Genomic DNA, 57671 nt, shown 5'->3' with positions numbered 1-57671 from the left:
CGAAGAGCGTCTTCGACAGCGCCCGCGCGTCGACGGGGCCGACCTCGGTGAAGGGCGGAATCTCGGGAAGGCCCTCAAGGCCTTCCGGTTCGTGCGATCGTGCATGTGGGGGGCGGATGTCCTGCGGATCCTGCTTGATCGACGTATCCGCTTGCGATTCGTCGAGCCGGGGTGACATGGGTCTCCTCCATCGTTCTCGGCATATGGCTGCCGATGCCCATACGTGTTGTCCGCGGTGTGCGGCGCCTCCGTGGCCGGTCGTGTTGAATAGCTGTCCTACTACCCCTACCCGCTTTGAGCACGCTCTCGCAAGGCTTCTTTGCCCCACTATGTCCGCTTTGATGGGATGTTCGGGTTCCAGAAGGCGTAGGGAAGGCGTAGTGTTCTTGGGAAGTTACGACGAATCGGCGAAGAGGGACGGCATGGACCGCGGCACGGTCGGCAGCACGAATCGGGGCCGGCTCCGGGTCGGAGTCCGCACGGTGGGCCGCAGTGAGGTCCTGACGCCGGCGGGTGAGCTCGATCACCACACCGCGGATCTGCTCAGGGAACCCCTGGAGGAAGCCATCGCCCAAGGGCGCACCCGGCTCGTCGTCGACTGCTCGGAGCTCGAATTCTGCGACTCCACCGGACTGAACGTGCTGCTCGGCGCCCGCCTCAAGGCGGAGGAGCTCGGCGGCGGGGTCCATTTGGTGGCGATGCAGCCCGTCGTGGCGCGAGTATTCGAGATCACGGGGGCGGAGGCGGTCTTCACCGTGCATGATTCGCTCGATACCGCTCTGTGTGACTGACCCCGATTCGTCCGGGCAGGAGAGCAGACTGAAGACATTGGCGAATCGGTGAGGTGAAGCGCTGATGAGCACCACCCGGGAGCAGGCTCCGGGCGATCGCGGGCCCGAGCCCCACGGCGCCCGGCCCGGTGCCGTGCCGTCGGAATCCGACGGTGCGGGACCCGCCGCGTCCGCGCGCGTCCTCGCGCTGAACGGGGCGAGCGGCATCGTCCCGATGGCCCGCGACTTCACCCGGCAGGCCCTCTACGACTGGGGCTGGCTCCCGGCGGCGACGGCCGAGGGCCGCGCCGCCTGCGAGGACGTGCTGCTCGTCGTCTCCGAGCTGGTCACCAACGCCTGTCTGCACGCCGAGGGCCCCGAGGGCCTGCGGGTCTCGCGCACCTCGAAGGTGCTGCGCCTGGAGGTCAGCGACCTCGGTACGGGCCAGCCCGCGCCGCGTACCCCGCACCGCGCGGGGCGGCCCGGCGGGCACGGGATGTTCATCGTGCAGCGGCTGTGCCTCGACTGGGGCGTGGTGCGCACGCCGGGGGTGGCCGGCAAGACGGTCTGGGCGGAACTCGCGGCACCCGCGTAACTCCTGTTCACGGTTACCGGCGGTTCGGACCGCCGGTCCACAGGCATGTCCGCACCTCGATCCCACCCTGCTCCTTGTCTTCCCTCGACAAGGTCCCCGGCGTACCTTGAGCGCCCAATCTGATGTGCCGTCAGTAACTTGGCGGCCTCCGGCAGAACCGGTATGAGGGGAACCAGAGGTGTCGTACCAGAAGAGGACAGCTCTCGCGCTGGCGGCAGCGGTCGCGGGCTCGGTGGTGCTGATCACCGCACCGGCCGCCCAGGCCTCCGTCGTCGACGTCAACTACAACTGCCAGACGCCGATCGGCGCCAAGAGCGCGGTGTCGCCCATCGACATCAAGGCGGTCAAGAGCGGCAGTTCCTACAACGTGACCATGACCTTCCAGAAGGGCGTCTCCTCCAGCCCGGTCGCACTCGGCGCGGGCGCGATGAACCCGAGTGCGGTGATCAACCTCGGCGGCGCCGACAAGGGCACCGTCGCGGTCAAGGGCCCCGCCAACACCGCTGAGATACCCGCCAACACCCCCATCAAGATCAGTGATTTGTCGGGTACCTACGTCCCCAAGGCCAACGGGAAGGTCACCTTCACCGCGGGCGTCCTCACCATCAAGGCGCTCGGCACCACCACGACCTGCACCGCGAGCAACAGCCCCGGCCCCTCCCTGGAGCTCGACGTCACCGGAGCCGCCGGCACCGCCGGCACCGGCGGTAGCGGCGGCACCGGCGGCTCCGGCGACCCGGCCGCCCTGCCCAAGACCGGCCCCCTCGACTCGGCCGTGGCGCTCGGCACCCTCGGCGGCACCGTGGTCCTGGTCGGCGCGGCCGGAGTGCTGTGGCTGACCCGCCGCAACCAGCGGGCCTGACCTCCGCTCCCGTACGCCCCGACCAGCAGAACCCCCTCGCACCCGAGGAGCCGCCGATGCGTCCGATCCGCCTGGCCCTGCCGGCCGCGGCCCTGCTGCTGTGCGCGCTCTCGGCGCCCGCCGCGCACGGCGCACCGGCAGTGAGCGGGGACTGGACCGCCGCACCCGCATCCGGCGGCGGGACCCGCCCGAGCGCCGACGGGAGGCCCTACTTCTATCTGGAGGGCGCACCCGGCACGGTCCTGGAGGACACGGTCTCGCTGAGCAACCCGACCGGCACCCCGCTGACGTTGAAGCTGCGCGGAGCCGCCGCCTACAACACGGCGAACGGGGCCTTCGCCGTGCGCCAGGCGCCCGACCCCTGGATCGCGCTCGCCGCGCCCGAGGTGAGGATCCCGCCGCACACCCGCGCCGACGTGCCCTTCGCGGTCACGGTCCCGGCGAGTGCGCAGCCCGGCGACCACCCCGCGGCGCTGGTCGCCACGGCGGGCGGCCGCGAGGTCGGCGTGCGCCTCCAACTCCGCGTTTCGGGACCGACGTTGAGCGCCCTGACCGTGGAGTCCGTACGCGTCGACAAGGCCCATGGCCTCATCCGCTACGCCCTGGTCAACCGGGGCAACACCGCCCTGACCCCGCGCCTCGCGCTGCGCGCCGACGGGGTGTTCGGGCGCGCCCTCGACCGCCCGGCCCGGACCCTGCCGGTCGAGCTCCTCCCCGGGCAGCGCGTCGAGCTGAGCGAACCCTGGCCGCATCCGCCCGCCCTCGACCGGGTCACCGTCCGCCTCGACGTCACCGCGGACGGCGGCGCGCACTCCACCGCCGAGGCGAGCGCCGCCTTCGTGCCGTGGGGCGCGGTCGGCGGGGCGGGTCTGGTGCTGCTCGGAGGCACGGCGGGAGTCCTCCGGTTACGGCGGCGCAGACGCCGCGCCGCGGATGACCCTGAACTACCCGTAATGGAACGCGAGTTGGCGCAGACGGGAGCTCGTCAGTGAAGCCACGCCCGAGGGGCCCGGCCCTCGTCCTGCTGCTGCTCGTCCTGCTCGCGCTGCCGATGGCCGGGCCCTCGTACGCCGACGCCGGCAAGCCCACCGTCGCGCTCTCCAGGGCCGAGGCCGCCAAGGGAGCCGATGTCACCGTGACCGGCCAGGGCTGGCGGCCCCATGCGCTGCTCATGCTGCTCGTCTGCGGGCAGTCCGACCCCGACAAGGGCGTCATCGGCGGCACCAACTCCTGCTCCAACGCCGACGGGCAGGCCGTCACCACCGACGCCAACGGCTCCTTCAGCAAGGCCCTCCCCGCCGCGCCGCCGCCCAAGCCGTGCCCCTGCGTCGTGCATGTGGCGACCGTGCAGGGTGAACAGGCCGTCGTGGACACCGAGTTGAAGATCACCGGGCATCCGGTGGCGCCGCTGCCGAACGCGACCGGCGACGGAAGGCTCGCCGTACTCGCCGAGCCCCGTCTCGACGGCAGCAGCTCCCTGCTGACCTGGTTCGGCGCGCCGCCGAGCCGCACCCTGGTCTTCACCGTCGGCAACCTGGGCTCGGCCCCCGTCAAGGATCCCGTCTTCCAACTCGGCACCTCCCACGGCGTGTTCGCGCCGCAGTGGGAGGACCGGCAGTGGAAGGGCACCATCCAGCCCGGCCAGAAGGCCGAGGTCAAGCTCGACTTCGAGCTGTCGGCCGGCGCCCACGGCGACTACCAGGTCTCGCTCCAGTACGCGAAGAAGCTGCTCGCCACCGAGCCGTGGGGAGTGGACCGGCCCTGGGGCGTGACCTTCTTCTGGGTGCTGCTCTGCCTGGTGGTGCCCGCCGCGGTCTTCCGCATCGGCATGGCCGTGGTCGACCGGCTGCGCCCGCGCGACCCGAAACGGGCGGGCCGGGCCCGGCACCGCGGCATGCGGCTGCCCGATGTGACCGTACGGCTCCCGAAGCCGGGCCCCCGGCCGGGCGAGCGGAAGAAGCCGCCCGCCGAACCGGACCAGGGTCCTCAGAGCGGGACCACGGCCGCGCTGCCGTGGTTCACCCCCGACTCCGCACCGACCGAGAACCACCCCAACCGTTCATGACGTCCCACGACGAAGGGAAATCCGTGACCACGCAACGGAGGATGAGCGCGGCCGGTCTCGCGCTGATGCTCGGCGGCGCGGGGATCATGCTGACCGCAGGCCCCGCACAAGCAGCCGAAGTCTCGTACGCCACCGAGTGCATACCGCCGCCCATCTCCGGTCTGCCGCCGGTCGAGGGGACGACGAAGGTGCAGATCACCGCGCCCGCCACGGCCAAGGTGGGCGACGTGGTGGACGTCGTCTGGAAGTTCACCCAGGCCGCGTCGAACAACCCCAACGTCCTCGACCTCAACAAGGACGTCGTCCTGCCGACCGGCACCCTCAAGGCGGGCGGCGCGCAGAGCGCCGACATCCCGATGAAGGGCCCCCGCCAGAACCCGCCGATCCCCAAGAACAGCCCGATGATCCTTTCGGACATGACGGCCAAGCTGAAGCTGACCAAGGCGGGCGACGTCACCCTGACGCCGGACGCGTACAACATCAACGTCAACCAGATCATGTCGACGGACACCAAGTGCACGCCGAAGGCGGCGGTCGGCGTCGGCGCCACGATCAAGGTGACGGACGCGGGAGGCACGACCGGCGGTACGTCGGGGGGCACCACGTCCGGCGGCGCCACCGGCGGCTCCACGTCGGGCGGCACCACGACCTCCGGGGGCACGACCGGCGGGTCCACCACCGGCGGCACGACTACCTCGGGCGATACCACGGGCGGCACCACCGGCGGCGGCACCGCGACCGGCGGCTCCACCTCCGGCGGAACCACCGGCGGCAGCGGGGGCCAGACCGACTTCCCCGGCAAGGAAGTCGCCGTCAACTTCGCCTGCACCTCGCCCGGGCCTGCCGGCATCCAGTCCAAGGTGACCATCAACGCCAAGAAGAACGGCGGGAGTTACGACCTCACGGTCAAGACGGCCAAGGGCGTCATGAACAGCCCCGCCGACCTTCCGGCGGGCGCGCTCAAGCCGTCCATGCAGGTCACCGTCGGCGGCGCCGACAAGGGCTCGGTGCCCGTCACCGGGCCCGCCAACCCCGACCCGATCAAAGCGGGCGCCCCGGTGAGCCTCACCGACATGGCGGGCACCTACAAGCCGGGCGCCTCCGGCAAGTCCACGCTCAGCCCGGGCGACCTGTCCATCGACGTCACCCTGGGCGGCTCGCCGATCCACATCCCGTGCAAGGTCTCCGGCTCGGCGCCGGTCTCCCTGGAGCTCGACACGGCGGCCCAGCCCGGCGGCGCGGCCGGCGGCAGCGGCTCCGCGGGCACGTCCGGCACCGCCGGCTCCGCGGGCACGACGGGAGCCGCCGGCTCCTCGACGTCCGGGGGCCTCGCCCAGACCGGCGCGAGCGACACGGGCGCCCTGCGCGCGCTCGGCCTGGTCGCGGGCACGGTCCTGCTCCTCGGCGGCGCGATCTTCACCTTCACCCCGTGGCGGCGCCTGCGCGGCACGCGCTGACCTGCCCCGGGAACGCGAAGAGCCGCCGCACCTCGCTGGTGCGGCGGCTCTTCACTTGCGTACGCGGTGCTTAGTGCACGCCACCCATGAGCGGCTTGACCTTCTTGCGGAACATGAAGATCGCGACACCGGCGAGGACGGCGAGCCCGCCCTGGCTGGCGAACCAGTACGTCGAGTCGGTCGGCGCACCGATCAGCTGGAGCAGCGCGATGACCGAGTCGCCGGCCGTGACGGCCAGGAACCAGACACCCATCATCTGGGAGGCGTACTTCTGCGGCGCCAGCTTGGTGGTCAGCGAGAGCCCGACCGGGGAGAGCGTCAGCTCGCCGACGGTCTGGATCAGGTAGACGCTGCACAGCCACAGCGGGGTGACCTTGACGTCGCCGGACGCGGCGGCCTGGGCCAGCATCATCACGAAGAACGAGGCGCCGATGAGCGTGAGGCCGAAGGCGAACTTCGACAGCGTGCTCGGCTCCTGGCGGCGCTTGTTCAGGTACACCCAGAGCCAGGCGAAGACCGGGGCCAGGGCCATCACGTACAGCGGGTTCAGGGACTGGAACCAGCTGGACGGGAAGTCCAGGCCGAACAGGTTGTTCGCCGTCTTGTCCTGGGCGAACACGCTCAGCGTCGAGCCGGTCTGGTCGTAGATGCCCCAGAAGACGGCCGCGGCGACGAAGAACCAGACGTACGCCGACATCCGCGACTGCGAGACCTCGTCGAGGTCCTTGTCGCGCTTGATGCGCAGCAGGTACCAGGCCGGGATGACGAGGCCGGCGATGGTCAGCGGCCAGATGGCCCAGTCGACCGTGAAGTGACCCGAGAGGGCGAGGGCGCCGTAGGCGACGACCGCGACGGCCAGCCACATCAGGACCTTCTTGATGATCCCGGCGCGCTCGGCCTCGGACATCGGCGTCGGGACGACGTCGCTCTCCGCCGACATGTGGCGGGTACCGAGGAAGAAGAACAGCAGACCAAGGGCCATACCCACACCGGCGAAGGCGAAGCCGAGGTGCCAGTTGACGTTCTGGCCGACGGTGCCGATCGTCAGCGGGGCGGCGAAGGCACCGAGGTTGATGCCCATGTAGAAGACCGTGAAGCCACCGTCGCGACGCGGGTCGTTCTTGTCCGGGTACAGGTGGCCGACCATCGTGGAGATGTTGGCCTTGAGGAGACCCGAGCCGATCGCGATGGCCGCGAGCCCGATGAAGAACGAGATCTCGACCGGCACGGCCAGGAGGAAGTGGCCGATCATGATGATCGTGCCGCCGATGGCGACCGTCTTGCGGGCACCCCAGGCGCGGTCGGCGAGCCAGCCGCCCGGCAGGGCGAGCAGGTACACCATCGCGTTGTACACGGAGTAGATCGCGGTGGCCGTGGCCATGTTGAACCCGAGCCCGCCGCTGGACGCCGGGGCGACCAGGTAGAGCACGAGCAGAGCCCGCATGCCGTAGAAGCTGTAGCGCTCCCACATCTCCGTCATGAAGAGGTTGGCCAGGCCGCGGGGGTGGCCGAGGAAGGTCTTCTCGGTGCCAGTGGTGCTGGCGGAGTCCTTCGTCAGGCTGGACGCCATGGTCGATCCTTGCTTGCTCGGGACGCGCGCTTCGTGAGCGTTGAGTCGCGCCCGGTGGGGGAGGGCCGGCACCGGCATGGAGACTGTCCCCCCAACGCCTTTGGGGTCCGGCTCCGTGGGGGAGCGCGAGAAGGACAGACCACACCGGGATCCACACCCCTTGCGCTTCTTCGCGCTGGGGCCCGGCCCGTAGGTCATTCACTGAATCTCAAGACTGGCGAAGCCGGTCCTGTGCAGAAAAGAGACCCTTGGCGCGCCGAGCAAGCCAAAGGTCCCCGTGTAGTGCTATAGGCGTTGGCACACCATACGTCACCCAACTGCGGCATATGGAAGGACTTGAGACATGGATCACAGGCATACCTGGAACCAGTGACCCTGATTCGAAGGTGTTAAACAAGATCGATTGGTGGACCCGCAGGGTGGGTGGATCACCTGACGCATTGTCGCCGCCGCGGACTACCATCACCCCCATGACCCGTGTACTGCTCGCCGAGGACGACGCGTCCATCTCGGAGCCATTGGCCCGCGCCCTGCGCAGGGAGGGTTACGAGGTCGAGGTGCGCGAGGACGGCCCGACCGCCCTCGACGCCGGACTGCAGGGGGGCGCCGACCTGGTCGTGCTCGACCTGGGGCTTCCCGGCATGGACGGCCTCGAAGTCGCCCGGAGGCTGCGCTCCGAGGGGCACACCGTCCCCATCCTCGTGCTCACCGCCCGCGCCGACGAGGTGGACACCGTGGTCGGCCTCGACGCCGGCGCCGACGACTACGTGACCAAGCCCTTCCGCCTGGCCGAACTGCTCGCGAGGGTCCGGGCGCTGCTGCGCCGCGGCGCCACCGAGCCGGTGTCCCAGCCCGCCACCCACGGGGTGCGGATCGACGTCGAGTCGCACCGCGCCTGGATGGGCGACGAGGAGCTCCAGCTCACCGCCAAGGAGTTCGACCTGCTGCGCGTCCTGGTGCGGGACGCGGGCCGGGTGGTGACCCGCGACCAGCTGATGCGCGAGGTCTGGGACACCACGTGGTGGTCCTCGACCAAGACGCTCGACATGCACATCTCGTGGCTGCGCAAGAAGCTCGGCGACGACGCGGCCAATCCGCGCTACATCGCCACCGTCCGCGGAGTCGGCTTCCGCTTCGAGAAGAGCTAGAGCACCTCCGCACATGCGCCGTCGACTGATCAATTCCACACTCGCGGTCGTTCTCGTGGTGATCGCGGTCTTCGGCGTCTCCCTCGTCATCGTGGAGACACGGACCATCAGCAGCAGCGCCCAGGAGAGTGTCGACTCCGAGGCGCTGCGGCTGGTCTCCGTCGTCGACAGCCGCACCCTGGCGAACGAGACGATCAACGTGCAGGTCCTGGACGAACAGATCGACCCCAAGCGCTACGCCCGCATCGAGATCCCGGGCCGCCCGGTGATGGAGATCGGCCAGAAGCCCGAGGGCACCGTCATCAAGGGCACCGCCGTGGGCGAGCGCGGCGAGTCGGTGCTGGTCGAGGAGTCCCGCTCCACGGTCACCAAGGAGGTCGGGCGCACGCTGCTGATCATCGGCGCGGTGGCCCTGCTCGCCATCGTGTCCGCGGTGCTCCTGGCCGTACGCCAGGCCAACAAGCTGGCCTCCCCGCTCACCGACCTCGCCGAGACCGCCGAGCGGCTCGGCTCGGGCGATCCGCGCCCGCGGCACAAGCGGTACGGGGTGCCCGAGCTCGACCGGGTCGCCGATGTGCTCGACTCCTCGGCCGACCGGATCGGCCGGATGCTCACCGCCGAGCGCCGTCTCGCGGCCGACGCCTCGCACCAGCTGCGTACGCCGCTGACCGCGCTGTCCATGCGCCTGGAGGAGATCGCCCTCACCGACGACCTCGACACGGTCAAGGAAGAGGCGACGATCGCGCTCACCCAGGTCGAGCGGCTCACCGACGTCGTGGAGCGCCTCCTCACCAACAACCGTGATCCGCGCACCGGTTCGGCCGTGGTCTTCTCCCTGGACGAGGTCGTCAAGCAGCAGCTGGAGGAGTGGCGCCCGGCCTATCGCAGCGCGGGCCGCGCGATCGTGCGCTCCGGGAAGACGGGTCTGAAGGCGGTCGGGACGCCGGGCGCGGTCGCCCAGGTGCTGGCCGCACTGATCGAGAACTCGCTGATGCACGGCGGCGGCACGGTAGCGGTACGTACCCGCGTCACCGGGAACCAGGCCGTGGTGGAGGTCACCGACGAGGGCCCGGGTGTGCGTCCCGACCTCGGCGCGCGGATCTTCGAGCGGACCATCAGCGGCCGCAACTCCACGGGCATCGGCCTCGCGGTCGCCCGCGACCTCGCGGAGGCCGACGGCGGCCGGCTCGAAATGCTCCAGCAGCAGCCCGCGGTGTTCGCGCTGTTCCTCAGCAGGGAGGCGCGGGGGCGCCGGGAGCCGGAGCGCACGGAGACGATCCGCTGAATCCGGCGCGGTCGGGGCGCCGGGGCTCGGTGAATGCGGTCAGCGCTTGGCGGGGACGGCGGGCCGGGGGTCGTCGAGAAACGATTCCGCCGTCTGCACGGCCTCCCGGGCGGGCAGCGCGCGGAAGACCCAGGTGCGGTACGACCAGAACCGGAACAGCGTGCCGAGGCCGATGCCGGCGAACTTGAAGAAGTTGTTCTGCCACGGGCTGTTCCAGCCGAAGCCGTACGTCGCCGCGTACAGAATCCCGTTCTCGATCACCGCGCCGACCACGCTGAACAGCAGGAACAGCGTGAGCTCACGGGCCCGGCCGCTCTTCTCGCGGTCCCGGTAGGTGAAGTAGCGAAAGCCCAGGTAGTTGAAGGCGATCGCGATCGCGGTGGCCAGCAGGCTGGCCCGCACGACCTGGAGCTCGGTCGTGTGCCGCAGCAGGTTGAAGGCGCCCATGTTCACGAGCACCCCGAGCCCGCCGACGGCGCCGAACTTGGCGACCTCCCGGACGAGCTGTCGCAGTCGCGATGGCGACGCGCCCTGTGCACTCATGGTGATCGCCCAGCCCCGTCCGAGTAGGTGTGCTTTTCGTGCCAGTCAACCCGCCCATGCTAACCACCCCCTCCGCGCGACGCCCCCGGGCGTCCGTATTGCCCCGGGCGGAACCCGGCCATGGAGCGCCCGCGGAGGCTGCGGATACCCTGGAGGTGTGACGTTCCCGGTAGTCGGCATGGTCGGCGGCGGTCAGCTCGCCCGCATGACCCACGAGGCGGGCATCCCCCTCGGCATCAGATTCAAGCTCCTCAGTGACACCCCGCAGGACTCGGCGGCCCAGGTGGTGAGCGACGTCGTCATCGGCGACTATCGCGACCTGGACACGCTGCGTGACTTCGCACGCGGCTGTGACGTGATCACGTTCGATCACGAGCACGTTCCGACCGAACACCTGCGGGCCCTGGAAGCGGACGGCATCGTCGTCCGGCCGGGGCCCGACGCGTTGGTGCACGCCCACGACAAGGGGGTGATGCGCGCCCGGCTCAGCGAGATCGGCGCGCCCTGCCCCCGCCACCGCATCGTGGCCGACCCGGCGGACGTCTCGGCGTTCGCGGCGGAAGGGGAGGGCTACCCGGTCATCCTCAAGACCGTCGTCGGCGGCTACGACGGCAAGGGCGTGTGGTTCGTGCGCTCCGAGGCCGACGCGGCCGACGCCTTCAAGGCGGGCGTCGACGTCCTCGCCGAGGAGAAGGTGGACTTCGTACGGGAGCTGGCGGCCAACGTCGTACGCTCCCCCAGCGACCAGGCCGTGGCCTACCCGGTCGTCGAGTCGATCCAGGTCGACGGGGTCTGCGACACGGTGATCGCCCCCGCGCCCGGCCTCGACGACGCGCTGGCGGGCGAGGCACAGCAGCTCGCCCTGCGCATCGCCTCCGAGCTGGGCGTCGTCGGCCACCTCGCGGTCGAGCTCTTCGAGACCCGCGACGCCGACGGTGTGCCGGGCATTCTCGTCAACGAGCTCGCCATGCGCCCGCACAACTCCGGCCACTGGACCCAGGACGGCGCGATCACCTCGCAGTTCGCCAACCACGTCCGCGCCGTCCTCGACCTCCCCCTGGGCGACCCGCGCCCGCGGTCGAAGTGGACCGTGATGTGCAACGTGCTCGGCGGCGACTACCCGGACATGTACTACGCGTACCTGCACTGCATGGCCCGAGACCCGCAGCTCAAGATCCACATGTACGGAAAGGACGTGAAGCCCGGCCGCAAGGTGGGCCACGTCAACACCTACGGCGACGACCTCGCGGACGCCCGCGAGCGGGCCCGCCACGCAGCCGACTACCTCAGAGGAACGATCACCGAATGAGCGCCCACCCGTCGCCCGGCCGCCACTCCTCGACGAGCGCTGACGCGCACCCCTTTTCCGACGGCCCCGTCGTCGGCATCGTCATGGGCTCGGACTCCGACTGGCCGGTCATGGAGGCCGCCGCCAAGGCCCTCGACGAGTTCGAGATCCGGTACGAGGTCGACGTCGTCTCCGCGCACCGGATGCCGCACGAGATGATCGCGTACGGCGAGCACGCGGCGGACCGCGGCCTGAAGGCGATCATCGCGGGTGCGGGCGGCGCCGCCCACCTGCCCGGCATGCTGGCCTCGGTCACCCCGCTGCCGGTCATCGGCGTCCCGGTTCCGCTCAAGTACCTGGACGGCATGGACTCGCTGCTGTCCATCGTGCAGATGCCGGCCGGGGTGCCGGTCGCCACCGTCTCGGTCGGCGGCGCGCGCAACGCGGGCCTGCTCGCGGCGCGCATCCTGGCGACTCAGGACGCCGAACTCCTCGCCCGCATGCGGGAGTTCCAGCAGGAGCTCAACGACCAGGCCACCGAGAAGGGCAAGCGGCTGCGGGCGAAGGTCGAGGGTTCGGGCGCCTTCGGATTCGGAAAGTGAGTCCCATGACGCATCTCGACGAAGCCCGCGCCCTGCTCGCCCGCCACCCCGTCGTCGACGGCCACAACGACCTGCCCTGGGCGCTGCGCGCCAAGGCCCGTTACGACCTCGATCGCTGCGACCTCGCGACCGACCTGACCGGCCGCACCCACACCGACCTCGCCCGGCTGCGGGCGGGCGGGGTCGGTGCGCAGTTCTGGTCCGTGTACGTCCGTACCGACCTGGCGGGCGACGAGGCGGTCAGCGCGACCCTGGAGCAGATCGACTGCGTCGACCAGATGCTGGCCCGCTACCCCGGCGACCTGGCGCCCGCGCTCACCGCGGACGACATGGAGGCGGCCCGAGCCGAGGGCCGCATCGCCTCCCTGAAGGGTGCCGAGGGCGGCCACTCGATCAACAACTCCCTTGCCACATTGCGGGCGTTGTACGCGCTGGGCGTCCGGTACATGACCCTGACCCACAACGACAACCTGCCGTGGGCGGACTCGGCGACGGACGAGCCGGGGGTGGGGGGCCTTTCGCCGTTCGGCCACGAGGTCGTACGCGAGATGAACCGCATCGGCATGCTGGTGGACCTGTCGCACGTGGCGGCGACGACGATGCGGGACGCGCTGTCGACGTCCGTCGCCCCCGTGATCTTCTCCCACTCCTCGGCCCGGGCGATCTGCGACCATCCGCGGAACGTTCCGGACGACGTGCTGGCCGAGCTGCCGGGGAACGGCGGGGTGGCGATGGCGACGTTCGTGCCGAAGTTCATCCTGCCGGCGGCGGTGGCGTGGACCCAGGCGGCCGACGAGAACCTGCGGGCGCACGGGTACCACCACCTCGACACCTCGCCGGAGGCGATGAAGCTCCACGAGGCGTTCGGGGCGGCGAATCCGCGTCCCGTCGCGACGGCCGCGACGGTGGCGGACCACCTGGACCACATGCGGGAGGTCGCCGGGGTCGACCACATCGGGATCGGCGGCGACTTCGACGGCACGGCGTTCACCCCCTCCGGCCTGGATGACGTCTCGGGGTACCCGAACCTGGTGGCCGAGCTGCTGTCCCGGGGCTGGTCCTCGGCGGACCTGGCGAAGCTGACGTGGTCGAACGCGGTGCGGGTGCTGCGCGACGCGGAGTCTGTATCGCGCGACCTCCGCGCCCGGCGCGGCCCCTCGAACGCGGCACTGGCAGACCTGGACGCGTAACCCGGGGCCCCCACCCCACCCCTTCCCTGAACCCGCCGGGGAGAGTGGGTCGGCTGCGGACCGTGCGTGGTTGCTCGCGCAGTTCCCCGCGCCCCTGGCGGGGTCGGTGCCGGCCGACACCGGCATCTTCAGCCCGTCCGGCGTTTGAGGACGAGCGCCCTTGAGGCGCGAACGGGGTCTGGGGCGGAGCCCCAGGAGGACGGCCCGCACACTTCCCACCCCCCGGCGGGTTTCGGGAAGGGGCGGGGTGGGGCCTCCCGGGGGCTGGGGCGGAGCCCCAGCAGTGTGCGGGGCGTCCCCCGGACGGACCGTCTGCCGCGACCCCGCCGCCCCCGCGTGGCACCGTGGCCCTACTGCCGCCACCGCCGACCCGCCGGGAGCCCCGCCATGGCAGATCTGCAGGACGCCCCCGAGGACACCTCGGCCGTCGGCGAGCTCGGGCCGAACCCCGGACCCCCCGGGCCCCCCGCCCCCGTACCGGAATACGGCGCCGAGTGCCTCGACCGGGCCCGGAACCTGCTCGCCGCCTACCCCGTGGCCGACGGGCACAACACCCTGGCGAAGGCCCTCGGGCAGATCCCCTGGCACGACCTGGAGGTCGGCGAGAGCGGGCTCGACACGGACATCCCGCGGCTGCGGGCAGGCCGGGTGGGCGCGCAGTTCTGGGCGCTGACCGCGGAAGCCGACTGCCCGGACCCGGCCGGGATCACCCTGGACCGGCTCGACCGGATCCGCTCCCTGATCGCCTCGTACCCGGAGTGGCTGCGGCTCGCCCTGACCGGCGGGGACCTCGCGGACGCCCGCAACTGCGGCCGCATCGCCTCGTTCCTCGGCCCGGTGACCGCGCACGCGCTCGGCGACTCGCTGGGCACCCTGCGGGCGTACCACCTCCTCGGCGTGCGGGTCCTCGCGCTGGGCCCGGGCACCCGCTGGACCGAGCCGGGGCTCACCCGCTTCGGCCTGGAAGTGGTGCGCGAGGCGAACCGGCTCGGGATGCTGCTCGACCTCTCGGGCGCGGAACCGGGCACCTGGCGCCGCACCATCGACAATTCCAAGGCTCCGGCGCTGCTCTCGCGCTCGGCGGCGGCCTCCCTCACCAAGCACCCGCTGAACGCCTCCGACGAACTGCTCGCCGAGCTCGGCACGAGTGGCGGGGTCTGCCTGGTGAGCTTCGACCCCGAGCAGATCGAGCAGGGCGGCCGGCCCGTCTCCGTACGCGACGTGGCCGATCACATCGAGCGGGTGCGGGATGTGGCCGGGCCCTCCCACGTGGGCCTTGCGGGAACGTTCGGGCTGGTCAGGGGCGCCCCGCGGATCCCCGGCCTCGAAGACGCCTCCTGCTATCCGACGCTGATCGCCGAGCTCCTCGGCCGGGGCTGGACCGAACCCGAAATCGGGGCGCTGACCTGGGAGAACTTTGCCCGGGTCGTCCGCGACGTGGAGTTCACCGCCCGCGCCACGGCGCCGCGCCGAACCCCGTCGAAGGCCACGATCGAGGATCTCGACGGGCCCTGAGCGGGTGTGCTGAGCGCGGCCCGGCCGCAGGAGTCAGGCGCGGGGACGTCCCATCGCGCGGTACGTCCAGCCCGCCTCGCGCCACTTCGCCGGGTCCAGAGCGTTGCGTCCGTCCAGGATGATCCGGCTGGAGGTCGCCTTCGCGAGCTCGGCCGGGTCGAGGTCGCGGAACTCGCGCCACTCGGTCAGGTGCAGCACGACATCGGCGCCGCGCACCGCGTCGTAGGCGGAGTCGGCGTAGCCGAGCGTGGGGAAGAGGCGGCGGGCGTTGGCCATGCCCTTCGGGTCGTACACCGTGACCTGGCCGCCCTGGAGGTGGATCTGCCCGGCGACGTTCAGCGCGGGGGAGTCCCGTACGTCGTCGGAGTCGGGCTTGAAGGTGGCGCCGAGGACCGCGACCCGCTTGCCGAGGAAGGTCTCGCCGCCCACCGCCTCGCGGGCCAGCTCCACCATGTGGCCGCGGCGGCGCATGTTGACCGAGTCGACCTCGCGCAGGAAGGTCAGCGCCTGGTCGGCGCCGAGCTCGCCGGCCCGCGCCATGAACGCCCGGATGTCCTTGGGCAGGCAGCCGCCGCCGAAGCCGATGCCGGCCCGCAGGAACTTCTTTCCGATGCGCTCGTCGTGGCCGATGGCCTCGGCCAGCTTCACCACGTCGCCGTCGGCGGCCTCGCACACCTCGGCCATGGCGTTGATGAACGAGATCTTGGTGGCGAGGAAGGAGTTCGCCGCGGTTTTGACCAGCTCGGCGGTCGGGAAGTCGGTCACCACGAAAGGCGAGCCCTCGCCGACGGGGCCCGCGTACACCTCGCGCAGCAGCTTCTCGGCGCGCTCGCTCTCCACGCCGACCACGATCCGGTCCGGGTGCAGGGTGTCGTCGACGGCGAAGCCCTCGCGCAGGAACTCCGGGTTCCACGCCAGCTCCACGCCCTCGGGCAGCGCCGCCGCAAGGCGGGCCGCCGAGCCGACCGGCACCGTCGACTTGCCCACGACGAGCGCCCCGTCCCGCAGGTGCGGGGCGAGCGAGCCGAAGGCGGAGTCCACGAAGCTCATGTCACAGGCGTACTCGCCGTGCTTCTGCGGGGTGTTCACGCAGACGAAGTGCACGTCGCCGAACGCCCCGACCTCCTCCCAGGAGGTGGTGAAGCGCAGCCGCCCGGTCGCGCCCTCGATGCCCGCGACGTGCTTGCGGAGCAGCTCTTCGAGACCCGGCTCGTACATGGGGACGCGCCCCTGGCCCAGCATCTCGATCTTCTCGGGGACCACGTCCAGGCCGAGCACCTCGAACCCCAGCTCCGCCATGGCCGCGGCATGGGTGGCTCCGAGGTATCCGGTGCCGATCACGGTGATCTTGAGGGCCATGCGGTGCTCCTGGAAGTGCGGGCTCGGGAGGCGGGCAGCGTACGGGCGACAAACGCGCTGCCCGAGCATAGTCGGGCCCCGGGCGGGCCCCCTTTTCGGGCTGTCGCCAAGCTCACGTATGCCTGCGGCGGTCCGGCCCCCTAAAATTAGGTTACTTAACGGTAGTTAGCGTCTTGGGGAGTGAGAGACCTTGGCCGGAACGGCTGGCAACTCGGAGTTCGACCTGTACCGCCCGTCCGAGGAGCACGACATGCTCCGCGACGCCATCCGCTCGCTCTCCGAGGCCAAGATCGGCCCGTTCGCGGCCGAGGTCGACGAGCAGGCCCGCTTCCCCCGGGAGGCGCTCGACGCGCTGGTCGCCAACGACCTGCACGCCGTGCACGTGCCGGAGGAGTACGGCGGCGCCGGCGCCGACGCGCTCGCGACCGTCATCGTGATCGAAGAGGTCGCGCGGGTCTGCGCCTCCTCCTCCCTCATCCCGGCCGTGAACAAGCTCGGCTCGCTCCCGGTGATCCTCTCCGGATCCGAGGAGCTGAAGAAGAAGTACCTGGGCCCGCTGGCCAAGGGCGAGGGCATGTTCTCGTACTGCCTCTCCGAGCCGGACGCCGGCTCGGACGCGGCCGGCATGAAGACCAAGGCCGTGCGCGACGGCGACTTCTGGGTCCTCAACGGCGTGAAGCGCTGGATCACCAACGCCGGTGAGAGCGAGTACTACACGGTCATGGCCGTGACCGACCCCGAGAAGCGCTCGAAGGGCATCAGCGCCTTCGTCGTCGAGAAGTCGGACGAGGGCGTCTCCTTCGGCGCCCCCGAGAAGAAGCTCGGCATCAAGGGCTCGCCGACCCGCGAGGTCTACCTCGACAACGTCCGCATCCCCGCCGACCGCATGATCGGCGAGGAGGGCACGGGCTTCGCGACCGCCATGAAGACCCTGGACCACACCCGCATCACCATCGCGGCCCAGGCCCTCGGCATCGCGCAGGGCGCCCTCGACTACGCCAAGGGCTACGTCCAGGAGCGCAAGCAGTTCGGCAAGGCGATCGCCGACTTCCAGGGCATCCAGTTCATGCTGGCCGACATGGCCATGAAGCTGGAGGCGGCCCGCCAGCTCACCTACTCGGCCGCCGCCAAGTCCGAGCGCCTCGACAGCGACCTGACGTTCTTCGGCGCCGCCGCCAAGTGCTTCGCCTCCGACGTCGCCATGGAGATCACCACCGACGCCGTCCAGCTCCTCGGCGGCTACGGCTACACCCGCGACTACCCGGTCGAGCGCATGATGCGCGACGCCAAGATCACCCAGATCTACGAGGGTACGAACCAGGTCCAGCGCATCGTGATGTCGCGCAACCTGCCGTAGCGGCAAGGGAGTCGACGAAGGTCCCGCATCCGTCGCGTACGGATGCGGGACCTTCTCGTGCTGTGCTGTCCGTCAGTGCTGGGCGGCCTTGCGGCGGCGTACGAGGGCGATCGCGCCGGCGCCGAGGACCACCGCGCCGCCCGACAGGGCGAGCTGGGGGAGTGCCGAGGAGGAGCCCGTCTCCGCCAGGGCGCCGCTCTCGGGGGCGGTGGCGGACAGCGGGGTCGCCGCGGCGCCGCCCTGGGGGCGGGGGGCCGTGCTCGGCTTCGACTCGCCGGTCTTGGTGGGCTTGGCACCGGCGGCCAGGACGTCGAACTCGTACCTGGCCTGGCTCGGCGTCCCGCCGCACGCGCCGTCCGCGTTGCGGTAGTCGGCGGCCACGAACAGGTCGGCCCTGCCGAGAGGCGTCGAGCCGTCGACCTTCAGGCGCAGCTTCACATCGGCGCTCTTGCCGGCCGCGAGGTCGGTGACCGGGCCCGCCTGGTTGAGCGGCAGGTCCTTCCAGCCGTTCGAGCCGGCGTCCGACCACTGGAGGTGCACCAGCTTGTCGATGTCCTTGCCGCCGCCCTTGCCGTTGACGTACGCGTAGACGAACGGCCAGAGCCGGTCCAGCTGCTTGCCGGTCCCGTTGGTCACCCGTACCGAGAAGTCGGCGCTGGAACCGGCCGCGATCTGGGACGGGAAACCGTTCAGGACGGCCGTGAGACCCATGTCCTGCGAGCACTTGCCGCCCTGGCCGCCGGTGCCGCCCTCGCCGCCGGTCGCCTTGGCGTCGGCGAGCGCCTTGTCGGCGGCCTTCTTGTCGGCGAGCGCCTTGGCGGTGGCGCCCTTCGCACGGTCGAGCTCGGCCTGCGCCGCGCTCTGGGCCCGGTCGGCCGCCTTCTTGGCGGTGGCGAGCTTGCCGGCCGCGGTGGCGTTCGCCGTGTCGGCCGCGGTCACGGCCGCCTCCGCCTTGGCGACGCGCTGGGCCGCGAGGTCCTTGTCGACCGGGCTCGCGGTGGCGGGCAGCGCGTTCTGCCAGGTCTTCGCGTCGGCGAGCTCCTGGTCGGCGGCGGCCTTCACGCGGGCGGCCTCGTCCGCGTCCTTCTGGGCGGTCTTCAGCGCGACCATGGCCGGTGCCGAGTCCAGATCGGTGAGCGCCTTGCGCGCCGCGCTCTCGTCGGCGGCGGCCTTGTCGTACGCCTTCTGCGCCTCGGCCGCCGCTTTTTCGAGCTCGGCGATCGTGGGTCGCTTCGCGGTCTGTGCCGCCGGTTTTCCGTCGGCGAATGCCGGGGTTACGGAAAGCAGCAGAGCGGGTGTGGTGACGGCGGCGGCGACGGCCGTCGCGAGAGTACGGCTTATCTTCACTGGAGCCCTTTGTGAGTCCAAAAGAACGGTCCAAAAGAACGCAAAAGAAATAGGCCGTGATCGTAGGGCCGCGACGCGGTGCGGGGGAAGCGGAAAAAAGCCCGCCGCCGGGCACCCGACGGGTGCCCGGCGGCGGGCAAAACACAACAACTGGGGGCAGTTGCCCACGGTTCCTGTGGTTTCTCTGTGACTCATGTCATGCGGCACCGGCCAACGCCCGTGCCCCGGCGGCTACTTGACCGTGACCGTCTCGTCGTTCTTCAGCTCGTTCACCAGCTGGGTGACCTTCGGCTTGTCCCACAGGAGCGAGGTCTGCGGGCCGTCGCCCGCGACCGGCATGTTCATCGAGATGCCGTCGCCGCCGGTGATGCCCTTCATCGCCCAGAACATGGAGCCCAGGTCGAACAGGCTCATGTCCTTGTCGACGATGAGGGTGTCCAGGCCCGCGCCCATCACGGGGTACAGCTTGAACGGGTTGAGGACCGTCGTCGGCGTCGCCGTCTGGCTGGCGAGCGCGGACAGGAACTTCTGCTGGTTCTTCGTGCGCTCCAGGTCACCGGCGGCATAACCGTGCCGGTTGCGGACGAACGCCAGGGCCTGCTGCCCGTCCAGGGTCTGCTTGCCCTTCTTGAAGTCCGCGCCGGAGTCCTTGTCCTTGATGTCCTGCGGAATATCGAGTTCCACGCCGCCGACCGCGTCCACGATGTTCGCGAATCCCGCGAAGCCGATCTCCGCGTAATGGTCGATGTGCAGTCCGGTGTTCGCCTCAATGGTGCGGACGAGCAGTTCGGGACCGTCTATGGAGAACGCCGCGTTCAGCTTGTCCTTGCCCTTGGACGGGAACGACTTTCCGGAGTCGGAGCCCTTGAAGCTGGGGATCGTGACCCAGGAGTCGCGGGGCAGCGAGACCATCGTGTTCCCGTTGTCGCCGACGTGCAGCAGGATCATCGAGTCGGTCCGCTTGCCCTCGGCCGAGCCGGTGTGCAGCTTCTTCTTCTCCGCGTCGGACATGCCGTCGCGGGAGTCGGAGCCGACGATCAGGTAGTTGGTGCCCTTGCCCTCGGCGGGCCGGTCGATGACCTTGGACAGGTCGACCTCGCGGCGCACCTTGCCGTCCGCCCAGAAGTACGTGGCGACCGAGGTGACCAGGAGCACGACGACCAGCGACAGCACCCCGATGGTGATCCGCCTGCGCCAGTTCGGCGCCGCCCCGGGCCTGCGCCCGCCGCCGCGCCGCGGCCCCTCGGGGCCACCGGGCCCGCCGGGGCCCGCCGGACCCCGGCCCGCCGGGCTGCCGTAGACCTGGCCCTCGCTGTACCCGCTGTCGTACGAGCCCTGCGCGGGCACGCCGCCCCGGCCGTACTGCTGCGGCTGCCCGTAGCCGTTGTCGTACCCGGGCTGCTGCTGCGGGACGGGGCGCTGCGGGGGAGGGACGGGGGCGGGCCGCTGGACGTGCCGCATCCGGCGCGCGCCCTCGGGCTGCGCGGCGGAGCTGCCGCGGCCGTAGGCGTCCTCGCCGTTTCCGCGGGCGTTGCCATTGCGGGCGTCGGGCCATTCGTTCATGCCGTCCAGCATGCACGGCGGCCCCGGGCCGCTGACAGGGCAGGGTGGGATTCGGGGCAGGGCTGTTGCAAGGCTGATGCAAAGAGGTTCGGCGCGGCGCCGCCTAAAGTGAAGACATGACTGATCTTCCGGGCAAGCCGACCTCGGCCTCCCGAACCACCCTGAGCCACATCATGACCACCCATGACACCAACCTCCTCGGCACGGTGCACGGCGGCGTGATCATGAAGCTGGTGGACGACGCCGCGGGCGCGGTGGCCGGACGCCACTCGGGCGGCCCGGCCGTCACCGCCTCCATGGACGAGATGGTGTTCCTGATGCCGGTCAGGGTCGGCGACCTCGTGCACGTGAAGGCGCAGGTCAACTGGACTGGCCGGTCCTCGATGGAGGTCGGCGTGCGGGTGCTCGCCGAGCGCTGGAACGAGTCGACCCCGGCCCAGCAGGTGGGCTCCGCCTACCTCGTCTTCGCGGCGGTCGACGCCGACGGCAAGCCCCGCCCGGTGCCGCCGGTGGTCCCCGAGACCGAGCGCGACGAGCGGCGCTACCAGGAGGCCCAGATCCGCCGCACCCACCGCCTCGCGCGACGCCGCGCGATCATGGAGCTCAGGGAGAAGCGGTCCGCCGAGGGCCTGGACGACTAGGGCCTGTCCGATGGGTCAGGGACAGATCACCTTGTCCCCGGTCACCGTCCCGAAGGCGCCCTTGGGCTGTTCCTCCGCGCGTACCGGGACCACGTCCTTGAAGTCCGCGCCCGCCGTCACCCTCAGCGTGGCGCCCAGGCCCTTGACCGGGCGCAGCTCGCTGCCCGGGAGGGCGATCGCCAGGGAGCCGGCGGAGCGGTCCCAGCGCGGGTCGTACTCGATCAGGGTGCGGCGCAGGGCCGGGTTGGTGCTCGGCCGGGGGAAGCCGGTGGTCTTGAAGCCGGTGGCCTGCAGCGCGTCGTCGACGCGCTGGCCGAGCCCGTCGTCGCGGGTCCCGTTGTAGACCTGCACCTTGATCCGCGCGGGGTCGACCTCGACGATCGAGCCGGGATTCCTGCGCGGCGGCTTCGCGTCCTTGGAGGCGGGCTTCGACGGGGCCGCGTGCGGGGTCAGCGGCTTGTCGTCGCGGAGCAGCTGGAACAGCTTCTTCGCCTTGGCCGCGTCCCACTTCACGGTCGAGCCGACACCCTTGATCTGGATGCCGAGCTGCTCCAGCGGCACGGTGGTGAAGTCCGATGAGGAGGGCGAGAACCCCTTCATCGCGGAGGTGAAGTTCAGCATCTCCTCCACTCCGAAGCCCTCGTCGGCGCGTACCGAGGAGAGCATGGACGAGGCGAACTCGCGGAACTTCACCGGGTTCAGGAGTACCCCGTTGCTCGTGGCCTTCGCGACGAGCGCGGCCAGGAAGCGCTGCTGGCGCTGCATCCGGCCGAGGTCGGAGGAGCCGTCGGTGTGCCGGGAACGCACGTACTGGAGGGCTTCGCCGCCGTTCAGCTGGTGGGTGCCCGCGGCGAGGTCGAGGCCGGTGTAGGCGTCCTTCATGGGGCGGGTCGTGCAGATCTGCACCCCGCCGACCACGTCGACCGTCCTCATGAAGCTGGTGAAGTCGACCTCCAGATAGTGGTCGATCTTCAGCCCCGTCGCGTGTTCGACGGTGCGCACAGTGAGCGGGGGCCCGCCCTCGGCGTAGGCCGCGTTCAGCTTCACGGGGTGCTTGTCGTGGTGCCTGCCGGCCTCGTCGGTGTGCTCGGGGACCTCGGCGTAGGAGTCGCGCGGCAGGCTCACCACGCTGACCCGGTCCCGCTCCGCCGACACGTGCACCATCATGATCGTGTCCGTGCAGTGGCAGGCCGCCCCGCCGAGCCGGTACTTCTGCTTCTCCTCCGCCGTGATCTTGTCCCGCCCGTCGGTGCCGACCAGCAGGATGTTCGTGCCCCGACTGCCCTGCGGCCGGTTCTTCATGTCCCGGAACGGGTCGACCCGGCCGATCCCGCTGTCCAGGCTGGTCACCACCGCATGCCCGACCCCGCCCGCGCCGAGCACCAGGACGGACAGCGTGGTCGCGAACCGCAGGCCCCAGCGGGGGCGGTCGTCGTGCTGTCTGCTGCTGGGCTGACCGGGTCGTAGGGAGCGCGGACGGGGCGGCGTGGGCACGGGGACCTCCGCGGGTGACAGGGGGATCTTGAGCACCGTAGGCCCATACGATCAGCTACCCCGCGCACCGCCCCGGCCGCCGCGCGACCGTGTCCCCCGTTCGCGGTAACGTGACCACCGATGAACGCCACGCCTGCTGTTTCCGTGATCATGCCGGTCCTCAATGAGGAGCGGCACCTGCGCAACTCGGTCCGTCACATCCTGGAGCAGGAGTACGCGGGCGAGATGGAGGTGGTGATCGCGCTCGGCCCGTCCACGGACCGCACCGACGAGATCGCCGCCGAGCTGGTGGCCGAGACCGCGTCCCACGAACGGGCCCGGGTCCACACGGTCCCCAACCCCACCGGGCGCACGCCCGCGGCCCTGAACGCCGCCATCAAGGCCTCCCGCCACCCGATCGTGGTACGCGTCGACGGCCACGGCATGCTGTCGCCGAACTACATCGCCACCGCCGTACGGCTCCTGGAGGAGACCGGCGCGCAGAACGTCGGCGGCATCATGCACGCCGAGGGCGAGAACGCCTGGGAGGACGCGGTCGCCGCCGCGATGACCTCGAAGATCGGCGTGGGCAACGCGGCCTTCCACACCGGAGGCGCGGCCGGGCCCGCCGAAACCGTGTATCTGGGTGTCTTCCGCCGCGAGGCCCTTGAACGACAGGGCGGCTACAACGAGGAGTTCATCCGCGCCCAGGACTGGGAGCTGAACTTCCGGATCAGGGAGGCCGGCGGCCTCATCTGGTTCTCGCCGGAGCTGAAGGTCCAGTACCGGCCCCGGCCCTCGGTGAAGGCGCTGGCCAAGCAGTACAAGGACTACGGGCGCTGGCGCCATGTGGTGGCCCGCTACCACGAGGGCTCCATCAACCTGCGCTACCTGGCGCCGCCGACCGCCGTCTGCGCGATCGCCGCGGGCGTGGTGGTGGGCGCGCTGGTCACGCCGTGGGGGTTCGTGGTCCCGGCCGGCTATCTCGCCGCGATCGCCGCGGGCTCGCTGCCGGCCGGCAAGGGGCTCTCGCTCAAGGCCCGTGCCCAGATCCCGGTGGCGCTCGCCACCATGCACATGTCGTGGGGCTACGGCTTCCTGACCAGCCCGAAGGCGCTGGCCAAGAAGGTCATCGCGAGCCGCCGCCCGAGCGTGCGGACCACGTCCGTCTGAGCGGACGAAGCGAAGAGCCGACGGAACAGAGCGTACGAAACAGAGCGCACGAAATAGGGGGGCGCCCGGTGCCGCAAAGCACCGGGCGCCCCCTTTCGCATGCGTGCGCGGGCTAGAAGCGGTAGGGCGCGTACACGTCCATGCAGGCGCCCTTGTCGGCTCCGTTGACCGACTCGGTGTCCTTGAGCGGATCGCTCGCCTTGGGGTCCTGCTTCGGGTAGCTGTCGCCGGTGCGCCAGTCGCCGCCGACCACCAGGGTCAGGCCCTTGACGTCGGAGGCCTTGACCGCGGAGGCGGGCAGGCCGAGCGCCGTGGCGACCGACTCCGCGTCCGCCTTGCCCTGCGCGCCCGCGGCCTTGGGGTAGTCGACCTCGCTGGTGGAGGCGGGGCTGCCGGAACCCGTGTCGGCCTTCTTGAAGCCCTTGGCCTTGAGGGCGGTGACCACCTCGGTGGCCCGGCCCTTGGCTGCGACGCGGCCGCCCGTGCCGGTGCCGTTGACCACGGTCACCGCGAGCGAGTCGGGGGCCGCGGCGGCCGGGCCCTTGGAGGGTGCGGGGGCGGGCTTGCCGTCGTCCTTGCCGTCCAGCGGCTTGTCGTCGCGCAGCATTGCCCACAGCGCGTCGGCCTTCGCCTTGTCCGGAACCACGTGGGCTTCGGGGTCCTTGGGGTCGGGCAGGCGCGGCATGGTCAGCATGTTGATGCGGTCCATGGGGATGTTCTTGAGCTCCATCCCCAGGTCGAACAGCTTCTTGACGGTGCCGAGTTCGGAGGAGACCTGGAGCGACTTGGTCGCGGTCTCGGCGATGTCCATCAGGCGGCCCGTGTCGGTGAACGCGTTCTGGTCCTTGAGGTTGCGGATCACCGAGTTCATGTACATGTGCTGGGCCTGGGAGCGGCCGATGTCGCTGCCGAACGCGTGCCGGGTGCGCAGCCACTGCAGGGCCTGCTCGCCCTTCACGTTGTGGTTGCCCGCGGTCAGGTGCAGGTGCGAGCCACCGGGCTGGAGCTTGGTGGAGTGGTCGTCGATGTTCTGCTTCACGCAGACGTCGGCGCCGCCCACCGCGTCCGAGATGGCCACGACGCCGGCGAAGTCGACCATCATCCAGTGGTCGATGTAGATGCCGGTCAGCTTCTCCCAGGTGTCCAGGACGCAGCCGGCCCCGCCGCGCCCGAGCGCCTCGTTGATGATGGCGTTCGTGGGCGGGTTGACCTTGTTCTTCGCGGTGTCTTTGCACTCGGGCACGTCCACGCGGGTGTCGCGCGGGATGCTCACGACCGAGGCGTTCTTGCGGTCGGCGGACACGTGGAGCAGCATCTGCACGTCCGCGTGCGGATCGCCGCCCCGGTCCTTCTTCGCGCCGCCGAGCTTGACGTTCTCGTCCGAGTTACGGCTGTCGGAACCGATGAGCAGGATGTTCAGCGGCGTCTGGCCGTCGGCGTTCGGCGCGGTCTTCTTGGCGTCGCTGCCGCCCGCGCTGCGGTCGCCCTTGCGGATGTTGTTGTTCAGGTGCTGGTAGTACAGGTAACCGGCGGTGGCCGTCCCGAGTATGAGGACCGCGAGCGTGATCGCGGTCCATCTCAGTATGCGGTGCTTGCGTTTGCCGCGTTTGCGGCGGCCGCCCCGGCGGTGTCCGCTGCCGGACGCCGCCGCGTCTCCCGGCGCGTCGCTGCCGCCGGACGCGCCGGAGCCGCCCGCCGGCTCCGAACTGCCCGACTTCTCCGGCGGGTTGGACCCGTGGGGCGCGTCGTCCTCGTACAGGCTCTCGTCCCAGCCGAGTTCGTCCGCGCGCCCCACACGTCCGTCCGTCCCCTCCCCGCGCACACTGTTCCTGCCCACCCCAATACCCCCCTGTCCGTCAGACTCCCCCTGAGGCCCGGGCGGGCCGTGAGTCTGCTACTTGGCGCACACCGACTTGTCGGCTTCGACCTTCTGAATGCCCTCCGGTGCCTTGGCCGGAGCGGCTATGGGTGTTCCCGCCTGCTTGAAGTCGGGGCCGAGGGTCAGCACCATGGGCTCCTTGCCCACGGCGTCCTTCGTGCCCGGCTGCAGTGCCGAGGCGGACAGGCCGAGCAGATCCGCGAGCTTGCGGGCCTGGTCGGCCTGGTTCGGTGCGTAGGCCAGGACCGTGGCGGGGACCTTCGCCGGCGCGTTCGAGCCGTTGCTCGACTTGAGCACGCCCTCCTGGTTCTGCATCCAGGTGACCATTTCGCCCGCGGAGCCCGCCGCCGCGCCGCCGTTGAGCACGTTGACCCGTACGTCGGAGGCCTTGGCGCGGGGGCCGTTGAGGCGGGCGGCCTCCTCGGCCGCGGCCGCGTTCTTGGCGTCCGCCTCCTTCTTCTTCACCTCGGTGAGCGAGGTGTCGGCGCGCATCATCGCGAACAGCGCGTCGGCCTTCGTCGGGTCGGGCACGACCGTGATGTGCTTCTTGCCCTCGGCCGGGTTGTCTATCACCGGCAGCGTGGTGAAGGTGATGTTCTTGGCGTCGATCTTGCCGATGACCTGGGCGAGGTCGGTCAGCTTCTTGATGCTGCCTATTCCGGAGTCGACCGTGAGGGCCTTGGTCGCGGCGTCCGCGAGCCCGTACATCTTGGTCGGGCTGCCGAGGGTGTCGTCCGACTTCATCTGCCGGATCATCGAACTCAGGAACTGCTGCTGCTGTTTGATCCGGGAGAGGTCGCTCTCGTCACCGAAGCTGTGCCGGGTCCGTACGAACGCGAGGGCCTGCTCGCCCTTGACGACGCTCTCGCCGGCCGGGAGCTTCAGATGCGACTTCGGGTCGTTCACCGGCTTGGCGAGGCAGACCTTGACGCCGCCGACGGCCGTGGACAGCTCCTTGACGGCGTTGAAGTCGGCCATCATGAAGTGGTCGACGTTGAGCCCGGTGAGCTGCTTGACCGTACGCATCGTGCAGCCCGGGTCGCGGCCCTCCTGGCCCAGGCTCGTGTTGAACCGCACCTTCTTCTCGGCCGGCACCGTCTTGGTGGTGCCGTCCTTCTGCTTGGTCGGGCAGGCGGGGATGTCGGTGATCATGTCGCGCGGGATGGACATCGCGGTCGCGTTGGTCCGGTCCGCTGAGACGTGGAAGAGGATGTTGGTGTCGGCGTGGCCCTCACTGCCGGCGTCGCCGTAGCCCTCGTTGCCCGCGCCGGTGCGCTTGTCGGTGCCGATGACCAGGATGTTGAACGCGCCGTCCGGCACCGAGCTCTTGCTGCCCGCGTCACCGACGTCGACGGTGTTGAGGTTGCCGTTGAAGTGCTGGTAGAGCCAGTACGCGCCGCCCGCGCCGACGACGAGGACGAAGCCCATCACGCCGCCCGTCCACAGCAGCGCCTTCTTCTTGCGCGTCGGCTTGGGCTTGCGCTTGCGGCGGCCCGGGGTGTCGGGGGACTCCTCGGATGACTGGTTCGATCGGCGGTTGCGCTGCCCGGGCACCTCGCGGCGCCCGGAACGTCCGGACTGCCCTGATCTTCCGCCCGGCGCGCGACCGGTCGACGACCGGCCGGGAGCGGAATTCGACTGCGTTCCGGAAGGATTCAGTCGCAATTCGTAAGTGCCGGTGTCCGGGTTGAGGACCCACTGGTCTGCGGGGTCGACATCATCGGCCCGCCCACGGCTCTGCGCATCCACGGTTGTTTCTGTCCTCCGTCGGTGCCGAGTCGCTTCCCCCAAAGCGCTCAATCATTCGCTCCTGCAGTGCCCGGCCCGCTGGCCGGTCGCACCGGATCGCGTCACACTATCTGGCCAGTTCGCCCAAGAGCGACGGCCGTGACAAATTCCACGCCCTTTACAACCGGGCATTTGGCCCCAATCCGCTGGTCGTTGCGCGCATTTCACAGGTTGTAGACATACACGCCCGGCTAGCCGCACATGCCGGAGGCAGCGTTCGTCCCCGAGTAGAGGGGCGTCGCCGAAGCGCTCGGCGAGGGGTCTGGATCGTCGGGCCGCTTGTCGTCCCCGCCGGAGCCGGGCTTCTCGCTCTCCTTGGTCTTCGGCACGTCCGCGGCGGGCGCCACCTTGATCGGCCGGTCTTCGCGCAGCTGCTTGAAGAGCCGGTCCGCGTCCGGCTGCACGAGCTCGTCGCGGTTTCCGTCGTACGCATAGGGCTGACGCGGAACGGTCAGGAAGCGAATGTTCTCGGTCGGAATACCGCGCACCGAGCGCACCAGCTCGTACAGGTCCCGCAGGGTGTTCAGGCCCGGGTCCGTGGTGATGGACCGGGTCGCAGCGTCCAGGACCGGGAAGAGGCGGGTCGGGTTGAGCAGCACCCCGTTGCTCTGCACCTTCTTGATCAGCGAGCCGAGGAACTGCTGCTGGCGGTCCATGCGCTGGGTGTCGCTGCCGTCCCCGAAGCCGTGCCGCGAGCGTACGAAGCCCAACGCCTGCTCCCCGCGCAGCAGTTGGCGTCCGGCGGGGAGTTTCAGTTGGGCCTGACGGTCGTCGACCGGCTCCTTCAGGCAGACCTCGACGCCGTCCACCGCGTCGACCATGTCCTTGAACCCGCTGAAGTCGACCACCATGTGGTGGTCGATCCGGATGCCGGTCATCTTCTCGACCGTACGGATCGTGCAGGCCGCGCCGCCCATCTCGAACGCCGAGTTGAACTGGGCGAATTGCTGTCTGGTCTCGGTGCCGTCCGGCCTGCCGCAGGCGGGAATGTCCGCCATCAGGTCGCGGGGCAGCGAGACGGCGGTGGCGCTGAGCCGGTCGGCGGCCAGGTGCAGCAGGATCGTGGTGTCAGAGCGCTGGCTGCCGCCGTCGTCCCTGCCGTACGAGGAGTTGTTGCCCGCGCGCGAGTCCGAGCCGATGAGCAGCAGGTTCTGCGCGTCGTGCACGACGGAGGCCGGCCGGTCCCGCTCGTATTTGTCCAGCTCGTGCGCGGCGGTGGTGTCCGTCTGGATGTTGCCGTCGAGCTTGCGGTAGAACCACCAGCCGGTTCCGGCCGCCGCGAGGACGACGACGGAGACGCCGAGCGCGGTCCAACGCAGCCAGCGACGGCCGCCCTTGGCGTCCGGGGGCTCCGGGTCCCCTTCGGTGTCGGGGGTCTCCGCGGGCTCGGGGGCCTCGGGCTCCGTGTCCGGACCGGTGCCGGTGGGCGGCGGCGGTGGCTGCTCGGCCCCGGCCCGGTCTTCCGGTTCAGGGGGAGTGCCAGCACTGTCGGTCACGTCGGCATCCATCCTCACGGGCCATCACGGGGTCGGCGGGCGCGCCGCCGGGCACCCCGGTAGACGGCCGAATCGCGCGCATGGTTGTGCGTACGGTCGATCATCTACCGGAGGTGCCGCCGGGGCCCGAGGGGTCGGCCCCCGAGTGGGCCACAAGGGTGGAGATCGGCGGAGGGTCACAGCGAGCGGTGCGTGACCCGCTCGCTCTCGGCCCGCTTTTCGAGGCCGCCGTCGGCCAGTTGGGCCAGATTGCGGCACAGGACGACCGAGCCGCCCGAGGCGAGCGGCGCGTACAGACCGCTCGCGAGCCCGGGCCAGCTGTCGTACGAGAGCGCCGAGAGCAGCCGCGCACCGGAGTCGAGGGCGAGCTCGGCGGCTTCCGCGCGGGCCCGCGCGACGAGTTCGGCGGCGCTCAGTTCGAGGCCGTCGACGGCGAGCGCGGGGGCGTCGGGGTCGACGGGCACGAACGGCGCGAACCGGTCGCCCTGGCTCGGCACCTCGACGGCGTAGTCCATGAACCCGGCGGGCGGCTGGGGGAAGCGGCCGCCGAGCGGGCGCAACGCGAGCGCCACCCGCTCGCCGGTGCAGGCGCGGGCCTCGTCAAGGGTGTCGGGGCCGCTGACCACGAGGCCGGCCGCGGCCGGATCGCCGCCGATCTCGACGGCCACGCCCACCGAGTGGCAGGCCATCAGCCACACGGCGCTCTGCCAGTGCGCGGGGAGCAGCAGCGCGAGGCGGTCGCCGGGCTCCGCGGCGAGATCGCCCTGGAGCAGATTCGCGGTCTTGGCCACCCAATTGGCGAAGGTGGCGACGGACAGTTCCACGCGCTCGCCGGTGGCGTCGTCGTAGAACGTGATGAAGGGGCGGCCCGGGTCCGCGGCGAGCGCGGATCGCAGCAGGTCGGCAGGGGTGCGGTCGCTGGCGTTCACGCGGGCAAGGCTACGTGGCGCACCCCCGCGGCACCGGCACCGGTGGGCGGGGTGCGTACACCGGTTTGGCCGACGGGCCGTCAGTTCCGCAATGGACAGGATTGCCCGTCTATGTCCACGATCGTCAGCATGCGTAGCTTCCATGCGTCTTCGATCGGCGTCGCCGCTCTCGCGGCCCTCACCCTTCCCCTGGCGGCCACGACACCCGTAGCGGCGTCGGATTCCGCGCCGCCGCCCGCTGCGGAACTGGCCGGCTCCACCCAGTCGCTGCCGCTGGAGCCGCTGTCCGGCACGGGCCGCGCGGCGGACGGCGCGTCCCAAGAGGGCCTGGCCCAGCGGGAAGTGCGGCCGTTCTCGCTGGTCGGCGTGGTCTGGGACAACGCGGACGACGAGCTGCACGGCAGCGTCCAGGTCCGCACCCGGGGCCGCGCGGCCGGCACCTGGTCCGCCTGGCAGGACCTGGAGACCCACAACCACGACCATGCCGCCGACCCCGGCACCCCCGAGGCCGCGCGCCCCCTGCACGGCTCGACCGCGCCGCTGTGGGTCGGCGACTCGGACGCCGTCGAGGCACGCGTACGCGCCGAGGACGAGCCGCTTCCCGAGGGCCTGCGCCTGGACCTCGTCGACCCGGGCGCCGGCCCCGGCGAGGAGGTCGCGGGCGAGGGCACCCGTGAGACGCGGGTCCCCGATGTGCTGCCCGCGCTCGACGAGCCCGCGAGCCAGGACGAGGCCGAGGCCGCCGAGGCCGCCGAGGTGGCCGGGGCCCCGGCCGAGGCCCGCCCGTATGTCGGGAAACGGCCGCGCATCATCACGCGCAAGGGCTGGGGCGCCGACGAGCGGATGCGTGAGAGCGGGTTCATCTACACCAAGAGCGTCAAGGTCGCCTTCGTCCACCACACCGGGACCGGCAACGCATACAGCTGTGCCGAGGCGCCCTCCGTCCTGCGCGGTATCTACCGCTACCACGTCAAGAGCAACGGCTGGCGGGACATCGGCTACAACTTCGCCGTCGACAAGTGCGGAAACATCTACGAAGGCCGCGCCGGGGGTGTGGCCAAGGCCGTCATGGGCGCGCACACTCTCGGTTTCAACACCAACAGCATGGGCATCGCGCTCCTTGGTACCTACAACGACACGAACCCGTCCGCCGCCGCCCTCAAAGCCATCGAGCAGCTCTCGGCCTGGAAGCTCGGGCTGTACGGAGTGAACCCGAAGGGCAAGAGCACGCTCGTCTCCGCCGGCGGCAATCGCTACAAGAAGGGGAGCAGCGTCACGCTCAATGCCGTCTCCGGTCACCGCGACGGATTCGCCACCGACTGCCCCGGGGCGCGCCTGTACAGCAGGCTCGGCGCGGTGCGGACCGCGGCGGCCCACTACCAGGGCCGGCGCTGACCGGGCGGCATGAGCATCCGGACAGTCTGCATACACTGGCCGGCCGGGAGTTCCGCCCGAGCGTGACGGAATCCGAAGGCCGGCCCCAGCAGGAAGCAGAGACGACAGGTGACAGAAGCGATCCTCCTGGTCGGCGGCAAGGGCACGAGGCTGCGCCCGCTCACGGTGAACACGCCCAAGCCGATGGTTCCGGCGGCCGGCGTCCCCTTCCTCACCCACCAGCTGGCCCGGGCCCACGCGGCGGGCGTCGACCACATCGTCCTGGCCACCTCCTATCTGGCCGAGGTGTTCGAGCCGTACTTCGGCGACGGCTCCTCGCTCGGCCTCAGCATCGAGTACGTCACGGAGGACGAGCCGCTGGGAACGGGCGGCGCCATCCGCAACGTGGCGTCCCGTCTTCGCTCGGGCCCCGACGACCCGGTCCTGATCTTCAACGGCGACATCCTGACCGGCTTGGACATCAAGGCCCTCGTGGACACCCACAACACCTCCGGCGCGGACGTCTCCCTGCACCTGACCCGGGTCGACGACCCGAGGGCGTTCGGCCTGGTCCCCACGGACCCGACCGGCCGGGTGACGGCATTCCTGGAGAAGCCCCAGACGCCGGAGGAAATCGTCACGGACCAGATCAACGCGGGGGCGTACGTGTTCCGCCGCGCGGTGATCGACGAAATCCCGGAGGGCCGGCCGGTCTCCGTCGAACGGGAAACCTTCCCGGGGTTGCTGTCGGCGGGCGCCCACCTCCAGGGAATGGTGGATTCGACCTACTGGCTGGACCTGGGCACCCCGCAGGCCTTCGTCCGCGGCTCGGCGGACCTGGTCCTGGGCCGCGCCCCTTCCCCGGCCGTACCGGGCCGCTGCGGCGACCGCCTGATCCTCCCCACGGCCGAGGTGGCCCCCGACGCGAAGCTGACGGGCGGCACGGTGGTGGGCCACGGTGCGGTGGTGGGCGAGGGCGCGCGGATCACGGGCAGCACGATCCTGTCGGACGCGGTGGTCGAAGCGGGCGCGGTGATCACGGACTCGCTGGTCGGAGCGGGCGCGCGCATCGGTGCGCGGACGATCCTGGCGGGGGCGGTCGTGGGGGACGGCGCGAGAGTGGGTCCGGACAATGAGCTCCGCGAGGGGGTACGGGTGTGGTGCGGGGCGGTGCTGCCGACGGGGGCAGTGCGCTTCTCCTCGGACCAGTAGCCCGGGCCCCCGCTCCTCAAACGCCGGAGGGGCTGAGTCGGGGCTGTTTTCCGCTGCTTCCACTGCGGACGGGTGGGGGCTGGTCGCGCAGTTCCCCGCGCCCCTGGCAGCGCTGGACTTGGCAGGGTGCCCATGCAGGCATACCCAGCCTGTCATGGGGGTCCCCCCTGGCCCTTGAGGCCTTGGGGGAGTTTGAGGACGAGCGCCCTTCAGGCGCGAATGGGGTCTGGGGCGGAGCCCCGGGAAAACCGGCCTCACCCCATTCCAACCCCCGGAGGCCACGCGGCGGAGCCGCAGAGTGTCACAGCGGGAAGGGGTGGGGGGCAAAGCCGCGTACCCTCGAAGGGCACCCCACTCCCGAGGAACCCCCGTGGCAGGACGATTCGCCCCCCGCACACCCAGCCGCCGCCCCATCCCCGCCCCGCGCGCGGCAGGGCGGACCCGGACCTGGGCCCCGGCGGAGGGCCCCCTCGACCTCCCCCTGACCCTCGGCCCCCTCAGACGCGGCCCCGCAGACCCCACCTACCGCACCACCCCCGACGGAGCGGTATGGCGCACATCGAGAACCCCCGCCGGCCCCGCCACCCTGCGCGTGACCGCCACGAAGGACACCGCGCAGGCCGAAGCGTGGGGCGAGGGTGCGGAGTGGATGCTGGACCAACTCCCGGCCTTGCTGGGTGAGTTGGACGATCCCGGGGCCTTCGCGCCCCGCCACCGCCTCGTGGCGGAGGCACACCGCAGGCGGCCCGGCCTGCGCCTCGGCCGTACCGGCCTCGTCCTCGAATCCCTGATCCCCTCCGTGCTGGAGCAGAAGGTCACGACGACCGAGGCCTACCGCGCCTGGCGGCTCCTCGTCCGCAAGTACGGTGAGCCCGCCCCCGGCGCCCCCGACGGGATGTACGTCATGCCCGACGCCAGGACCTGGGCGCTGATCCCGTCCTGGGAGTGGCACCGCGCCGGCGTCGACTCCAAGCGCTCGGACACCGTGATGCGCGCGGTCAGGGTGGCCCGCCGCATGGAGGAGGCGGCCGCCATGGACCCCGCGAAGGCCGCCGAGCGGCTCCGGCTCATCCCCGGCATCGGCCCGTGGACCGCCGCCGAAACCCTTCAACGGGCCATCGGCGCCGCCGACTTGGTGACCGTCGGCGACCTCCATCTGCCCGGCATCATCGGCCACGCCCTCGCGGGCAACCGGAACGCCGACGACGCCGAGATGCTGGCGCTGCTCGAACCTTATGCGGGCCAGCGCCACCGGGCCGCCCGTCTGATCCTGCTCAGCGGCCGTACCCCGGAGCGCCGCGCCCCGCGCATGCAGCCCGGCAACATCGCCCCGCTGTAGGCGGGTTGAGCGAAGAGGGCCGGTTCAGCGGACCTCTATGAACGCCGACGCCTCCCGCTCGGGCCGCTCCCTCGGCGGCTCCGCCGCACGGCCCACCGCCACCGCCCCCATCGGGTCCCAATGGGCGGGCAGGTCGAGGGCGTCGCGTACGACATCGCGGCAGAACATCGTCGAGGACACCCACGCCGAGCCGAGCCGCTCGCCCGCGAGGGCCACCAGGAAGTTCTGGACGCCCGCGCCCGCCGCGACCACGAACATCTCGCGCTCGGCGCCGTCGCGGCGGGCGTCGCCGTAGGAGTGCGAGCCGTCCATCACCAGGCAGGGCACCACCAGGTACGGCGCGGCGCGCAGGACTTCGCCCCGCGCGACCCGCTTGGCGATCGACTCCTCGGACTTGCCGTCGCGGCGCAGGTCCTCGATCCAGGCGTCCCGCATCGCGTCGAGCAGCCGCGTGCGCGACTCCTCCGATTCGAGCAGCACGAAGCGCCAGGGCGTCGTGTGGTGCGGGGCAGGCGCGGTGACCGCCGCCGCCACCGCACGCCGTACCGCGCCAGGGTCGACGGGCTCGGCAGTGAAGGCCCGTACCGTACGCCGCTGGGTGACCGCCTCCCGTACCGCCTCCGAGGTGCCCAGGCGGAACATGTCGTCGGCCGAGGAGCGGACCATCTCGCGGGCCGAGCCCTCGCCCAGGACGTGGCCGAGCCCGCGGACCACGGCGACCGGAAGCCCGCCGGCCTTGCCCTTCACCAGGTCGCCCGCGGCGGCCAGCTCGTCGGCGAGCGAGACGACGGTCGCGCTCAGCGGATTGCCGTGCGCGTCCGTGCCGCCGCGTAGATCGTCCAGGACGCGTACGCCACTGGCGCCGATCGCCACATCGGTGAGCCCGTTGCGCCACGGCCGTCCGAAGGTGTCCGTGACGATCACGCCGACCTCGACGCCGAGCGTGTCGCGCAGCCCGGCGCGGATCGCGGCCGCCGAGGCGTCCGGGTCCTCGGGCAGCAACAGGACTGTCCCGGCAGGGGTGTTGGAGGCGTCGACGCCCGCCGCGGCCATGATCAGGCCCTGCCGGTTCTCGACTATGCGCAGGGTGCCGCGCCGGGCCACCACCCGTACGGTCTCGGCGTCTATGGCTGCCTCGCGGTCGGCGGCCCCGATGATCCGGCCCTCCGCCTTGGAGACGATTTTCGAGGTGACGAGCAGGATGTCGCCGTCGGCGAGCGCGGGCTCGGCCGCCGCGATCAGCTTCGCGAGGTCGTCACCGGCCCGCACCTCGGGAAGACCCGGCAGCGCCCACACCCGGAAGGAAGGGTTCACGCGCGGACCTCCTCCGCCAGCGTGAGGGCCTCGCGGGCCATCGCAGCCGTCGCGTCCAGGTCCGTCATCATCAGCGGCACGGCACGGCAGCGGATGCCCGCCTCCTCGATCCGCCCGACCGATCCGGCGTCCACGCTGTCGACCAGCCAGCCGTCGAGCAGCCCCGAGCCGTAGTGCTCGGCGACCGCCGCCGCCGTGGACTCCACGCCGACCGCCGCGAGCACCTTGTCGGCCATGCCGCGCACCGGGGCGTCGCCCACGATGGGGGAGAGGCCGACCACGGGCACGCCCGCCTCGGCGATCGCCTCGCGGATGCCCGGCACGGCCAGGATCGTGCCGACCGAGACGACCGGGTTGGACGGCGGGAACAGGATCACGTCGGCCGCGGCGATCGCGTCGAGGACGCCGGGCGCGGGCTTGGCCTGCTCGGCGCCGACCGGCACGACGGCCTGCGCGTCCACGGAGGCCCGCAGCTTCACCCAGTACTCCTGGAAGTGGACGGCCTTGCGCTCGCCGTCCACGTCGATGGCCACATGGGTCTCCACGCGGTCGTCGGACATCGGGATGAGCCGGACGCCGGGCTGCCAGCGAGCACACAGCGCCTCGGTGACGGCGCTCAGCGGATAGCCCGCGCCGAGCATCTGCGTACGGACGATGTGGGTCGCGAAGTCGCGGTCGCCGAGCCCGAACCACTCGGGCCCCACCCCGTATGCGGCGAGCTCCTCCTTCACGGTGAAGGACTCGTCGGTACGTCCCCAGCCCTGCTCCTCGTTGATGCCACCGCCCAGGGTGTACATCACGGTGTCGAGGTCGGGGCAGACCTTCAGGCCGAACAGATGGATGTCGTCACCGGTGTTGCCGATGACGGTGATGTCCGCGTCGGGGGCGGCGGACTTCAGACCACGGAGGAAGCGGGCACCACCGATGCCGCCTGCCAGAACCACAATGCGCATGCCGACAGTCTGTCAGGCGGAGCCCGATCCTTTGAGGGGCGGTGGTCGGGATTGGGGCCTCCCCTGTTCCTTCAGGACTTGGGGAAGGGTGGGAGCGTCAGGCGGGTACGACATCCTGGGCCGCCGGGGAGGAGCTCTGGCTGGCATGCATCGGCATGTCGGTGAGGCCCGGGTAGTAGACGTGCAGGCTGACGGCCGGTTCCAGGGAGTCGTTGACGACGTCGTGCACATAGCCCGGCGCGAAGACCCGCTGGGATCCGGCGCCCAGGTTCTGTACGCCGCGCTCGGTGCGCTCGGTCAGCTCGCCGGCCAGGACGGTCAGCACGCCGGAGGACGCGCCGTGGTCGTGGGCGCCGCTGCCCTGGCCGGGCACCCAGGACAGGAGCCAGACCTCGTAGCCGGGCCCGGTGCGCAGCCGGTGGTACCAGCGGGAGACCGCGTCGTACTGGACGAGGTGGGCCCACTGGGAGCGGTCGGCGGCGATCGAGCGGGCGAGTCCGGCGAACTCGGCGACGGTGGCGGGGTGCTCGCGGGCGGGCTGCAGGAGGTGCTGGACCTCAAGGATGTCGCCGGCGATCTGGAGGTCGCTGTGGCTGCTGTTCATGGTGCGGGGGTTCCTCGGCAGAAGTGCTGGGGTGTCGCAGATGAGGTGTCTCGCGGAGACGGCGGCCGCCCGGAGCGGACGCGTGGCGTCTCGGGGGAGGCGAGGGGAGAAGCTGGATCGCACGTGGCGCTGGAGGTGCGGAATCAACAGCTGGAACAGCAACAGCGAGCCTGGACAGCGCTGCGGAACCCACGGGTATGGGTCGCTCGGTGCGCTGCGGTCACTGACATGCGGTCCAGGAGAACGGGTCGGTGGGTGTGTTGTCAACCCAATGACCGATTTGGCGGCAATGTTTCACCTCATCCGGTTACTGGAGCCGGAGAAAGGTTTGTGCAGTCGCGGGGCCGGAGATGTGGCGCAGCAACTGTGCAACCAAACGCCGTTGCCTTCTCGTGATCCGAATGTGATCCGGGCCGCTTTCCGGGTACGGGCGCAACAAGATCAACAATCGGCTCGTCCTCCTCTGTGGTCACAGTCGAGCGGGGGTCGGGCGAACCGGTGAGGAGAGGCGTCGGCGTGGGGCAGTGGCGGGTGTCACCTTTTAACCGATTTGAACACTTTCCGCACGGCCTTGGTTCCGCAGAGTGAATACGGGGCCCAATAGCAGATCTCGGCTTGACTGGCCCGGATCCACGCACTTGTAATTTCACTCGTGTCGTTCAGCCGGATTCGGTAACGGCAACATCACGGGGCAGCAAAAGACAGACGAGGGGCGCACATGACCGAGCTGTTTCAGGAACTGCTGGTCGACGAGGCCGAAGAGGAGCTCGGCTGGCAGGAACGGGCACTCTGCGCCCAGACCGACCCCGAATCCTTCTTCCCCGAAAAGGGCGGCTCCACCAGGGAGGCCAAAAAGGTCTGCCTCGCCTGCGAAGTGCGCTCCGAATGCCTTGAGTACGCCCTCGCCAACGACGAGCGGTTCGGCATCTGGGGCGGTCTGTCCGAGCGCGAGCGCCGCCGTCTGAAGAAGGCCGCAGTCTGAACTCCTCGAGAAGGGCCGTCGAGAAGCGCCCTCGGGAAGGCCGCCGTCTGACCCCCGGCGACCGCCCTCGGGGGCCCAAACCGCCCAACTTCGTACACAACCAACGGTCCGTCCCCTGTGCCCCGTCCGCAGGCGGCGGACCGTTTGTGTGGCAGCCGTTAGTGTGGGGCGCTGTCCACGGCACTCCGGTCACGTCAGAGCCCGTCTCGCAACACCGGCCGCGCCGACCGCAGTCAGCACAGCAGCCTTCCGGGGCGGAGGGGCCCGTACCTCGATGTCCGTGCACAGCCAGTCGACGGCCCCGTACGAGGCGGCCGCGACTCCCGAGTTCCCCCGACATGTCGTCACCGCCGTGGTCGTCTCGCACGACGGCGCACGCTGGCTCCCCGACGTCCTGGCCGGACTCCTGGGCCAGGAACGCCCCGTGCAGAACGCGTACGCCGCCGACACCGGCAGTGCCGACGACTCCGCCCGCCTGGTCACCGAGGCCCTCGGCGCCGAACGCGTCCTGCACCTGGCCCGTCGCACCGGATTCGGCGCCGCCGTCGAGGAGGCCGCTCGCACGGCGCCCGTGCTCGGCCCCGAGGAACTGCCCTATCTGAAGCGCCCCAGCGGCTGGGACCCGGTCTCGCGCACCTGGCGCGACGACAGCTACGACCTGCCCGAACTCCCGCACGGCGAGCCCGTGCAGTGGCTCTGGCTGCTCCACGACGACTGCGCGCCGGAGCCCGACGCGCTCGCCGAACTGCTGCGCGTCGCCGACTCCAACCCCTATGCCGCGATCATCGGTCCCAAACTCCGCGGCTGGTACGACCGCAAGCAACTCCTCGAAGTGGGCGTCTCCATCGCCCACAGCGGGCGCCGCTGGACGGGCCTGGACCGGCGTGAACAGGACCAGGGCCAGCACGACCAGGTCCGCCCCGTGCTGTCGGTGTCCTCCGCGGGCATGCTGATCCGCCGTGACGTCTGGGACGAGCTCGGCGGCTTCGACCGCAGGCTGCCCCTGATGCGCGACGACGTCGACCTGTGCTGGCGCGCCCACGCCGCCGGCCACACCGTCCTCGTCGCCCCCGACGCCGCGGTCCGCCACGCCGAGGCCGCCGCCCGCGAGCGCCGCACCGTCGACTGCGCGGGCCGCTCGGTCGTCAACCCGCACCGGGTCGACAAGGCGGGCGCCGTCTACACCATGCTCGTCAACTCCCGTCCCGCACTGCTCCCTTACGTGCTGCTCCGCATCGTGATCGGCACGCTCCTGCGCACCGTCGCCTACCTCGTGGGCAAGGTGCCGGGGCAGGCCGTCGACGAGGTCATGGGCCTCTTCGGCACCCTGCTGCGGCCGGGCAGGATCCTCGCCGGACGCAAGCGGCGCGGCAAGAGCGGCGTCGAGGCGAGCGAGCTGCGCCCGCTGTTCCCGCCGCCCGGCGCCACCATCCGCGCCACCGTCGAATCCATGGCCGGCAGCCTCGGCGCTGGCACCGAGGACACCGGCGGCTCCCGGCACGGCGCCGTCGAATCCGGACCCGGCGGCGACGACGCCGACTTCCTGGAGATCGAGCAGTTCGCCCGCCTCAAGAAGATCGCCCGCAAACCGGCGCCGGTCCTCTTCGCGCTCCTTCTGCTCGTCTCCCTCGCCGCGTGCCGCGATCTGTTCGGCGGCGGCACCCTCATGGGCGGCGCCCTGCTGCCCGCCCCCGACCACATCGGCGGCCTGTGGGGCCGCTACGCCGACGCCTGGCACCCCATCGGCGCCGGCGGCACCCAGACCGCGCCGCCCTACCTGGCGATCATCGCCGTCCTGTCCGCGCTCTGCTTCGGCTCGACCGGCTTCGCGCTGACCCTGCTCCTGGTCTGCTCGGTCCCGCTGGCCGGGCTCACCGCGTACTTCGCCTCGCGCCCGCTCGTCGCATCCCGCCAGCTGCGCGCCTGGGCGGCCATCGCGTACGCCTTCCTGCCCGCCGCCACCGGCGCGCTCGCCGCGGGCCGGCTCGGCACCGCCGTCCTCGCGATCCTGTTGCCGCTGATCGGCCGGGCCGGGGTGTCCGCCGCCGGGTTCCGCGGCGACGGCGCGCGCGGCAGCTGGCGCGCCACCTGGACGTACGCGCTGCTCCTGACCATCGCGACGGCGTTCACGCCGGTCGTGTGGCCGGTCGCGGTGCTGCTCGGCATCGGCGTGCTCGGCCTGCGCCGGGGCGACCTCGGGGCGTACGGCCTGCGCTTCCTGGCCGCCGTCGGCACCCCGCTCCTGATGCTCGCGCCCTGGTCGCTGACCCTGGTCACCGGCCCGTCCGGCTTTCTCAGGGAAGCGGGCCTGGAGTACGGCGACGGCTCGGCCGGCGCGCTCGACCTGCTCGGGGCGAGCCCCGGCGGGCCCAAGACCATCGGCGGGCTGCTGCTCATCGGCTTCGTCGGAGCCGCGCTCGCAGCCCTGCTCCGCTCGGAGCGCACCGTCGCGATCCGCACCGCCTGGGCGGTCGCGCTCACCGGCTTCCTCTTCGCGGTCCTGTCGAACCACAGCGCCTGGGCGGGCCCCGCGACCCTCGTGTACGGGCTCGCGCTGCTCGCCGCCGGGGCGCTCGGCGCCGAGAACGGCCGGACCCGGGTCGCCGGGCACGGTTTCGGCTGGCGCCAGCCGGTCGCCGCTCTGATCGCGCTCGCGGCCGCCCTCGGCCCCGTGTACTCCGCCGCGAACTGGATGATCGGCGGCGCCGCGGGCCCGCTGGAGCGCCGCGACCCCGTGCAGGTACCGGCGTTCGTCGCCGAGGAGAGCGGCACCCGCGACCAGGCCCGCACCCTGGTCCTCGGCGGCACCTCGCCCGCCAAGGTCGCGTACACGCTGGTGAGGGGCTCGGGCGCCCAGCTCGGCGACGCCGAACTCGCCGCGTCCGGCGGCTCGGACGCCGGGCTCGGCAAGGTCGTCTCCAACCTCGTCGCAGGCTCCGGCGCCGACCAGTCGACCCAGCTCAGTGGCTACGCAGTGCGCTATGTGCTGGTCCGCGACGGCGCGCCCCGCTCCTTCGCGCGCACCCTCGACTCGACGCCCGGCCTCAGCCGCCTCAGCCAGCTCGACGGCAGCGCGCTGTGGCGGGTCGACCGCCAGGTCGCCCGCGCCGTGATCGTCCCGGCCAAGGGCGGCGAGAGCCTGCCCGTGGCCGCCGACCCCGTCGACATCCACACGAAGATCCCGGCGGACCAGGCGGGCGGCGTCCTGCGCATCGCCGACAAGGCCGCCCCCGGCTGGACCGCCACCCTCGACGGCAAGGCGCTCAAGAAGACCACCGTCGACGGCTGGGCCCAGGGCTTCGAACTCCCCTCCGGCGGGGGCAAGTTGGACGTCACCTACGACGCCCCCTTCACCCACACCGCCTGGATCTGGATGCAGGCAGCGCTCGCCCTGGTCCTGCTGGTGCTCGCCCTGCCGGGCCGCCGCCGCGAGATCGACGACGACCTGCCCGAGGCCGAGGAGACCCTGGCGGCTGTTCCCGCACAGCCCGCCGCGGGCGAGGGCCGCCGGGCCCGCAGGCTCCGCGCCCAGGCCGAGGTCCCCGGCGAGGCCCCGGGCGCCGGACAGCCCGCCGAGCAGGCCGGGATCCCGCAGCAGCCGGCGTACGACGAGTGGGACGCGGCGCAGTACGCCACCACCTCCCCGGCCGCCGACCCTGCCGAGTCCGACCAGCAGGCGCAGCAGCAGTACGACCCGTACCAGCAGCAGTACCCCGGCTACCAGCAGTACCCCGACGGCCAGTACGCCCAGGTCCCGTACCCCGAGCAGCACTATCCCGAGACCCCGTACCCCCAAGTCCCGGGCGCCGACGGCCAGTTCGGCCAGGGCCAGTACGCCGACGGGCAGGGGCAGCAGCCGTACGACCCCTACCAGCAGCAGGCGCAGGGCCAGCCGCTGCCGCAGGACGGGAGTTACGACCCGTACGGCTACGGATACCCGCCCGAGCAGCCCGAGCAGCAGCCGCACCGCCCCGACGGGAGCCAGCAGTGAAGCGCACCACCCTCTCCCTCGCCGCGGGGGCGGTCGCCCTCGCCGCGCTGACCGGCTTCGCCTCGCTCACCGCGCCCAGCGGCTCCGCCGACACCGGCGCCAAGTCCCCGGCCCGGCTGCCCGTCGAACGCTCCAGCCTGCTGTGCCCGGCGCCCAGCACCTCCGACCTGGCCCAGACGACGTACACCGCGTTCACCCCGAAGGGCGCCGCGGGCAGCCCGCAGGGCAAGCCGGGCACGGCCGTGCTGAGCCCGGCGGTGCCGCCGCCCGCCGATGCCGGCGCACCCTCGCCCGCCGCCTCGGCCGACAAGGCGAAGAACGGCAAGGGCAAGGACGGCAAGGACAAGAAGCCGGCCGACAAGCCCGCCTCCGACAAGCCGGTCATCTCCCTGAAGGAACCGGGCAAGCCGGCCGCCGCCACCGCGTCCGGCGCCGACGCACCCGCCCTCACCGGCTCCGCCGACGGCCTGCTCGCCCCGGGCTGGGCCGCCCAGCAGACCACCCAGATCATCGGCGGCGCCGGGCGCGCCCTGCTCGGCACCAGCTGCACCGCGCCGGACGCCGACTTCTGGTTCCCCGGCGCGTCCACGGCCAAGGACCGCCAGGACTACGTCCACCTGACCAACCCGGACGACACCGCGGCCGTCGCCGACATCGAGCTCTTCGGCAAGGACGGTCCCCTCAAGGCCGACATCGGCGAGGGCATCACGATCCCCGCCAAGTCGAGCGTCCCCGTTCTCCTCTCCACGCTGACCGGCACGGTGGCCGACGACCTGACGGTGCATGTCTCCACCCGGGCCGGCCGCGTCGGCGCGGTGGTGCAGGCCACGGACGCCAAGGCGGGCGCGGACTGGCTGCCCGCGTCGGCGGACGCGGCCGCCTCTCAGGTGCTTCCGGGCATCCCGGGCGACGCCACCGACGTACGCCTGATCGTGCACGCCAAGGGCGCGGACGACGCGGACCTCAAGGTGAAGCTCATGGGCAAGGGGGGCGGCTTCACACCGGCGGGGCTGGACACCGTCCACGTGAAATCGGGGATGACGGCGTCCTTTGATTTGAAGAACGTCACGAGGGGCGAGACGGGTTCCCTTCTGCTCACCCCGGTTTCGGACGGCAGCACTCCGGTCGTCGCGGCGCTGCGCGTGGTCCGTGGCACCGGCGACAAGCAGGAGACCGCCTTCATCCCGGCGACCAACCCGGTCGGCACCCGCTCGACGGTCACCGACAACCGTGACAAGGCCGCCACGCTCGCGCTGACGGCGCCGGGCACCAAGGACGCCACGGTGAAGGTCACCTCCTCCGCGGGCACCGAGGCCGGGGAGCCGCAGTCCAAGACGTACACCGTGAAGGCCGGCACCACCCTCGCCGTCGACCCGCCGGTCCCCTCCGGCCTCAAGGGCTCGTACGCGCTGACCGTGGAGCCCGATCCGAACGGCGGGCCCGTCTACGCCTCGCGCACGCTGGCGATCACGCAGGACGGGGTCCCGATGTTCACGGTGCAGACGCTGGCCGACGACAAGGGCACGGTCGCCGTACCGGCCGCCTCCCAGGACCTCTCGGTCCTGGAGAAGTAGGCCAGGAGAAAGAAGAGGGCGCTCAGTCCTGTCCGTACCGCGGGTCGACCGACTCGGGTGCCAGGCCCAGGAGTTCGGCGACCTGCTCGACCACGACCTCGTGGACGAGCAGCGCGCGCTCGTCCCGGTTCTTGGTGCGGATCTCGACCGGCCGGCGGTAGACCAGGATCCGGGCGGGCCGGTCCTTGCCTGCCGGGAGCGCACGGCCCAGCGGCACCGCCTCGTCGCTCCAGGCCGCCGATTCCCCGTCGTCGTCCGCGGTGCCCAGGGAGTCCTTGAACGGCACGTCGGTGACCAGGAACTCCACCTCCGCCAGCTGCGGCCAGCGCCGCTCCAGGCGCTCCACGGAGTCGAGCACGAGATCGCGGAAGGTCTCGGCCCTGCTGGCCGAGAGCGGCACCTGGGGAGGCGCCACGGGCCCGCGCATGCCACGGCCGTGCCGGTCGCGGCGCCGGGGCCCCGATCGGGAGCCAGTACCTTCGGCTGAGCTGGAGCTGTCCATCACTGACGCAGCGTAGCCCTCCGGAGCCGGTGGCGATCGCGGCGACGGCCCGGGGGACCGCATGTCGCGGGCGTGGCGCGCGCATGGCGCGGGCATGTCGCGGGATGACCATTTCGGCCACGCATGAGAGCGGTTACCGGCCCGTCCGACACCTAGGATTTCGCGTCGTTTGACCGAATCGTTCCCAAGTGGCGGTCGGCGCAAGGGCGGTAACCGCCCGTGGCCCCCTGTTCCCGTGCAGGTCAGCGCAGTTGCTCGGGCGCCTCCTGTGTGCGAGCTCACACCGCGACACGGGGGAGTGACCTGGTGGAGAGTCGTCGCGGCCCGGTCAAGAGTGCGGTACCGTCCAACGTCGTGAGCCCTGTACGTCGCTGTTCGCGCACCGCGTGCGGCCGCCCTGCCGTCGCGACACTGACGTACGTCTACGCGGACTCGACCGCAGTTCTCGGTCCGCTCGCCACCTACGCCGAACCCCACTGCTACGACCTGTGCGCCGAGCACAGCGAGCGCCTGACCGCGCCCCGCGGCTGGGAGGTCGTCCGTCTGACGGATGCCTCCGCCCCGGCCCGCCCCAGCGGCGACGACCTGGAGGCGCTCGCCAACGCCGTGCGGGAGGCCGCGCGCCCCCAGGAGCGCGCCGCCGAGCCCGGCGGAGCGCGCGCGGCGGACCCGGCGGAAGTCGGCCGCCGAGGCCATCTGCGCGTCTTGCCCTCGCCCGAATCCTGACCCCGAACCGCCGTCGTCGGAGGGTCTCCCCAGCTGGTGTCCCGCAACCCACAGGTGTCGCGGCCGAGTTGACACAGTCGAGCCGGGTCCACCGAAGCTGTGGCCGGCGCACAGGTGGCGGCGGGTAGTTTGGGAGCCCGGTCGGCGCTCCGGGGAGGGCGCCGTCGACGACATCAGGGAAGGTTGGGCCGTGGCTGCTGATCTGTCGCAGATCGTGAAGGCGTACGACGTCCGCGGAGTGGTGCCGGATCAGTGGGACGAGTCCCTTGCCGAGCTCTTCGGCGCGGCCTTCGTCACCGTGACGCGGGCGGACGCCATTGTCGTCGGCCACGACATGCGGCCCTCGTCGCCCGGCCTCTCGGCGGCCTTCGCGCGCGGCGCGGCCGCCCTGGGCACTGACGTCACCCTCATCGGCCTGTGCTCCACGGACCAGCTGTACTACGCCTCCGGCGCGCTGGACATGCCGGGCGCGATGTTCACCGCCTCGCACAACCCGGCCCAGTACAACGGCATCAAGATGTGCCGCAAGGGCGCGGCCCCGGTCGGCCAGGACACCGGTCTCGCCGAGATCCGCGAGCTGGTCGAGCGGTGGTCCGAGCAGGGCGCCCCGGCCCCGGCGGCTGAGGCGGGCACGATCGGCGAGCGCGAGACGTTGACGGACTACGCGGCCCATCTCCTGTCCCTCGTCGACCTCTCCTCCATCCGCCCCCTGAAGGTCGTGGTCGACGCGGGCAACGGCATGGGCGGGCACACCGTGCCCACCGTGTTCGCGGGCCTGCCCCTCGACCTGGTCCCGATGTACTTCGAGCTCGACGGCACCTTCCCCAACCACGAGGCCAACCCGCTCGACCCGGCGAACATCGTGGACCTCCAGGCCCGCGTCATCGCCGAGGGCGCGGACCTCGGCCTCGCCTTCGACGGCGACGCCGACCGCTGCTTCGTCGTCGACGAGCGGGGCGAGCCGGTCTCGCCCTCCGCGATCACCGCCCTGGTCGCGGCCCGCGAGCTGGCCCGGCACCCCGGCGGCACCGTGATCCACAACCTGATCACCTCGTGGTCCGTCCCCGAGGTGGTCCGCGAGAACGGCGGCACCCCCGTCCGCACCCGGGTCGGCCACTCCTTCATCAAGCAGGAGATGGCGGCCACCGGAGCGATCTTCGGCGGCGAGCACTCCGCGCACTACTACTTCGCCGACTTCTGGAACGCGGACACCGGCATGCTGGCCGCGCTCCACGTCCTTGCCGCGCTGGGCGGCCAGGAGGGCAGCCTCTCCGCCCTCGTCGCCCAGTACGACCGTTACGCGGGCTCCGGCGAGATCAACTCCACGGTCGACGACCAGGCCGCCCGCGCGGCGGCGGTCCGCGCGGCCTACGAGGGCCAGGAGGGCGTCACCCTGGACGAGCTCGACGGCCTGACCGTCACCGCCCAGGACTGGTGGTTCAACCTGCGCGCCTCCAACACCGAGCCCCTGCTGCGCCTGAACGTCGAGGCGCGCGACGTCCCGACGATGGCGAAGGTACGGGACGAGGTCCTGGCGATCGTCCGGGGCTGAGGCAGGCCCGACCGGGGCGCATGCGCGGTCGGCTTCCGACGGGCGTGGGCGGCCGGCCCGCCCACGCCCCGCGCCGGGTGCTGCCCATGCCCACACGGGTGGGACTCCCTTCACCGGGCACGCACCCCGCCCACCCCGGCGGTAGGCTGACCTGGCCCGACCCCCGCGCGCGTTCCGGACGCGTACGGAACGAAGAATCGCCGAAGGGAACCCCATGCCGCTCGAAGCCGGCCTCCTCGAGATCCTCGCCTGCCCGGCCTGCCACGCCCCGCTCAGCGACGCGACCTCGGCGGACGAGCCCGAGCTGATCTGCACCGGCAAGGACTGCGGCCTCGCCTACCCCGTGCGCGACGGCATCCCGGTCCTCCTGGTGGACGAGGCCCGCCGCCCCGCGTGAGCAGGGTGCGGGCCCAGCCCGCGCACTCCCGGTAACCCGTCAAGCCAGAGCCGGAGGCCGACCTACATGCTCGACGAGTCGCTGCTCGATGCACCGGAAGCCCTCGCCAGGGCCGACCGCCGTGGGCTGTTGCGCGGCGCGGCGGAGGCGGGCGCCCGCGTCCGCACCGCGGCCCGGCACGCGGCCGAGGCCGGTATCGCCGAGCTGAAGCCGGAGGGCCGGCCCCGGTCCGTACTGATCGCGGGCCCCGGCACCGCGGCGGCCGGCGTGGCCGACCTGATCACGGCGCTCGCCGGGGCGTCCGCACCGGTCACCCGCCTGGAGTCCACCGGCGTCGCACCCGCCGCGGGCGCTCTGCGCTGGAGCCTGCCGGGCTGGGCGGGCTCCGTCGACCTGCTGCTCATCACCACCACCGACGGCACCGAGCCGGGCCTGGCCCTCCTCGCCGAGCAGGCCTACCGCAGGGGCTGCAACGTCGTCGCGGTCGCCCCGCAGCGCTCTCCGCTCGCGGAGGCCGTGGACGGGGTGCACGGTCTGGTCGTCCCGATGGCGTCGGCCCCCTTCGAACCCGACGAGGCGGAGATGTCCGCCGCGAGCCCGGGCGCCCTGTGGTCGCTCTTCACGCCCCTGCTCGCGCTCCTCGACCGGGTCGGGCTGCTCAGCGCGCCCCCCGAGACCATCGAGAAGGTCGCCGCCCGCCTGGACCGCACCGCGGAACGCTGCGGCCCGGCGATCGCGACGTACAGCAATCCCGCGAAGACGCTCGCCTCCGAGCTCGCCGAGTCGCTTCCGCTCATCTGGACCGAGGGCATGGGCGCGGCTCCGGCCGGACGCCGGTTCGCCGCCGTGCTCAGCGAGCTGTCCGGCCACCCGGCGCTCGCCGCCGAGCTCCCCGAGGCGCTGCCCGCGCACGGCGTGCTGCTTGCGGGTTCGCTCGCGGCCGGCGCCGACCCGGACGACTTCTTCCGCGACCGCGTGGAGGAGCCCGAGCACCTGCACGCCCGCGTCGTCCTGCTGCGCGACCGCCCCGTCGGCGGCCTCTCCGCCGCCCCGGCCGCCCGCGAACTCGCGCTGAGCCACGACACCCCGATCAGCGAACTCGAACCCGAGGAGGGCAACGAGCTCGAATGCCTCGCCGAGCTCCTCGCCATCACCGACTTCGCGACCGTGTACCTGACGATCGCGTCGACCTGACCCCGCCCGCGCCGCGCGGCCGGGGTCTGCCCAGGGACAGGGCGCCTGTCACAGCCAGTCCGCCACCGGGAAGCCAATAGCCTTCGGCAGCCCCCGAATGCGGAACCCCCGAATGCGGAACCCCCGAATGCGGAACGTCTCCCGGAACCGTCTTCCGGAGCCGGCTTCCGGAACCCGAAAGAGAACACAGGACGACCCATGGACCGTCTCACCAACACCATCCGTCCCTACGCCTGGGGCTCCACCACCCTCATTCCGGAACTCCTCGGCGCCACCCCCAGCGGCGAGCCCCAGGCCGAGATGTGGATGGGCGCCCACCCCGGAGCCCCGTCCCGGCTCGACCGCGGCACGGGCCCGACATCGTTGTCAGACGTGATCGCGGCGGACCCGGCGGGCGAGCTGGGCCGCGCGGCCCTGGCCCGTTTCGGCCCCCGCCTGCCCTTCCTGCTCAAGCTCCTCGCGGCCGGCGCCCCCCTCTCCCTCCAGGTCCACCCCGACCTCGCGCAGGCGAAGGAGGGCTACGAGGCCGAGGAGCGGGCCGGGGTCCCGATCGACGCCCCGCACCGCAACTACAAGGACGCCAACCACAAGCCCGAACTCATCTGTGCGCTCACGCCCTTCGAGGGCCTGTGCGGCTTCCGCGCGCCGGAGGAGGCCGCGCAGACCCTGGCGGCCCTTGAAGTCGACTCGCTCAAGCCGTACGTCGACCTGCTGCGCGCCCACCCCGTCGAGGCGGCCCTGCGCGAGGTCCTCACCGCCGTACTGAGCGCCGACCGCGAGGAGGTGGCGGCGACGGTGACCGAGACGGCCGCCGCGTGCGAACGCCTGGGCGGCGCGCAGTACACGGCGTACGCCTCCCTCGCGCACCACTACCCCGGAGATCCGGGTGTGATCGCGGCGACGCTGCTCAATTACGTCCAACTCCAGCCCGGTGAAGCCCTGTTCCTCGGCGCCGGGGTGCCGCACGCCTACCTCGGCGGCCTGGGTGTGGAGATCATGGCCAACTCCGACAACGTCCTTCGCTGCGGTCTGACTCCCAAACATGTCGACGTCCCCGAACTGCTCCGGGTCGTACGCTTCGAGCCGACCGACCCCGGCGTGCTGCGCCCCGAGGCGTCGGCGGCGGGGGAGGAGCTGTACGAGACCCCGATCGACGAGTTCCGCCTGTCCCGTTTCGTACGGGCGGAGGGCGCGGCCCCCACCGACCTGACGGCCCGGACCCCGCAGATCGTCCTCTGCACGGCGGGCAGCCCCTCGGTCGGGGGGGTGACACTGACCCCGGGTGCGTCCGTATTCGTACCGGCAGAGGAGAAGTCCGAACTGTCCGGTACGGGAACGGTGTTCCGCGCCACGGTGGTTGCCTGATGTAACAATGTGCCGCCGCGGGGTCCGGCATCGGCCGGCCCCGCAGAGGGCAACCGACGAAGGGAAGACGGCTACTCCATGAGCGCGTCAGGCGGAACCAAGGCCATCGTGGCGGCGCTGAGCGCCAACCTCGCCATCGCGGTGGCGAAGTTCGTGGCGTTCCTGTTCAGCGGTTCGTCGTCGATGCTCGCGGAGAGCGTGCACTCGCTCGCCGACTCGGGCAACCAGGGCCTGTTGCTGCTCGGCGGCAAGAAGGCCCAGCGCGAGGCGACGCCCCAGCACCCCTTCGGCTACGGCCGCGAGCGCTACATCTACGCGTTCCTGGTCTCGATCGTGCTGTTCTCGGTCGGCGGCATGTTCGCCGTCTACGAGGGCTACGAGAAGATCCAGCACCCGCACGCGATCGAGGCCTGGTACTGGCCGGTCGGCGTGCTGGTCTTCGCGATCGTCGCGGAGGGCTTCTCGTTCCGTACGGCCATCAAGGAATCGAACGTCACCCGGGGCGGCCTGTCCTGGAAGGAGTTCATCCGCCGGGCGAAGGCTCCCGAACTCCCGGTCGTCCTCCTGGAGGACTTCGGCGCGCTGGTCGGCCTGGTCCTGGCCCTCCTCGGCGTGGGCCTCGCGCTGGCCACGGGCGACGGTGTCTGGGACGGCATCGGCACGCTGTGCATCGGCGTCCTGCTGATCCTGATCGCCCTCATCCTGGCGGCGGAGACCAAGTCGCTGCTGCTCGGCGAGTCGGCGGGCGCGGACGAGGTGGCGAAGATCAAGGCGGCGATCGTGGACGGCGACACGGTGACCTCGGTCATCCACATGCGCACGCTCCACCTGGGCCCCGAGGAACTCCTCGTGGCCGCCAAGATCGCCGTCCAGCACGACGACACGGCCCAGGAGGTCGCCACCGCGATCAACGAGGCGGAGTCCCGAATCCGCGCGGCCGTCCCGATCGCCAGGGTGATCTACCTGGAGCCGGACATCTACAGCGCGGAGGAAGCAGCGGCGGGCCCCGACCCCGCCGCCACCCCGGGCGGCCGCTGAGGGGTTCAGGGGGCCGGCCCCCAACGACACCCACCGTCCCGAGGCCGACGAGTGTTCCCTCGGAGGGCGTCTCGCGGGGTGGCCGATCCAGCCCATCCGGCGTTTGAGGAGCGGGGTCTGGGACGGAGTCCCAGCGGCCACCCGCCGACCGGCAGCCGAACGACCCCCCTCGGAGGGTCTCGGGAAGGGGCGGGGAGAAAACCCCACCCCAGCCCTACCCACCGCCTACCGGATCTCCCCCAGCACCTCCAGCACCGCCGCCGCATCCCCCGCCTCCGACAACCGCCCCCGGAACCCCGTATCCATCAACTTCCGGGACAGCAGCGCCAGAATCCGCAGATGCTCATCCCCTGCCGCAGCCTCCGGCACGGAGATCATGAAGATGAGCTTGGCCCGGGTCCCGTCGAGCGACCCCCACTCGATGCCCTCGGCAGACCGGGCGAACCCCACGGTCGGCACCGACACCGCATCGGTCTTCGCATGCGGAATGGCGATCTCCTCGCCGAGCCCGGTCGTCCCCTGAGCCTCCCGCGCGAGGGCGACCCGTACGAGTTCGTCGACGTCCCGTACGTTCCCGGTCGAGGCCAGCATCTCGGCCATCTCCCGGATCGCGGCGTCCTTGTCGTGCGAGGCGAGCTGAACCTTGACGGTCCGGGCGGTGAGATACCCGGAGAGCACCTCGGGCGCGGCGGTGGAGCCAGGACGTTCCGAGGCCTGCACGGACAGGGCAGAAGCACCCTGATCACCGGAACCCGCAGGAACACCAGCGCCCGCGGCACCCGCACCGCCCGCAGACCCACCGGCACCCGTACCACCGGAACCCGCACCCGCACCAACAGCCACCCCAGCCAAAGCAGGCTCAGGAACCACGGCAGCAGCGGTCCCAGCCTCTCCCCGCCGGCCCCTCCGTTCCTTGATGTCGATCAGCGCATTCGTGGTCAGCGCGGTGACAGCCGTACCGATGGCGATGGCCACGAAGAACATCGCCGCCCCGCCCACGGCCCCGAACAGCGAAACGATCGGCCCGCCGTGCGGAACGGAGTCCGTCACCCCGGCGACACCCGCGACCGCACCGGCCACCGCGCCACCCAGCATGTTCGCGGGGATGACCTGGGCCGGACGCGCCGCGGCGAACGGAATCGCACCTTCCGAGATGCCGAAGAAGCCCATGAACAGCGCCGCGATACCGGTCTCCCGCTCCTGGTCGGTGTAGAGCTTGCGCCGCAGCAGCGTGGCCAGGCCCTGGCCGAGCGGCATGACCGGAATGGCCGCGGCAGCCATGCCCATGACGGCGTTGTTCGTTCCGATCAGACCCACCGCGACGAGGAACGCCGTCTTGTTGACCGGCCCGCCCATGTCGAACGCGATCATGAGACCGATCAGCGCGCCGAGCACGATCGCACTGGATCCGGTCATGCCGTTGAGCCAGCTGGTCAGATGCGTGAACACCCAGGAGATCGGCTGCCCGATCACGTAGATGTAGAACAGCCCCAACGCCAGCGTCGACACGATCGGGATCACGATGATCGGCATGATCGGCTGAACGAACTTCGGCACCTTGACCTTGCGGATCCAGATCACGAGATATCCGGCGAGGAAGCCGGTCGCGATGGCGCCAAGGAAGCCCGCGTTGGCGTCGGCACCGTAGATGGTGACCCCGTCGTACGCGAGGAAGCCGCCGATCATGCCGGGCACCAGGGCGGGCCGGTCGCCGAGGGCGAAGGCGATGTAACCGGAGAAGATCGGCAGCATCAGCTTGAAGCCCAGCGTGCCGAGCGTGTTGACGTAGAACCAGAACGAGTCCTTGTCGAACTCGATGCCCTTCGGCGTACTGTGCCCGCCCAGCGCGATCGAGACGGCGAGCAGCAGACCGCCGACCACCACGAACGGGATCATGTGCGAGACGCCGTTCATCAGCGCCTTGTACGCGGCACTGCGCTCCTTGCCGCCACCCGCACCCCCGCCACCACCGCCGGCCGGGAGGCCGTGGTCGCCCGCGTGCACGGCCGCGCTCTGCACCTGCTCGATGAGCTGCTCGGGACGGTGAATGCCGTCGGCGACGGGCACGCTCAGCACTTTCTTGCCGGCGAACCGATCGAGCGCGACGTCCTTGTCGGCCGCGATGATGATGCCGTCCGCCTCTCTGACATCGTTGTCAGAGAGCACGTTTTCGGCCCCGATGGAGCCCTGCGTCTCCACCTTCATCTCAATGCCGAGCGCCGCCGCGGCCTGGGCCAGCTTCTCGGCGGCCATGTAGGTGTGAGCGATGCCGGTCGGACAGGCGGTCACCGCGAGCAGCTTCAACTTCCGCTGCCCCTCGCTAGCCGGACTGGTCACGTGGAGGTCTCCTAACGCTTCGCGCCTCGTCGCGCAGATCGTGCGTACGGTCCGCTCGTATCCCGAGCCGGGCCGCCCCAAGCATCCTCCATCAGGCAAGGGCCGGATCAAAAGTCCGTTAGGCCTGGTTCGTCCGGACTCTGGTCCCGATTTCCCGCCGAGGCCATTGGCCGGGCACGCTGGGGCACGCTCGGCCGATCGGTGTAGATTCGTGACCAGAGCCAGACGTCGCTGCTGATGGCGGTCGGTCGGTCCTCCATGGACCCGGCCGAGGGAGAGAGGGCCTCCGACGGACTGCGCTGCGAGCGCGTTCGGGCACTCCCATGCCCATCGCCGCGCCCGCAGACCAGCCGTACCCACCCTCGCCACCAACCCACGAGGAGCAGCCCGCCATGACGACTGACGCCACCGGCGCCGGCCAGGACTTCAAGGTCGCCGACCTCTCCCTCGCCGCCTTCGGCCGCAAGGAGATCACCCTCGCCGAGCACGAGATGCCCGGCCTGATGTCGATCCGCAAGGAGTACGCCGCCACGCAGCCGCTGGCCGGCGCCCGCATCACCGGCTCGCTGCACATGACCGTGCAGACCGCTGTGCTGATCGAGACCCTGGTCGCCCTCGGCGCCGAGGTCCGCTGGGCCTCCTGCAACATCTTCTCCACCCAGGACCACGCGGCCGCCGCCATCGCGGTCGGCCCGAACGGCACCCCCGACGCCCCCGCCGGCGTCCCGGTCTACGCCTGGAAGGGCGAGACCCTGGAGGAGTACTGGTGGTGCACGGAGCAGGCGCTGACCTGGCCGAACACCCCCACCGGCGGCCCGAACATGATCCTGGACGACGGCGGCGACGCCACCCTCCTGGTGCACAAGGGCGTCGAGTTCGAGAAGGCCGGCGCGGTCCCGGACCCGTCGACGGCGGACTCCGAGGAGTACGCCCAGATCCTCGCCGTGCTGAACCGCACCCTGGGTGAGAACCCCCAGAAGTGGACCCAGCTCGCCTCCGAGATCCGCGGCGTGACGGAGGAGACCACCACCGGTGTCCACCGCCTGTACGAGATGATGCGCGACGGCGACCTCCTCTTCCCGGCGATCAACGTGAACGACGCCGTGACGAAGTCCAAGTTCGACAACAAGTACGGCTGCCGCCACTCCCTGATCGACGGCATCAACCGCGCCACCGACGTCCTCATCGGCGGCAAGACCGCCGTCGTGTGCGGCTACGGCGACGTGGGCAAGGGCTGCGCGGAGTCCCTGCGCGGACAGGGCGCCCGCGTGATCATCACCGAGATCGACCCGATCTGCGCGCTCCAGGCGGCGATGGACGGCTACCAGGTCACGACGCTGGACGAGGTCGTCGACAAGGCGGACATCTTCGTCACCACGACGGGCAACAAGGACATCATCATGGCCGCCGACATGGCCAAGATGAAGCACCAGGCGATCGTCGGGAACATCGGCCACTTCGACAACGAGATCGACATGGCCGGCCTGGCCAAGATCCCGGGCGTCGTCAAGGACGAGGTCAAGCCCCAGGTGCACACCTGGACCTTCCCCGACGGCAAGGTCCTGATCGTCCTCTCCGAGGGCCGCCTGCTGAACCTCGGCAACGCGACCGGTCACCCCTCCTTCGTCATGTCGAACTCCTTCGCGGACCAGACGCTGGCCCAGATCGAGCTCTTCACCAAGCCGTCCGAGTACCCGACCGACGTCTACGTGCTGCCCAAGCACCTCGACGAGAAGGTCGCCCGCCTCCACCTGGCGTCGCTCGGCGTCAAGCTCACCGAACTCCGCCCGGAGCAGGCCGCGTACATCGGCGTAGAGGTAGAGGGCCCGTACAAGCCGGACCACTACCGCTACTGAGCACCTGACACCGGCCCCCCGGTGACTGCAGGGCGTCGGGCCCAACAGCCCCTGCAGTCACCGGAGTTGGCGCATCGTCGGCTCAGCCGCCACCGGCGCTCGGGCTCCATCGGTACGTCAATCGGTACCCGGGCAGGTCATCGGTACTGAGGCAGGCCCCCGCACCCCCGTGACGGGGGCCTGCCCCGTACCGCCCCCACACCGAGTCAGCGCCCGACTCCCGAGGACCCCGAGATCCCATGCCCCGCGGCCGTTATTCGCTTCACGATCCCCACGACCACACCCCTCTCGGCGAAGAACACTTCCACTGCGCGCCCGGCCCCTCCGGCTGGCGCTACGTCTCCCAGCTCACCACCCCCTCCGGAGACCATGCGGGCTCCGTAGACCTGGCACTCGACGAACTCGGCCGACCGATCCGCCTTGAACTCCATGCCGCTGGCTGGCAGGTACGAGGCGCCGCGCTCGACGGCGTCACCTGGGTCCGTACGGACCCCTTCGGGGTCCACGCCACCGAAGGCAATGTCCGCGCCCACGCCTTCGCCGGCAGTTCCCCCGCGTTCCTGGTCGCCACCTCCCGTCTGCTCCGCCTCACCCCCCAGTCCCCGACGACGCGCGTCCGCCTCGTCGCCTTCACGGACCCGGTCCTCGCCCCCCGGACGATCGACCAGTCCTGGGCCCTGATGAACAGTGAAGCGCACGCCACTGACAATGGCCCCCTGACCGTGGACGAGTACCAGGTCAGCGCTCTGGACACGGGGGAGCAGCACACCGTCCACATCGCGGGTGACGTGGTCCTCGCGGCCCCAGGCATCGAGCTGGAATCCCTGGAATCCCCACCCTCGACGTTCCCCACGCCGTAGCCCCGGGCACCGAACGCGCGAACACCCCGGCCCGGACGGCTGGGCGCCCGTTCCCCGCCACCGGCGGCCCAACTCGGGCCCACCGTCAGGCAGGTGGCGCGAACCCCGTCGAACGCACGCGAGACTCAGCGCTGTTCGCCACCTCGACACCTGTCACCCCGGAACCAGCCGGCCCAGCGGCACCACCCGAAGCCGGCAGACCCGCCAACGGGAAAACCGCAGCCGGATCCGGGGCCGGCTGCGGCCTCGCGCCAGAAGCCCGAACCGGACCCGGGCCCAGGCCCCCGAAGCCGGGCGGAGCAACCGCAGACACCGTGCCACCGGCAGCCCACCCCGCCCCGAACGCCCGTCGCGCATCCCGAGCCTGGCGCTCGCCCACCACACCGGCCAGATAGGCGGCAGGCGGCACCCCGTCCGGGAGGGGCGTCCCCGTACAGGCCGCCATGTCCTCGGCCAGGCGGACCGCCATCGTCCAGCTCACCTGCGGGTCGAGCTGTCGCATACGCATCAGGTACTGGCGCACCGCAAGCCACAGCGCGTCCGGCACGCGCGACAGATCCAGCCCGGCGAACCGCCCGACCAGCCACGGCGGCGGAGGTGGAACGGCCGCGGCCCACCCCGACGACACCCGTTCCCGCACGACCAGCGTCCCCGCGAAGACGTCCCCGATCCGCCGCCCGCGCTCAGAGACGAGCGACGCGATACAGGCGACGACCCCGAAGGTCAGCAGAATCTCGATGACCCCCATGGCCCCGCGCACCAGTGCGTGCCGGAACCGGATCGGCCCCCCGTCGTCCCGCACCACCCGCAGCCCACAGGCAAGCTTCCCCAGCGACCGCCCGTGCGACAGCGTCTCGACCGCTATGGGGCCCCCGACCAGCACGAGCACGAACAGGGCCACGGTTGTCGCGGCCTGGGCAGCGGCATCCAGCGATGCAGTGGCGAACAACATGACCAACGAGACCAATATGTACGCCGCCCACACCACGGCCAGATCGATCACCAACGCCAGCGCCCGACTCGGCAACCGCGCAGGCCGCAGCCCCAGTACGACCGCATCCCCCGTGACCAGCGCGCTCACCCGATACCCCACCCTCCACAGACAACGGACTTGCCCACCCCTTAGACCACCCAGTCTGCCAAGCTGGCCCGCAGCGCGCCGCAGTAGTACGGACCGTACGCACCCAGTGCCTGGAGCAGCAGCAGAACATGGACCTCGACGTCTTCGTGACCGCCCACCACGCGGAGTGGGACCGCCTCGAACACCTCCTGCACCGCGGCCGCCGCCTCACGGGCGCCGAGGCGGACGAGCTGGTGACGCTCTACCAGCGCACGTCCACCCACCTCTCCCACATACAGTCCAGCGCCCCGGACCCCCTGCTCACCGCCCGCCTGACGCAACTGGTGGCCCGCGCGCGTTCCACCGTCACCGGCACCCGCCGCGCGACCTGGCGCGATGCCGCCCACTTCCTTACGGAGGGCTTCCCGGCGGCCGTCTACCGCTCCCGCCGCTGGTGGATCCCCGCGGCGCTGACCTCCATAGCCGTCGCCGCGGTCATCGGGTGGTGGATAGGAACCCACCCGGAAGTCCAGTCCGCGATAGCCGCGCCCGACGCCCTGCGCCAGATGACGCGGCCGGGCGGTGAATACGAGACGTACTACTCGAGCCACCCAGCAGCGTCCTTCGCGGCCCAGGTCTGGACGAACAACGCCCAGGCCACCGCAATGTGCCTGGTTCTGGGCGCCTTCCTCGGCATCCCGGTGCTGTGGATCCTCTTCCTCAACATGCTCAACCTGGGCGTCGGCATCGGCCTCATGTCGTCCGCAGGACGCCTCGACACCTTCCTCGGCCTGGTCCTGCCGCACGGCCTCCTGGAACTGACCGCGGTGTTCGTGGCCGCAGGTACGGGCATGCGTCTCGGCTGGACCGTCGTCGACCCGGGCCCGCGCACCCGCCGAGCAGCCCTCGCCGAACAGGGCCGCGCAGCCGTAGGCATGGCCATCGGCCTGGCCCTGGTGCTGTTCGTCTCCGGCATGATCGAGGGCTTCGTAACCCCCTCAGGCCTCCCCACCTGGGCCCGAATCACCATCGGCATCGCTGCCGAACTGGCCTTTCTTGTGTACGTCTACGTCCTGGGCGGCCGAGCCGCACGAGCCGGCGAGGTGGGCGACGTCGAGGCCACGGCCCGCAGCGCCGAGCTCCCGACGGCCGCGTGATGTGCGCACGACCCCTCTGACCTGCTACTGTCCTCTTCGCCCACAAAAACCGTTGACACGGTCGGAGTGGGGAGGTAGATTCAAACGGTTGCCCCGGACTGGACAAGTTCGGGAGCACTAGCTAGCATCTCTCTCGCTCTCATCGGAAATTGAATTTCTGAATGATGAGCCATCTCGATTCATCATTCGAAGTCAACGAAGCCGATTCGGTCGGCCGAAAAGCCTCTGATAGAGTCGGAATCGCCGAAAAGGGAAACGCGAAAGCGGATATCGAATCGGCAGCCCGCTCCAGCGGGTGGCAGAAACGGGAAATCGGATCTGCTAAGCTGGAAACACGAAATACCGAAGGGAAGCGCCCGGAGGAAAGCCCGAGAGGGTGAGTACGAAGG

48 protein-coding genes (1 of these 48 running past the window's edge) are annotated in these 57671 nt (G+C 71.2%); 30 read left to right on the top strand and 18 right to left on the bottom strand.

Annotated features, from left to right (window positions below):
• Nucleotides 1–178: the 5' portion of an RNA polymerase sigma factor SigF gene (locus IE206_RS08670; protein ID WP_189961473.1), read on the bottom strand. 725 nt of this gene lie to the left of the window's left edge; only the first 178 of its 903 coding nucleotides appear in the window; its start codon is at nt 176–178; its stop codon lies off the left edge, out of view.
• Nucleotides 179–422: 244 nt separating this feature from the next.
• On the opposite strand from IE206_RS08670, the gene IE206_RS08665 reads away from it, so the two are divergent.
• The 6 genes from IE206_RS08665 (at nt 423) to IE206_RS08640 (ending at nt 5749) form a co-directional block, all read left to right on the top strand.
• Nucleotides 423–791: an STAS domain-containing protein gene (locus IE206_RS08665; protein ID WP_189961863.1), complete on the top strand. Its 369-nt coding sequence runs from the start codon at nt 423–425 to the stop codon at nt 789–791.
• Nucleotides 792–855: 64 nt separating this feature from the next.
• A complete protein-coding gene (locus IE206_RS08660; protein ID WP_189961472.1) occupies nt 856–1365 on the top strand; it encodes an ATP-binding protein in 510 nt (169 codons plus the stop codon).
• 178 nt (nt 1366–1543) lie between these two features.
• The gene (locus IE206_RS08655) at nt 1544–2227 is read left to right on the top strand and encodes a peptidase (protein WP_189961471.1); all 684 of its coding nucleotides are present in this window, start codon (nt 1544–1546) and stop codon (nt 2225–2227) included.
• 56 nt (nt 2228–2283) lie between these two features.
• On the top strand, nt 2284–3219 hold the full coding sequence (locus IE206_RS08650) for a hypothetical protein (protein ID WP_189961470.1): 936 nt from the start codon (nt 2284–2286) through the stop codon (nt 3217–3219).
• Nucleotides 3216–4292, top strand: coding sequence for a hypothetical protein (locus IE206_RS08645; protein ID WP_189961469.1), 1077 nt, complete (start codon nt 3216–3218; stop codon nt 4290–4292). The genes IE206_RS08650 and IE206_RS08645 overlap by 4 nt, the downstream gene beginning before the upstream one ends.
• A 41-nt stretch (nt 4293–4333) precedes the next feature.
• Nucleotides 4334–5749, top strand: coding sequence for a hypothetical protein (locus IE206_RS08640; protein ID WP_189961862.1), 1416 nt, complete (start codon nt 4334–4336; stop codon nt 5747–5749).
• A gap of 70 nt (nt 5750–5819) precedes the next feature.
• On the opposite strand, the gene IE206_RS08635 is transcribed toward IE206_RS08640, so the two are convergent.
• On the bottom strand, nt 5820–7319 hold the full coding sequence (locus IE206_RS08635) for a peptide MFS transporter (RefSeq protein WP_189961468.1): 1500 nt from the start codon (nt 7317–7319) through the stop codon (nt 5820–5822).
• Between the two features lie 470 nt (nt 7320–7789).
• On the opposite strand from IE206_RS08635, the gene IE206_RS08630 reads away from it, so the two are divergent.
• On the top strand, nt 7790–8467 hold the full coding sequence (locus tag IE206_RS08630; protein ID WP_189961467.1) for a response regulator transcription factor: 678 nt from the start codon (nt 7790–7792) through the stop codon (nt 8465–8467).
• A gap of 13 nt (nt 8468–8480) precedes the next feature.
• Nucleotides 8481–9752, top strand: coding sequence for a sensor histidine kinase (locus IE206_RS08625; protein ID WP_189961466.1), 1272 nt, complete (start codon nt 8481–8483; stop codon nt 9750–9752).
• A 39-nt stretch (nt 9753–9791) separates the two neighbouring features.
• Here IE206_RS08625 and IE206_RS08620 read toward each other — a convergent pair whose 3' ends face one another.
• A complete protein-coding gene (locus tag IE206_RS08620) occupies nt 9792–10295 on the bottom strand; it encodes a GtrA family protein (protein WP_189961465.1) in 504 nt (167 codons plus the stop codon).
• A 178-nt stretch (nt 10296–10473) separates the two neighbouring features.
• Here IE206_RS08620 and IE206_RS08615 point away from each other — a divergent pair, with 178 nt between their 5' ends.
• The 4 genes from IE206_RS08615 to IE206_RS08600 all read left to right on the top strand — a co-directional run bounded on the left by IE206_RS08615 (nt 10474) and on the right by IE206_RS08600 (nt 14890).
• On the top strand, nt 10474–11604 hold the full coding sequence (locus tag IE206_RS08615) for a 5-(carboxyamino)imidazole ribonucleotide synthase (RefSeq protein ID WP_189961861.1): 1131 nt from the start codon (nt 10474–10476) through the stop codon (nt 11602–11604).
• Nucleotides 11605–11687: 83 nt separating this feature from the next.
• Nucleotides 11688–12185 (top strand): 5-(carboxyamino)imidazole ribonucleotide mutase, encoded by a 498-nt coding sequence (gene purE, locus IE206_RS08610; protein ID WP_189961860.1) that lies wholly within the window; start codon nt 11688–11690, stop codon nt 12183–12185.
• A gap of 5 nt (nt 12186–12190) precedes the next feature.
• Entirely contained in the window at nt 12191–13375 is a 1185-nt protein-coding gene (locus tag IE206_RS08605; RefSeq protein WP_189961464.1) for a dipeptidase, read from the top strand.
• 387 nt (nt 13376–13762) lie between these two features.
• Entirely contained in the window at nt 13763–14890 is a 1128-nt protein-coding gene (locus tag IE206_RS08600; RefSeq protein WP_189961463.1) for a dipeptidase, read from the top strand.
• 33 nt (nt 14891–14923) lie between these two features.
• Here IE206_RS08600 and IE206_RS08595 read toward each other — a convergent pair whose 3' ends face one another.
• Nucleotides 14924–16249, bottom strand: coding sequence for a UDP-glucose dehydrogenase family protein (locus tag IE206_RS08595; RefSeq protein ID WP_189961462.1), 1326 nt, complete (start codon nt 16247–16249; stop codon nt 14924–14926).
• 190 nt (nt 16250–16439) lie between these two features.
• Between IE206_RS08595 and IE206_RS08590 the strand changes: the two genes are divergently transcribed.
• Nucleotides 16440–17606 carry an acyl-CoA dehydrogenase family protein gene (locus IE206_RS08590; protein WP_264198430.1) on the top strand — a complete coding sequence of 389 codons (1167 nt, stop codon included), beginning with the start codon at nt 16440–16442 and terminating at the stop codon, nt 17604–17606.
• 72 nt (nt 17607–17678) lie between these two features.
• Here the strand turns inward: IE206_RS08590 and IE206_RS08585 are convergent, their stop codons facing one another.
• Both IE206_RS08585 and IE206_RS08580 read right to left on the bottom strand, forming a co-directional pair.
• Complete coding sequence (locus IE206_RS08585; protein ID WP_189961461.1) at nt 17679–18953, bottom strand: peptidase; 1275 nt, start codon at nt 18951–18953, stop codon at nt 17679–17681.
• 231 nt (nt 18954–19184) lie between these two features.
• Nucleotides 19185–20516 carry an LCP family protein gene (locus IE206_RS08580; RefSeq protein ID WP_189961460.1) on the bottom strand — a complete coding sequence of 444 codons (1332 nt, stop codon included), beginning with the start codon at nt 20514–20516 and terminating at the stop codon, nt 19185–19187.
• 116 nt (nt 20517–20632) lie between these two features.
• On the opposite strand from IE206_RS08580, the gene IE206_RS08575 reads away from it, so the two are divergent.
• Nucleotides 20633–21157: an acyl-CoA thioesterase gene (locus IE206_RS08575; protein ID WP_189961459.1), complete on the top strand. Its 525-nt coding sequence runs from the start codon at nt 20633–20635 to the stop codon at nt 21155–21157.
• A 15-nt stretch (nt 21158–21172) separates the two neighbouring features.
• On the opposite strand, the gene IE206_RS08570 is transcribed toward IE206_RS08575, so the two are convergent.
• Nucleotides 21173–22651 carry an LCP family protein gene (locus tag IE206_RS08570; protein WP_444545505.1) on the bottom strand — a complete coding sequence of 493 codons (1479 nt, stop codon included), beginning with the start codon at nt 22649–22651 and terminating at the stop codon, nt 21173–21175.
• 120 nt (nt 22652–22771) lie between these two features.
• Here IE206_RS08570 and IE206_RS08565 point away from each other — a divergent pair, with 120 nt between their 5' ends.
• Nucleotides 22772–23803 (top strand): glycosyltransferase family 2 protein, encoded by a 1032-nt coding sequence (locus IE206_RS08565; protein ID WP_189961458.1) that lies wholly within the window; start codon nt 22772–22774, stop codon nt 23801–23803.
• Between the two features lie 112 nt (nt 23804–23915).
• Here the strand turns inward: IE206_RS08565 and IE206_RS08560 are convergent, their stop codons facing one another.
• The 4 genes from IE206_RS08560 to IE206_RS08545 form a co-directional block, all read right to left on the bottom strand.
• The gene (locus tag IE206_RS08560; protein ID WP_229853177.1) at nt 23916–25598 is read right to left on the bottom strand and encodes an LCP family protein; all 1683 of its coding nucleotides are present in this window, start codon (nt 25596–25598) and stop codon (nt 23916–23918) included.
• A gap of 99 nt (nt 25599–25697) precedes the next feature.
• Nucleotides 25698–27431 carry an LCP family protein gene (locus tag IE206_RS08555; protein ID WP_189961456.1) on the bottom strand — a complete coding sequence of 578 codons (1734 nt, stop codon included), beginning with the start codon at nt 27429–27431 and terminating at the stop codon, nt 25698–25700.
• A 230-nt stretch (nt 27432–27661) separates the two neighbouring features.
• Nucleotides 27662–28966 carry an LCP family glycopolymer transferase gene (locus tag IE206_RS08550; RefSeq protein ID WP_226599029.1) on the bottom strand — a complete coding sequence of 435 codons (1305 nt, stop codon included), beginning with the start codon at nt 28964–28966 and terminating at the stop codon, nt 27662–27664.
• Between the two features lie 176 nt (nt 28967–29142).
• Nucleotides 29143–29895, bottom strand: a complete 753-nt coding sequence (locus IE206_RS08545) for a TIGR03089 family protein (protein ID WP_189961454.1) — start codon at nt 29893–29895, stop codon at nt 29143–29145.
• A gap of 129 nt (nt 29896–30024) precedes the next feature.
• Here IE206_RS08545 and IE206_RS08540 point away from each other — a divergent pair, with 129 nt between their 5' ends.
• From IE206_RS08540 to IE206_RS08530, 3 genes are all read left to right on the top strand, one after another.
• On the top strand, nt 30025–31290 hold the full coding sequence (locus IE206_RS08540; RefSeq protein WP_189961453.1) for a peptidoglycan recognition protein family protein: 1266 nt from the start codon (nt 30025–30027) through the stop codon (nt 31288–31290).
• A 108-nt stretch (nt 31291–31398) separates the two neighbouring features.
• On the top strand, nt 31399–32481 hold the full coding sequence (gene manB, locus IE206_RS08535) for a mannose-1-phosphate guanylyltransferase (protein WP_189961452.1): 1083 nt from the start codon (nt 31399–31401) through the stop codon (nt 32479–32481).
• Between the two features lie 370 nt (nt 32482–32851).
• Nucleotides 32852–33820 (top strand): DNA-3-methyladenine glycosylase family protein, encoded by a 969-nt coding sequence (locus IE206_RS08530; RefSeq protein WP_189961451.1) that lies wholly within the window; start codon nt 32852–32854, stop codon nt 33818–33820.
• A gap of 24 nt (nt 33821–33844) precedes the next feature.
• Here IE206_RS08530 and IE206_RS08525 read toward each other — a convergent pair whose 3' ends face one another.
• The 3 genes from IE206_RS08525 to IE206_RS08515 all read right to left on the bottom strand — a co-directional run bounded on the left by IE206_RS08525 (nt 33845) and on the right by IE206_RS08515 (nt 36691).
• The gene (locus tag IE206_RS08525; protein WP_189961450.1) at nt 33845–35134 is read right to left on the bottom strand and encodes a coenzyme F420-0:L-glutamate ligase; all 1290 of its coding nucleotides are present in this window, start codon (nt 35132–35134) and stop codon (nt 33845–33847) included.
• Complete coding sequence (cofD, locus tag IE206_RS08520; RefSeq protein WP_189961449.1) at nt 35131–36087, bottom strand: 2-phospho-L-lactate transferase; 957 nt, start codon at nt 36085–36087, stop codon at nt 35131–35133. Before cofD ends, IE206_RS08525 begins: the two co-directional genes overlap by 4 nt.
• Nucleotides 36088–36184: 97 nt before the next feature.
• A complete protein-coding gene (locus IE206_RS08515; protein ID WP_189961448.1) occupies nt 36185–36691 on the bottom strand; it encodes a cysteine dioxygenase in 507 nt (168 codons plus the stop codon).
• 718 nt (nt 36692–37409) lie between these two features.
• On the opposite strand from IE206_RS08515, the gene IE206_RS08510 reads away from it, so the two are divergent.
• The 3 genes from IE206_RS08510 to IE206_RS08500 all read left to right on the top strand — a co-directional run bounded on the left by IE206_RS08510 (nt 37410) and on the right by IE206_RS08500 (nt 43238).
• Complete coding sequence (locus IE206_RS08510) at nt 37410–37673, top strand: WhiB family transcriptional regulator (RefSeq protein WP_053723761.1); 264 nt, start codon at nt 37410–37412, stop codon at nt 37671–37673.
• A gap of 274 nt (nt 37674–37947) precedes the next feature.
• Nucleotides 37948–41664 (top strand): glycosyltransferase family 2 protein, encoded by a 3717-nt coding sequence (locus IE206_RS08505; protein WP_189961447.1) that lies wholly within the window; start codon nt 37948–37950, stop codon nt 41662–41664.
• Nucleotides 41661–43238, top strand: coding sequence for a DUF5719 family protein (locus IE206_RS08500; protein ID WP_189961446.1), 1578 nt, complete (start codon nt 41661–41663; stop codon nt 43236–43238). The genes IE206_RS08505 and IE206_RS08500 overlap by 4 nt, the downstream gene beginning before the upstream one ends.
• A gap of 22 nt (nt 43239–43260) precedes the next feature.
• Here IE206_RS08500 and IE206_RS08495 read toward each other — a convergent pair whose 3' ends face one another.
• The gene (locus IE206_RS08495; RefSeq protein WP_189961445.1) at nt 43261–43803 is read right to left on the bottom strand and encodes a metallopeptidase family protein; all 543 of its coding nucleotides are present in this window, start codon (nt 43801–43803) and stop codon (nt 43261–43263) included.
• 243 nt (nt 43804–44046) lie between these two features.
• Here IE206_RS08495 and IE206_RS08490 point away from each other — a divergent pair, with 243 nt between their 5' ends.
• The 6 genes from IE206_RS08490 to IE206_RS08465 all read left to right on the top strand — a co-directional run bounded on the left by IE206_RS08490 (nt 44047) and on the right by IE206_RS08465 (nt 50012).
• Nucleotides 44047–44466: a DUF3499 domain-containing protein gene (locus IE206_RS08490; RefSeq protein WP_189961444.1), complete on the top strand. Its 420-nt coding sequence runs from the start codon at nt 44047–44049 to the stop codon at nt 44464–44466.
• Between the two features lie 190 nt (nt 44467–44656).
• Nucleotides 44657–46018, top strand: coding sequence for a phosphomannomutase/phosphoglucomutase (locus IE206_RS08485; protein WP_189961443.1), 1362 nt, complete (start codon nt 44657–44659; stop codon nt 46016–46018).
• A 214-nt stretch (nt 46019–46232) separates the two neighbouring features.
• Complete coding sequence (locus IE206_RS08480) at nt 46233–46415, top strand: Trm112 family protein (protein ID WP_053723767.1); 183 nt, start codon at nt 46233–46235, stop codon at nt 46413–46415.
• Nucleotides 46416–46481: 66 nt separating this feature from the next.
• Entirely contained in the window at nt 46482–47609 is a 1128-nt protein-coding gene (locus IE206_RS08475) for an SIS domain-containing protein (RefSeq protein ID WP_189961442.1), read from the top strand.
• 198 nt (nt 47610–47807) lie between these two features.
• Nucleotides 47808–48974: a mannose-6-phosphate isomerase, class I gene (gene manA, locus IE206_RS08470; RefSeq protein WP_189961441.1), complete on the top strand. Its 1167-nt coding sequence runs from the start codon at nt 47808–47810 to the stop codon at nt 48972–48974.
• Between the two features lie 78 nt (nt 48975–49052).
• Nucleotides 49053–50012, top strand: a complete 960-nt coding sequence (locus IE206_RS08465) for a cation diffusion facilitator family transporter (protein ID WP_189961440.1) — start codon at nt 49053–49055, stop codon at nt 50010–50012.
• Between the two features lie 225 nt (nt 50013–50237).
• On the opposite strand, the gene IE206_RS43400 is transcribed toward IE206_RS08465, so the two are convergent.
• Nucleotides 50238–52349 carry a fructose-specific PTS transporter subunit EIIC gene (locus tag IE206_RS43400; RefSeq protein WP_308433913.1) on the bottom strand — a complete coding sequence of 704 codons (2112 nt, stop codon included), beginning with the start codon at nt 52347–52349 and terminating at the stop codon, nt 50238–50240.
• Nucleotides 52350–52741: 392 nt separating this feature from the next.
• Between IE206_RS43400 and ahcY the strand changes: the two genes are divergently transcribed.
• Nucleotides 52742–54205, top strand: coding sequence for an adenosylhomocysteinase (gene ahcY / locus IE206_RS08455; RefSeq protein ID WP_189961439.1), 1464 nt, complete (start codon nt 52742–52744; stop codon nt 54203–54205).
• A gap of 239 nt (nt 54206–54444) precedes the next feature.
• On the top strand, nt 54445–55065 hold the full coding sequence (locus tag IE206_RS08450; protein ID WP_189961438.1) for a hypothetical protein: 621 nt from the start codon (nt 54445–54447) through the stop codon (nt 55063–55065).
• An 85-nt stretch (nt 55066–55150) separates the two neighbouring features.
• Here IE206_RS08450 and IE206_RS08445 read toward each other — a convergent pair whose 3' ends face one another.
• Nucleotides 55151–56146, bottom strand: coding sequence for an RDD family protein (locus tag IE206_RS08445; RefSeq protein ID WP_189961437.1), 996 nt, complete (start codon nt 56144–56146; stop codon nt 55151–55153).
• A gap of 128 nt (nt 56147–56274) precedes the next feature.
• On the opposite strand from IE206_RS08445, the gene IE206_RS08440 reads away from it, so the two are divergent.
• Nucleotides 56275–57282: a stage II sporulation protein M gene (locus IE206_RS08440; RefSeq protein ID WP_189961436.1), complete on the top strand. Its 1008-nt coding sequence runs from the start codon at nt 56275–56277 to the stop codon at nt 57280–57282.
• A gap of 139 nt (nt 57283–57421) precedes the next feature.
• Here IE206_RS08440 and IE206_RS42365 read toward each other — a convergent pair.
• Nucleotides 57422–57671: hypothetical protein (locus IE206_RS42365; RefSeq protein WP_229853176.1), on the bottom strand; the 250-nt coding region annotated here is incomplete at its 5' end.

This window comes from Streptomyces violascens, assembly GCF_014649955.1.
Classification (GTDB): domain Bacteria; phylum Actinomycetota; class Actinomycetes; order Streptomycetales; family Streptomycetaceae; genus Streptomyces; species Streptomyces violascens.
The sequence above is the reverse complement of the archived record's forward strand: the minus strand, read 5'-3'. Positions and strand labels throughout refer to the sequence as shown.

What these genes read in the sequence shown, in the direction of transcription:
- IE206_RS08630 (WP_189961467.1), top strand. Translation starts at nt 7,790, where the DNA reads ATGACCCGTGTACTGCTCGCCGAGGACGACGCGTCCATCTCGGAGCCA.
- IE206_RS08465 (WP_189961440.1), top strand. Translation starts at nt 49,053, where the DNA reads ATGAGCGCGTCAGGCGGAACCAAGGCCATCGTGGCGGCGCTGAGCGCC.
- IE206_RS08510 (WP_053723761.1), top strand. Translation starts at nt 37,410, where the DNA reads ATGACCGAGCTGTTTCAGGAACTGCTGGTCGACGAGGCCGAAGAGGAG.
- IE206_RS08635 (WP_189961468.1), bottom strand. Translation starts at nt 7,319, where the DNA reads ATGGCGTCCAGCCTGACGAAGGACTCCGCCAGCACCACTGGCACCGAG.
- IE206_RS08620 (WP_189961465.1), bottom strand. Translation starts at nt 10,295, where the DNA reads ATGAGTGCACAGGGCGCGTCGCCATCGCGACTGCGACAGCTCGTCCGG.
- IE206_RS08505 (WP_189961447.1), top strand. Translation starts at nt 37,948, where the DNA reads ATGTCCGTGCACAGCCAGTCGACGGCCCCGTACGAGGCGGCCGCGACT.
- IE206_RS08600 (WP_189961463.1), top strand. Translation starts at nt 13,763, where the DNA reads ATGGCAGATCTGCAGGACGCCCCCGAGGACACCTCGGCCGTCGGCGAG.
- IE206_RS08580 (WP_189961460.1), bottom strand. Translation starts at nt 20,516, where the DNA reads ATGAACGAATGGCCCGACGCCCGCAATGGCAACGCCCGCGGAAACGGC.
- IE206_RS08595 (WP_189961462.1), bottom strand. Translation starts at nt 16,249, where the DNA reads ATGGCCCTCAAGATCACCGTGATCGGCACCGGATACCTCGGAGCCACC.
- IE206_RS08615 (WP_189961861.1), top strand. Translation starts at nt 10,474, where the DNA reads ATGGTCGGCGGCGGTCAGCTCGCCCGCATGACCCACGAGGCGGGCATC.
- IE206_RS08440 (WP_189961436.1), top strand. Translation starts at nt 56,275, where the DNA reads ATGGACCTCGACGTCTTCGTGACCGCCCACCACGCGGAGTGGGACCGC.
- IE206_RS08475 (WP_189961442.1), top strand. Translation starts at nt 46,482, where the DNA reads ATGCTCGACGAGTCGCTGCTCGATGCACCGGAAGCCCTCGCCAGGGCC.
- IE206_RS08665 (WP_189961863.1), top strand. Translation starts at nt 423, where the DNA reads ATGGACCGCGGCACGGTCGGCAGCACGAATCGGGGCCGGCTCCGGGTC.
- IE206_RS08515 (WP_189961448.1), bottom strand. Translation starts at nt 36,691, where the DNA reads ATGAACAGCAGCCACAGCGACCTCCAGATCGCCGGCGACATCCTTGAG.
- ahcY (WP_189961439.1), top strand. Translation starts at nt 52,742, where the DNA reads ATGACGACTGACGCCACCGGCGCCGGCCAGGACTTCAAGGTCGCCGAC.
- IE206_RS08605 (WP_189961464.1), top strand. Translation starts at nt 12,191, where the DNA reads ATGACGCATCTCGACGAAGCCCGCGCCCTGCTCGCCCGCCACCCCGTC.
- IE206_RS08495 (WP_189961445.1), bottom strand. Translation starts at nt 43,803, where the DNA reads ATGCGGTCCCCCGGGCCGTCGCCGCGATCGCCACCGGCTCCGGAGGGC.
- IE206_RS08650 (WP_189961470.1), top strand. Translation starts at nt 2,284, where the DNA reads ATGCGTCCGATCCGCCTGGCCCTGCCGGCCGCGGCCCTGCTGCTGTGC.
- IE206_RS08575 (WP_189961459.1), top strand. Translation starts at nt 20,633, where the DNA reads ATGACTGATCTTCCGGGCAAGCCGACCTCGGCCTCCCGAACCACCCTG.
- IE206_RS08540 (WP_189961453.1), top strand. Translation starts at nt 30,025, where the DNA reads ATGCGTAGCTTCCATGCGTCTTCGATCGGCGTCGCCGCTCTCGCGGCC.
- purE (WP_189961860.1), top strand. Translation starts at nt 11,688, where the DNA reads ATGGGCTCGGACTCCGACTGGCCGGTCATGGAGGCCGCCGCCAAGGCC.
- manA (WP_189961441.1), top strand. Translation starts at nt 47,808, where the DNA reads ATGGACCGTCTCACCAACACCATCCGTCCCTACGCCTGGGGCTCCACC.
- IE206_RS08640 (WP_189961862.1), top strand. Translation starts at nt 4,334, where the DNA reads ATGAGCGCGGCCGGTCTCGCGCTGATGCTCGGCGGCGCGGGGATCATG.
- IE206_RS08660 (WP_189961472.1), top strand. Translation starts at nt 856, where the DNA reads ATGAGCACCACCCGGGAGCAGGCTCCGGGCGATCGCGGGCCCGAGCCC.
- IE206_RS08450 (WP_189961438.1), top strand. Translation starts at nt 54,445, where the DNA reads ATGCCCCGCGGCCGTTATTCGCTTCACGATCCCCACGACCACACCCCT.
- IE206_RS08625 (WP_189961466.1), top strand. Translation starts at nt 8,481, where the DNA reads ATGCGCCGTCGACTGATCAATTCCACACTCGCGGTCGTTCTCGTGGTG.
- cofD (WP_189961449.1), bottom strand. Translation starts at nt 36,087, where the DNA reads ATGCGCATTGTGGTTCTGGCAGGCGGCATCGGTGGTGCCCGCTTCCTC.
- IE206_RS08480 (WP_053723767.1), top strand. Translation starts at nt 46,233, where the DNA reads ATGCCGCTCGAAGCCGGCCTCCTCGAGATCCTCGCCTGCCCGGCCTGC.
- IE206_RS08565 (WP_189961458.1), top strand. Translation starts at nt 22,772, where the DNA reads ATGAACGCCACGCCTGCTGTTTCCGTGATCATGCCGGTCCTCAATGAG.